Source organism: Streptomyces sp. NPDC031225, assembly GCF_055570355.1.
Map to the genome: position 1 here is coordinate 386,796 of NZ_JBVIHJ010000004.1, position 57,671 is coordinate 444,466.

Consider the following 57,671-nt stretch of genomic DNA (forward strand, 5'->3'; position numbering starts at 1 on the left):
GAACCACCAGAACCACCTACCCACCGCCTGTACCAGCCCCCCCCCCCCCCCCCCCCCGCCCCCCCTCTCCTTTCCCCCCCCCCCCCCCCCCCCCCCCCCCCCCCCCCCCCCCGCACGCCAGAATCGCTCCACGAACGACAACGGGTCGACCGAGGGCGACGGACCGGCTCGGGGCACACGGCGATAGCTCCGGCATCCACATCTGGGGACGGCACGGACGTCGCGTCGGCCCCGCGCGGGCTGTCCTCGCGTCCGGCCAGCGTCCAGAATCCGACATCCAGACGCTCGCACAGCCCACCCACGACGCCATCCTCCAGCCATGGGCCGATACGTCTGCGCAGGTCAGAGGGACCTCAACTAACGCTGATGACAACGGAGTCGAACTTACGAACAGCGGATTCAGCCTGATCAGAAGGTTTCTCCTCGCACAGCGAAGAGTGGGGCGGGTGGGACTCGAACCCACGGCCGACGGATTATGAGTCCCTTGGGGGGCTTGGCGGCCCTTGCCGATCAACGCTCATCTTTGTCATTTTCCCAGGTCAGACGTGCCGATCAATGTCAGCCCTGTGTGGTGCTTGTCGATCTGTTCCTGTCCTTGTGGCCCCTCAATGGCCCCTGGGAGCCGATGAGTTGGGCGGCTGCCACAGCAGCCGCCGTGCCCGCCCGGTTCAGCCAAGGGGACAGAACCCTCGCACAGCGGAGTCCCTTACCGGGGGAGCTGGCCACCGCCCTCCTCGCCCGAGGTGGAGCCGCACAGCGTTTTCGCAGGTGAGCCGCCTGATCGCAGACCAGCGCGTCGTTAAGCCCGTTCGGAAAATCTCGTCCAGCACTCCAGCGCCTGGTCTGCGACGAGTTCAGCGGGGCAGCGCCCGGCGTGCACCGGTCGCGCCCTCGCTCGCCGGGTGCTGTCGATGACCGCGTCCGCGATGCCCCCTCGGCGCCGCGAACACGGCCGCTTCGTGATGTCGGCACCTGCCTGACAGGCGTCTGGCGGCAGGTCAGCGGAGCCGGGCGGTCAGGTGATATCGGCCCGAGGGCAACCTGTACGAGGCCACACCGTCCTTGTGGCCGAGGAGACGCACCCCGTCCACTCGGGCCAGCGGAGTCCGTCCTTCGCGGACGGCATCGGCGGAGATGGCTGAAAGGCGCAGCGTCGCCTCGCTGTTGGCGGGCACGAGCGCGTCGTACGCAAGGCTCCCGCCTCCGTCCTCCATCTTCCACTCGCTCCTGATCTCGCCGTACGGCGACTCGTGCGAGCCCGACACCTGCGTGATCCTGGCGGTGGGATCGATGTGGGGTTGCAGGACGAAGTGCTTGAAGCCGGGGCTGTCCGGGTCGCGGGCGATGCCGGCCATGTAGGCGTACATCCACTCCATGATCGCGCCGTAGGCGTAGTGGTTGAAGGAGTTCATGCTTACCGGCCCGAACCCGTCCTCCTTGGAGTAGGAGTTCCATCGCTCCCAGACGGTGGTGGCGCCGTTCTTCACGGAGAACAGCCAGGACGGCAAGGCGTCCTGGTGGAGCAGCTTGTACGCCAGGTCCGCGCGCCCCTCGTCGGTGAGGATGGGGGCGAGGACGTTGACGCCGAGGAATCCGACGGACAGCGTGTTCTCGGCGTACCCGACCCGGCTGCTGTTCGGGTGCGCCGCCTTGTAGGCTTCGTCGTTGCCGATGTTGTCGGCGAGATGCCCGACGAGTGTGCGGCGTTGGGCCTCCGTCTCGTAGAAACCGAGCTTGAGGACCCAGAGCAGCGCCGTCTGGCTGTTGTCCTCCGTCTTCTGGTCGGGGTCGGAGCCCGGTTCGATCGGGGAGGCGTCGCCGAGGCTGGACTTGACCGTGACCGCGCCGCCCTCGGTGCTCAGGTACTTGGTGATGAACGCCTGCCTGATGCGTCCGAAGAGCCGGTCGTACACCTCTCCCTCCGACGTCCTGCCGATCGCGCGGGCCATCTGTGCCATCAGCCGGGTGCTGTAGCCGTAGTAGACGTCGCTCATCAGCTGGGCGCTGGTCTTCTGGGGCCCCAGCCAGTCGCCGGTGAGGGATCCCTGTCCGGCGTAGGTGTCGCCGGTCTGCTCCTGGATCCAGTCCAGATAGCGGGTCATCGCCGGCCAGTTGTCCTTGACGATGGTCGCGTCCCCGGTCATCTGCCACACGGTCCAGGGCACGATGACACCGGCGTCCGCCCAACCGCTGCCGCCGCCGGGGAAGTTGAAACGTCCGGTGGGGGCGACCCCGGTGAACTGGGCTTTGTCCGTACCGTAGATGGCCTGGGAGTCGACGACCGTGCCCTGGAAGTGACTGAGGAAGACCCCGGCGTCCACGTTGTACAGACCCGTCGTGGAGAAGACCTGGGTGTCGCCGGTCCAGCCGAGGCGTTCGTCGCGCTGCGGGCAGTCGGTGGGCACCCAGAGGTAGTTGCCGCGCTGACCCCAACGGATGTTGCTCGCAAGCTGGTTGGTGTCGGGATCGTTGGTGGTGAAGGTACCGATCTCGCGGATCGCGGAGGTGGCGACCTTTCCGGTCAGGCCGGCGATCGTGACGGTGTCCGTCGTGGTGACGGACACATAACGGAAGCCATAGAAGGTCAGGCAGTCCTGGTGGGTCTCGCCGTGCCGGTCGCCCTTGAGGATGTAGGTGCTAGTGGCCTTGGCGCTTCGGAGATTGGCCCGGTAGAGGGAGCCCTCGGGGCCGTCCGCGCCGGCGCTGTCGTCATTGAGCATCTCGCCGAACCTGAACTCGACCTTCGCTCCGGCGGGGCCGCGCAGGCTGTAGCGGGCCACACCGACCATGTTCTGACCGAGGTCGAAGACGGCCGTCTCGCCACTGCCGATCATGGCCGAGGCGGAGGCCGCCTTCACGGGGTCGGTCACCGTCCGGGCGGGGTCCACGACGATGCGGCCCCTGCCGTTGGGGCTGCCGTCCTGCCCGGTCACCCCCGTGGCGACGGTGATCGACCGCGGTCGCCGATCCCAACGGTCCATGAAGCGCGCGGTCTCGCCCGGGTGGACGAGGAGCTGCACGTCCGGGAACTTGTCCTCGAAGGCGACTCGCTCCACGTCCGACCAGGCCGAGTCGTCGAACCCGTGCGCTGTCCAGCCCGGCAGCTCCATCCGGGCGTCGTAGGTCTGGCCGTCGTAGATGTCGTCGGCGCGGTAGGGGCCGGTGTCGGTGGCCTTCCAGCCGCCGTCCGGCCCGGTGACGACCGTCTGCGACGTCCCGTCGGCGTACCGGATCAGTAGCTTGGCCTTGACGGCCAAGGCGTTGCCGTCCGCCGAGTAGTACGTACTGCCGTCGGATATACGGCCGTTGTACCAGCCGTTACCCAGGACGAACCCGAGGGTGACGTCCGCGCGCTCTCGCGTCACGAGGTCCGTGACGTCATACGTCATGTAGTTGACGCGCGCGTCGTAGTTCGTCGAGCCCGGGGGGAGCAGTTCGATCGCGGTGCCGTCGTCCTGCGGGACGGTCACGTGGCGTCCGTTGACATAGGCCTCGTACACGCCGAGGGCCGAGACGTACAGCCGCGCCTCGCGGATCCCCTTCTTCAGAACCACTTGCCTCCGAAGCATCGGCGCCCCGGCCGAGTTGGGGACCTTCCCCTTCATCCCGATCCACTGCGAGCCCTCCCATCCGCCGACGCCGTCGGTGCTCATGAGGCCGGTCTCGAAGAAGGCGGGGGGCGCCGTACCGACCGGACGGCCTTCGGCGTCCCAGACGGTGACGGTCCAGTGGTAGCGGGTCGAGGTGTTCAGCGCCCTGCCCGCGTAGCGGACAGCCACAGAATCGGCGGAGCGTACGCGGCCGCTGTCCCAGACGTCCGCGCGACTGGCCGTCAGCCTGTCCCGTGAGCTCGCCACCAGGATCTGGTAGGCCCCCTGGCTCCGCCCGCGCGACGCGGACCGCATGCGCCAGCCGAAGCGCGGCCGCTCGGCGTCCACGCCCAGGGGGTCGGTGCGGTGTTCCACGGTCAGTCCGGTCACCGCGGCCTCCGGACGGCGGGACGGTGCCGCCTGCGCGGTGGCCGAGCCGCCCACGGCGCCGGCCACTACCGGCACCGCGCCGGCCGTCGCCACGAGCATGGTTCTACGGCGGATTCCCGCGTCGCCTCCGCCGGGGGCATCGCTCTTGCCGAGGTCACGGTCCGTGCCGTCCGCATGGTGGGGTGCATTGCTCACACCGTCATCCCTTCGGGTGTTGGGGGGGTGGTCAGGAGCCGGACTTGTAGTCGGTGTCCATCTCGGCGAGGAGCTTTTCGGGCGTGGACTGGCCGCTGAAGATCTCCTGAAGGCCGCTGAGCATGGTCTGCTGGACCTTGGCGTTGGGCCACAGCTGGTCCATGAACGGCACGGTGCGGTCCGACGTGATGAACTTGGACAGTTCGGCCAGGGACGGATCCGCCACGTACCCCGTGTCCGGCAGGGAGGGCAGACCGCCCTGCTTCTTGACGAACAGCTTCATGCCGTCGTGCGACATCACGAAGTTCACGAACTTCAGGGCGAGTTCCTTGTTCTTCGCCTTGGCGTTGACGCCGTAGCCGGCGCCCGCAGCCGCCGGGATGAGGGTCTGGGACGGGTCATCGGTGGCGGGGAGCGCCTTGAGCGTGAACGTGCCCTGCGGGTTCTTGCCCTTCAGGAGGGCGATCACCCAGTTGCCCTGGATGATGCCGAGGGTCTTGCCGGTGGCTGCGAGGGCTTGGCCGGCTTCGTAGTTGGTGCCCAGCGGGTTCTTCTGGAAGCAGCCGGTCTTCTCCATCGTGAGGTACTTGTCCAGGGCGGTGGCCCACTGCGACTTGGCGAAGGTGGTCTGGCCCGCCTGCATCTTCTGGTCGAAGTCGCGGTCCGGGCCGTAGACGGTGGTGGCGACCAGTGCGTACAGGACGAGTTGGGTCACCCAGTTGTCCTGGTTGCCGAGGGCGAAGGCAGGGGTTCCCTTGGCCTTCGCGGCCTTGCAGAAGGCCAGCAGGTCGGTCCAGGTGTCCGGCGCGGTGAGCCCGGCCTTCTGCATGGCCTGCTCGTTGTAGACGGCGCCGATGCCGTTCTGGCCGAAGATCGCGTTGTACGTCTTGCCCTCGTACTGCGCGACACTCTTGATGGCGTCCGGCATCTTGGCGGCCCAGGACTGGTCCGAAAGGTCGCGCAGATAGCCGGGCTTGGCCAGGACGACCGTGGCGCCCGGGTTGCCGTTGCCGGGCCAGACCGACATCACGTCGGGGGCGGTGCCCGAGGACAGCTGGGTGCGGATCTGCTGCTGGTACTGGTCGGCGCCGCTGGTGGTGTAGCGGACCTTGACGCCGGGGTTGGCCTTCTCGAACGCCTTGACGACGTCCTCGACGGAGCCCTGGTCGACCGAGGCGAGCGTCAGGGTCTTCGATCCGCCGCCGGAGTCTCCTGCCCTGGTACCGCCGCTGCAGGCGGCCAACACCGCCACGGACGTCACCGCGGCGATCAGGGCCGGGAGTGTGCGTGTCTTCATGAAGTCCCCCTCGGGGAAGAGCCACCGGACATGAGGGACGGGTGGGCGGCGTGTGTCATCCGCGCAGCCCTCCCGCGAAGCCGTTGATGATGCTGCGCTGGAGCAGGAAGTAGACGAGCAGGACGGGCAGGATGCTGATCACCAGTGCGGCGAAGATGAGGTTCCAGTCGGTGACGTACTGGCCGACGAAGCCGGCGATCGCGACCGGCATGGTCTGCTGGGCGCTGCCGCTGAGGTACAGCAACGGGGTGAAGAAGTCGTTCCAGATGGCGACCGTGTTGAGCACCAGAGCGGTCACCGTGATCGGTTTGAGCATCGGCAGGACGACGTACCGGAAGCCCTGCAGCGAGGTGCAGCCGTCGATCAGTGCCGCGTCCTCGAAGTCCCGGGGCAAGGCGCGCAGAAAGCCGACGTACAGGAAGACGGTGAAGGGCACCTGCAGACCGGAGTAGAAGAGGACCAACGCCCAGGGGGTGCCGAGGAGCCCCATGTCCCGCATGGTCTGGTAGAGCGGCAGGGCCGCCAGTTGGAACGGCAGGACCAGGCCCAGGAGGAAGGTCAGATACGTTCCCCGGGACCAGCGGGCCGCCACCCGGGCCAGGGGGTACGCCGCGAGCGACGAGACGGCCAGCACGATGACGACACTGCACACCGTCACCAGCACGCTGTTGACCAACGCCCCGCCCAGCGCGCCCTGCTGCCAGGCCTGGGTGAAGTTGGCGAGGGTGGGTGAGGTGGTCGGGCTGATCGGTGAGGAGGTGTCCGACGCCGGGCGTACGGCCAGGTTGACCAGGACGTACACCGGGAAGCCCACGACCAGGGCCGCGGCGATCATCGCCAGTTCCAGCGCGAGGGTGCGGCGGCGGTAGCGGATCATGAGACGGCCCTCTCGTTGCGGGACAGCACCAGGTACTGACCGGTCGAGACGACTGCCACGATGATCGTGAGGACGACCGCGAGCGCGATGCTGTAGCCGAACTCGCCGAGCGTGAAGGCGTCCTTGTAGATCAGGGTGGAGAGGGTGTCGGTGGCGTGGCCGGGGCCGCCGCCGGTCAACGCGTAGACCTGGTCGAAGAGTTTGATGCCGCCGATGATCGACAGCATCAGGTTGACGGTGAGGGCCGGGGCCAGCAGCGGGCGCGTGACCGACCAGAAGCGGCGCACGGGGCCCGCCCCGTCGATGGCGGCCGCCTCGTGGATCTCCTTGGGCACGGACTGGAGTCCGGCCAGGAAGATGACCATCGAGTAGCCGGCGTACTGCCAGACGATCACTCCGATCACCGACCACAGAGCGACCTGCGGACTGCCCAGCCAGTCCTGCTGCCAGCCGTCCAGCCCCGCGGCGCCGAGCAGGCTGTTGACCGCGCCGTCCGGGCCGAGCAGGTTGCGCCAGAGGTAGGCGGTGACGATCGGGGTGATCACGGCCGGGGCGAACAGGAACACCCGGAGCGCGTTGCGGGACTTGATCGCCGAGTTGACGCCGAGGGCCAGCAGCAGACCCACGGCGTTCTGGACGACCGTGATCGACACGGCGATCAGCAGGGTGTGCCAGATGGCCTGCATTGCGTCGGGGTCGTCGAGTATGTCGGAGAAGTTGTCCAGGCCGATGAACGAGAAGTCGGGGTCGAGACCGTCCCAGTCGGTGAAGGCGTAGTAGACACCGCGGACACTCGGCACCAGGACCACGAAGGCGAACAGCAGCAGCGCGGGCAGCGCGAACCACCAGGGCGGGGTGGTGCGCGCCCGCCGGACCTTCGGCGCCCGCTTCGCATCGGGAGGCCGGTCATGGTCCGGCAGCTGCTCGTGCGGGGCGAGGGTCATCGACGCACCTCCTCTTATGAAACGTTTCAAACAGAGTGTTGAATCGGGGCTCCAGCACTGCGGACTGTGTGTGGGGGCGCCGACCGGTTGTCGTGGTGGGTGATGCGGTCCAGGTGTCGGATGGTCCGGTGGTCGGATGCGGGGCCGGATGGCCCGGAGTCCGATGGGTAACGTTTCCCATAGGTGTTGCCAGACCCTAGAGAGCGTCCTGCGTGACGTCAAGATGCCGCGCAAGCTGCGCAATTGTTACGACGGTGACGCGACTCAGGGTCTGCGGCGGCTCCACCGAATCACGCATTCCGTCCTACACTCGCCGACAACGTTTCCCGAAGGGACAGGAACCGGATGGAGCCGCAGGCCCGGCCTCGACGCGTCACCATCGTCGACGTCGCCCGTCACGCAGAGGTGTCCACGACCGCCGTTTCCAAGGTGCTGCGCAACGCGTACGGTGCCAGCCCCGAGATGCGCGCCAAGGTGCGCCGCGCGATCGACGAACTGGGCTACCGGCCGAACGCCGGCGCCAGGGGCCTGCGCGGACAGACGTACACCATCGGTGTCATGCTGCCCGACATCCGCAACCCCTTCTTCCCCGAGATCCTCGACGGCATCACCACCTCGCTTGCGGACACCGAGTACCAGGTGCTCCTCGGCCCGGGCTGCAACGGGGAGAAGGAGGAGGCCCGCGTCACCGAGGCAATGATCGACCGCGGCATGGACGGCATCATCCTGGTTGCACCGATCTCTTCACGCGCCCATATGGAGCGCGTCGGCAGCGCGGTGCCGACCGTCGTCATCGGCCGCCACGGCTCCTCTCCTGCGTACGACACGGTGGCCGACGACGACGTCGAGGGCGCCGCGCTGGTCGTCGGCCACCTGGCCGGCCTCGGGCATCGCCGGATCGCCCACATCGAGCATCACGAGACCGATCCGACGCGCCTCACGGAGATGCCCAACGCCCGCCGCGCCGACGGTTATCGCCAGGCCATGCGGCAGCACGGCCTGGAGGAGTGGACCGACGTCGTCTCCACCAGCTACACCCAGGACGGCGGTTACCGGGGCACGAAGGAGCTGCTGGCCCGGCCCGTCCGGCCCACGGCCGTCTTCGCCGGAGCGGACATCGTCGCCATGGGCGTGCTCGAAGCGGTCGCCGAGGCCGGGCTGTCCGTGCCCGGCGATCTCTCGGTGGCCGGCTACGACAACACCACGTTCGCCGCGTTCGGCCCGATCTCCCTCACCAGCGTCGACCAGGGCGGTCGCGAGATGGGCCAGAACGCCGTACGCCTCCTCCTGGAGCGGATCGCCGACCGTGGCCGCCGATCGGCCCAGGTCACCCTCTCCCCCACGCTCGTACCGCGCCGGTCCACTGCGCGGCTGACGGAGTAGGGCGTCAGCTCCGAGTTGTGCAGCTGGCGTTCAATCGTTCGATTGAAGGTTGAATTCGGCCTTTGGAAAACGTTGCCCATCCGGGTGGGGTGAGGCAAGGATGAAGGGCGCCCGACGACCATGGCCGTGCCCAGGCGCCGGGGCTTCACCACTCCACCCCCCATGAGAGAGGCCTCTTCAGCGTGACCACCTTCAGCAGACGACATGTCCTGGCCACCGGTGCCGCCCTCGGCGTCGGAGCCCTCGGCGCCACCGCGACTCCAGCCGCGGCCGCCCCGGCGGGCTACCGCGGTGCGGGCAAGCGCGAGGAGACGCGAACGCTCGACGAGCTCTACCAGGCCGCGCTCGCAGAGGGCGGCAAGCTCGTCGTCTACGCCGGCGGCGACACCCCCACCCAGCAGGACGCCACCAAGGCGGCCTTCAAGGACCGCTTCCCGGAGATAGACCTCACGCTGATCGTCGACTACAGCAAGTACCACGACGTCCGCGTCGACAACCAGTTCGCCACCGACACCCTCGTCCCGGACCTCGTCCAGTTCCAGACCCTCCAGGACTTCGACCGCTGGAAGCAGCAGGGCCGCCTCCTGCACTACAAGCCCGCCGGGTTCTCCAAGGTCTACGACAAGTTCAAGGACCCGCAGGGCGCATGGGTGGCCACCTCGGCGCTCGCCTTCAGCTTCATGTACGACACGGCGACAGTCGGCGGGACGACGCCGCTCACCCCGCGCGACCTGGTCGACCCGAAGTGGAAGGGGAAGATCGCCTCCGCCTACCCGCACGACGACGACGCGGTCCTCTACCTCTTCTCGCTGTACGCCCAGAAGTACGGCTGGGACTGGGTCGCCAAGTTCGCCGAGCAGGACGTGCGGTTCGGGCGGGGCAGCAACTCCCCGGGCGACGCCGTCTTCGGCGGGCAGAAGGCGATCGGTGTCGGCACTGCCGGATCTGCGGTCAGCACTTCTCCCGTGACCTTCGCCATCGGCGCCGGGCACCCGTTCATGGCCTGGGGCCAGCGCGCCGCGATCCTCAAGCAGGCCAAGAACTCCACGGCCGCCAAGCTCTTCCTCAACTGGCAACTGTCGGCCGAGATGCAGAACGGGTCGTTCAACGGCTGGTCCGTCCGCACCGACGTCACTCCCCCGGCGGGACTGAAGCCGATCTGGGAGTACCCGAACGCCCACGTGGACGGTTTCCCCCGCTTCATGGCCGACCGTGCCGCGGTCGAACGCTGGAAGCAGACCTTCGCCCTCTACTTCGGCGAGGTCAAGGGCGACCCAACACCCGGCTGGTTGGGACTGCACCCAGGGGTATAGACGTGGTGCGGGTGCGTCTGCCGGCGCACCGCGCCCGCACCCGCACCCGCACCCGCACCCGCACCCGCACCCGCACCCGCACCCGCACCCGCCAGACCTGACACTCTGCCGCCCCGGACTCGCAGCGCGAGGAAATGGGCGGTCTTGGCCCGCCGCGCCCACTGCGCCAGCTGCCTGCGCTCAGCCTCGTCCAGGACAGGACGAACTCACAATGCTGCAGCTCGCCCCACTCTTCCGGGCGCTCCATTGGCCGCGCTGTGGATGGCTGCCCCAGCAGCGCCACCATCAATGGGACAACGGATCGCCCCCGAGACACCGTCGGCCTGGACACGGCTACGCCCTCCCGGCCCCCTGTACGGCCCCTGGGTCCTGGCATTGGCCCTCAAGTCAGTCGCCCGGACCGCGAGCCAGGACCTCGATCATCCACTCAGCTGCAGGTCAGACGGTTTGCAGCTCCCCAGGCCGTCTCCGGACCCTAAACCCACGAGCAGCGGATTCAGTCCGTCCAGGCAAAGTTGACGATCCGACAGGACAAAATGAACGTTTCCGCAGTTCAGAGGCCTGCACAGGTGGGGCGGGTGGGACTCGAACCCACGGCCGACGGATTATGAGTCCTTTGAGGATCTTGGCGGTCCTTGCCGATCAATGCCGATTCACACCGTTCTTACAGGTCAGACGTGCTGATCCGTGTCAGCCCTTTGCAGTGCTTGTCGGTCCGTTCCTGTCCTTGTGGCCCCTCAACGGCCCCTGGAGGTCGATGCGTTCGACGGTCGTCACGGAAGCAGCCATGTCCGCACAGTTCAACCAAGGGGATAGAACCTTCGCACAGCGGATCTCCCTTCCAACGCGCAGAGGCCCCGACCCTCTACTCCGGGCGGAGCCTCTGCGGCCATTTCCGCAGGCCAAACGCTTCCTCGTCACCCTATCCAGCTCAGTCGCCTTCTCCCAGAGCGAGCTGACGGGATCGGGCGGACGTCTGACCCTCGGGCGGTCGGCCCTGTGTCGGTCGACTGCGGTCAGGCTTCCGGACGCCGTGCCGCCGGCTGATCGCTGCTGCCGTGCGCCAGCGAGGCGAGAATCCCCTGGCGGCAGGCATCGAGGATTTCGTCCGCCAGCGGAGAATCATCTGGGCATGCCCGCGACAACACGATCGCGCCGATCGAATGGGCGAGCATGTCGATCACCGTGGTGCGGGCCGCGCACTGGTCCGCATCCCCCGGCGTAGCGCTTTGGGACTGAAGGGCCGTCAGCAGGTTCTCGATCCCGGCGGCGAACTCTGTTCTGAGGTTCGCCGGCTGACGTGCGGCGTCGCCGCTGAGGGCCGCGATGGTGCAGCCGTCATCGCGCCTGTCGCGATGCTCCCGGGAGACGTAGTTCTTGACGAACTCGGCGGGATTCAGACCTTCCGTCCGTGCCGCGGTCTGTGAGAGCCCGGTTGCGGACGCTTCGGTCATGAGGTCGGCCTTGGAGCGGAAGTGCTTGTAGAACCCGCCATGGGTGAACCCGGCGGCTGCCATCAGTTCTGCCACGCCGACACCGTCGTAGCCGCGCTCGCGGAACAGCCTGGCGGCTGTCCCGACGATGTGCGCACGGTTGCGCTCTGCCTGTGCCTTGGTGACCCGCATGTCCAGCCACCCCCTTCTCCGGTCGACGCGCGGCAGTCCACCATACATAGATGTCGATCGACATCAAAGTGGTTGACTTTTTAGATTATGACCGTAATCGTATTGCTCACCCGCCACAGAAAGGGCCAGGCCATGAGTGACACACACCTGACTGCACCGACTCAGTACATCGAGGTCGACGGCGACCGATTCGCCTACCGACGCTGGGGCAAGCCCTCCGGCGTCCCGATCTTCCTGGTCCAGCACTTCCGCGGAGGGATGGACCACTGGGACCCCCTGCTCACCGACGGCCTGGCCGAAGGCCGCGAGGTCATCCTGTTCAACGGGCGCGGCATCGCCTCGTCATCCGGCACGCCGCGTAACCGGATCGAGGACATGGCCGACGACATCGCCGCGGTCATCCGGGCGCTGGGGCTGGAGCAGGTCGATCTGCTCGGCTTCTCGATCGGCGGTTTCCAGGTACAGGAGGTCGCGCTGCGCCACCCTCAGCTGGTGCGCAAGCTCCTCCTGCTCGGCACCGGCCTCCGAGGCGGGGACCCGACGAGTGACCCCCAGGTGCCTGACCACGCGCTGAATCCGGTCCACGTCCTGGAGAACTTCCTCTTCCTGTTCTTCGGCCGCTCGGAAGCCGCGATCGAAGCCGGCCGGGCCTTCTGGGAGCGGCGTCACCAGCGGGCCGACCAGGACACGCCGGCCTCGCCCGCAGTCGCGCAGGCGCAGGTCGAAGCGGTGATCGCCTATGCGGAACCGCTGCCGGGCGAGAATCCCTACACCCACCTGAATGCGATCACCCAGCCGACGCTGGTCCTCAACGGCGAGAACGACGTGATGATCGCCTCGATCAACTCCTGGCACCTCGCCCAGAACATCCCCAACGCTCAACTGCTGATCTACCCCGATGCCGGGCATGGAGCGCAGTTCCAGTACCCCGAGCGGTTCATGAAGCACGCGCTTCAGTTCCTCGACGAGTAACCAGCCGCGCGCGAAAGGCGAACGGCACGTCCTGGGCGTGTCCCCCACCCCCGAAGAACCACTTGAGTGGGGCCCGGGGTGGCGGCCAGCGGCCGGCTGGACGAGTGACGGAGGGCGCGGGGCCCGATACGGGCGAGAGCGCAAGCAGGAGACGCGGCGGCGGATCATCGAGACGGCTGGGCGTCGGTTCAAGAGCGACGGGATCGACGGTTCGGGGATCGCCGCGCTGATGGCCCAATGCCGGTCGCTCTTGTGGGGGCTGGACACGATTCGCCCCGCCCCCGGCGGCTGTCAGAACATCGTGTTGTCGTTGGCGGCGGTCTCGGGCACGGCCTGTTCGGAGCTCCAGTGCTCGACGATCCTGGCATCGCGGACCCGGAAGAGGTCGATGACCGACCGGCCACGCTCGCCCGGCGTGTCGACGTAGTGGCTGTGCACGGTGGCTGTGCACGGCGACCAGGTCGCCTTCGGCGATGACGCGTTTCGGTGTGACACTCGACTGCGGGAACTTGTCGAAGTAGCTGCCCAGGTCGGCCTTGAGGCCGGCCGCGCCGTCGGAGATGTTCGGGCCGTGTTCGTGGTAGTCGGCGCCGACGTAGGCGTCGATGGCGGTCAGGTCCTTGCGGACCAGCAGCTGGTCGACGAACGCGGTGACCAGTTCCTTGTGGTAGGCGGTGAACCAGCGCTGCCCGACCGCGTCGGTCCGCGGCTCGCTGAGCGTGGCGAACATGTCGTTGCCGCTGGCCGTGGTGGCGGGCACTTCCTGAATGACGTCCCAGTGCTCGGCGATCTTGCCGTCCTGGAAGCGGAACAGGTCGAACACGGCCAGACCCGGGGTGCCCGGCACCATGACGTAGCGGGAGTGCAGCAGCACCAGATTGCCGTCGGTGATGATCCGGCGGGGCTCGAAGGCGGCCTGCGGGAACTGCTGTCGCATGGCGCCGCTGAAGTTCTTGAGGGCGTCGGCCCCGTCGGGCGCCAGGGGGTTGTGCTGGATGTAGGAATCGGGCCGCACGACCCGATCGACGATGGCCGTGTCGCCGAGGACGAACACGTCATGCAGCAGTTGCTTGGCAAGTTGTGCCTTGCTGTCTCGGACAGTCAGCACGATCTTGCCGGTGGTGCGGCCGGTCTCGCCGAGCGTGTACGCCTTCGCGGCCTCGGCAAGCGGGAAGGTGGCGTCGATGTGGGCGCGCAGTGCGCCGGTCTCGACGAGGGCGGCGATGGCCTGCATGCCGGCGTGGTCGGCCTCGACCAGCAGCGACTCGTAGCGGATCCCCCGCTCGGCGATCGCCGCCAGTTCGCCGGCGTCGACGGGTACCGGAAGGATCGAGACGAGGGTGCCGCCCGGGCACAGCACGGCCACGGATCGGGCGCGGGAAGCGGTATGCCTTCTCGCCACGGCCGCCAAGGCACCACGCCCTCGGAGTGCGACCGCACCACAGGCAAGGACGAGCAGGTTCGAGACACGGCTGGCGGCGCCGTCGAGGCCGGCACAACACGTGGTCAGTGTGAGGCGGCCGTGAGGAGTGTATGCAGGCGCTCGGCTGGGGTTTCCCAGCCGAGCGTCTTGCGTGGTCGGCCGTTGAGTTCGGCGGCGACGGCGTCGAGGGGCTGCGCTCCAGCTCGGCCGCGATCTTCCTCACCGGCGCCAGATGGTGCGCTGACCGCACATGGCTCAGTTTTGATGAACGCGGTGCGCCGTCCATGGGACCGTTTCCTCTTCGGGCCGTTTCCCTGACCTCGGGCCTGTCTGCCAGACGCACCGGCATCCACGCCGCCTCCAGTGCCGGCCCGGCACTCGACCGTCCGCACGGTGGACGGCAGCTCCATGCCGCCGAACCAGCAAACGGGACCACGAAATCGGCCCGGAAACACTCTCGGCCTGACCCCGGCCGCGCCCTCCCGGCCCCTGTATGGCCCCTGGGTCTTGGGGACGACCCGCAGCGCAGTCGCCCGGACCGAGAGGCGGCAACCTTAGACAACTACTCCGCCGCAGGTCAGAGGGGTTGGATCTCCCCGGAACGCTGCCGGACCTCAAACCTACGAGCAGCGGATTCCGTCCGTTCAGGCAGAGTTGACGCCCCAACACCCAAAAACGAACGTTTCAGCAGGTCAGAAGCCTGCACAGGTGGGGCGGGTGGGACTCGAACCCACGGCCGACGGATTATGAGTCCTTTGAGGATCTTGGCGGTCCTTGCCGATCAATGCTCATCCTGGCCGTTTTCCCAGCTCAGACGCGGCTTGGCGCCTCAGTCCTTCCCGGCCTTTGTCAGTCTTTTCCGATCCTTGTGTCCAACCAGCGTCCAGAACGCGTCCTGGAAGGACAAGCCCAACCGGCTTCCGAGACGATCGCCCCAGCTCGGGAGTGCACCTCGAACTCGCCCGCAGCGGATTCCACTTCCAGCGCACTGAAGCTCCGCCTCCCCTCGGGGCGGCCCCCTAGTGGCCGTGGCCGCAGGTGGCCCTCCTGTATGTCAGGGCCCAGACCCTCGGCATGGGAAGCAGGACCGAGGTGCTCCCATACTGCGTCCGCGTGACTGTCCAGGTCGAGCTGTGCCACCAGGCATGAGTGTCGCTGACAGGCTTCGGCGGCGGCAGCCGATCGGTGGATCCGGCGCCCTGCCGAGCAGTTGTGGCTCAGCCGCGTGGTCCTGCGCCGTGCAGGAGCGTGTCGATGACGAGTGTGGCCTGTGCATCCGGGTCCTGCGCGGCTGGATCCTTATCTGCGCCGGGCCTGTTGAGGGCTTCGCTGAGGAGGGCGTAGTACACCTGCCGCGTCCACTCCAGGTCCGCGTCCGGGGCCAGGAGGCCCTCGCGCTGCGCCCGGTCCAGGAGTTGGACGGTGTGGGCGTCGATCTCCTGCCAGAGTGCGGCTGCGGCTGCGGTGTGGGCCGTGGCGTGACTGAGGGTGTACCGCCAAGTGTTCTTGACCCGCATCACGTTCGCGGTCACCCGGTACAGCGCCACGAGTGCGGGAGCGGAGTCGGGCCGGGCTTCCTCGATGGCGTCGATGAGTTGCTGCTTCGCGGAGACTGCGAGCGCCTCCAACAGCGCCTGCCGGTTCGCGAACCGGCGGTGCACGGTGATCCTTGTCAGCCCCGCCGCCTCGGCGATCTGTTCCATGGAAGCGCCGGCATCCTGGGCGAGGACCCGCTCGGCCGCCTCCAGAATCGCGCGCACACTGCGCTCGGCATCTGCCCGCAGTGCTCGGCCCATGTCTGTCTCCTGTCTGGTCGTTCGCTACCTGCTCCCTTGTAGAGGATACGTGAACGCTACGGGTACCTCATTAATTGAAACTTTGGAGTTACTGTTCTGAATGTAATTGATACTGCAATGACACCGATAGACGTTCTTCAAGGACACCGCGTCCAGCCGGGCCGCGTGAACGGAGTTCCCGTAGCGCCTCGGCCGGCACACCACCGGCCCCGACGCCCCCGCGATCCTCACGACCCGCGACGCACCGCTCACCGCGATGCCCGAGTGGGGCATCTTCGACAGGTCCCAGCAAGTTCGGCAAGCAGGTCAACGGCTTCCTCGACCGCTGACGGCCTCTCTGCCGCGTGACGCTCGTCGACGCCAAGCGCGGTTTCGCCCGATCAGCAGGCTTGCCCCGCCGGATCCGAGGTCTCCCCTGTGACGACTGCGTACGCCAGACCGTCGCCAAGGAGTCATCCGCTCCTCGGGATCCACGGGAAACGACATGCCCGCCTCCCCAGCACTCCAAGCGGCCGGTACCCAGGTGCCGGCCGGGATCGGGCGCCGCACACATGACCGCCGCTCCGCCGGTCTTCCGAGCCCCCTTCCGAAACCAGCGGAGTTCTCCCTCCACATCTTCGCCTGCGACCCGGGCGGCCCTGGTCGGCGGCTCGCGTAGCGCGCCGCATCCCGCCCGATCCCGCCAAACCCTGGTTTTCCGGTACCTCCTCCAAGCCGTCAACCGGCTGGCCGACTGCGACCACTGCGACTGGACCCTGCCGAGCGTTCGGGGCCCAGGAGGCCACGGAAGCGACCCGCTGCTCGGCGGCGTAGACAGGCACCCGGCAGGTTCGTCGCGTCGTCCCGGCCGCCACGTCGATGGCCTGGATGTCCGCCCGGCCCCACAGTCATCGCAGCTCAGCCGTGTCGTCGACCCCACTCTCCGGCGGTCTGCTTCATTCGAGTCGTCAACGCGTCGGCGAGACCCTGCCCCGCGGCGTCGGTCCATCTCTTGACCCTCCATAGGAGATACGTCGGAGCTACCGATAGATAGATAACTGATTCTCTAGTGTTGCCACTGCCGCAGAAACTGATACATTGCTGAAACCGATTGGGGATCGCCGGAAGCGACCCCTCCACGGCATCGCACACGCGATCCCATTAGTCAGGAGTTCGAAATGGCGACGACAACACGGCCGGTAGCCCTCGTGACGGGTGCGTCCTCCGGCATCGGAAAGGCGGCCGCGCTCGCGCTGGTCGCAGCGGGCTACGACGTGGTCGGCACCAGCCGCAACACCGCGCATGTCACCCCCGTGAAGGGCGTGACCTTCCTCGACCTCGACGTGACCAGTGACGCGTCCGTGACCGACGCGGTCGGAAAGGTGATCGACCGGTTCGGGCGGATCGACGTCCTGGTCAACAACGCGGGGATCGGCTCGGCGGGCGCCGCCGAAGAGAGTTCCGCCGCGCAGGCCCAGTGCCTCTTCGACATCAACGTCTTCGGCGTCATCCGTATGACGAACGCCGTCCTGCCGCACATGCGCGCTCAGCGCAGCGGACGGATCATCAACATCTCCTCCATCGTCGGCTTCATGCCGCAGCCCTACATGGCGGTCTACGCCGCCTCCAAGCACGCCGTCGAGGGCTACTCGGAGTCCGTCGACCACGAGGTCCGCGAGTACGGCGTACGGTCCCTGCTCGTCGAACCCGCCTGGACGAACACCGCGTTCGACGCGGCCAGCGTGCGGCCCGACCGGCCCCTGGACGTCTACGCCAGGCAGCGGCACGTCTTCGAGGAGTACATGGCCGGCGCGGTCAAGGACGGCGACGACCCGGCCGTCGTCGCCAAGGAGATCGTCGCGGCGGCGACCGACGCCAAGCCCAAGGTGCGCTACACCGCCGGTGCCATGACCGGGCGCGTCCGCACCATGCGCCGCATCGTCCCCACCCGCGTGTTCGACCAGCAGCTGCGCAAGCTCAACCAGCTGCCCGCCTGACCACTCCCGGAAGACGCGCAAGAGACACAGCGACAGGAAAGCGAAGCCCGCCATGAGCACCTATCTGGCAGACGCGGCCGAGGACCTCACCGTGGAAGGTCCGTCCGCGAAGTTCACCTACCGGCGCCTCGGCCCGCGGGGCGGTATCCCGCTGGTCCTGCTGAACCGGGTCCGGGGAACCCTCGACTGGTGGGACCCCCGGTTCCTGGACCACCTCGCCGCGGCCCACGACGTGATCGTGTTCGACAACGTCGGCACCGGCTACACCACCGGTACCCCGCGCGACTCGGTCGAGGGACTGGCCGACGGCACCGTCGAGTTCGTCCAGGCCCTCGGCCTCACGCAGGTCGACCTGCTCGGCTGGACGCTGGGCGGCACCGTCGCCCAGCACATCACCCGCACCCGCCCCGGCCTGGTCCGCAGGCTGGTCGTGGCGGCCGCCAACCCCGGCGGCACGGTGCCCGGCGCTCCCCACCCGGATCCGAAGGTGCGGGCCACGATGACCAAGCCCGAGATCACCGGGGACGACCTGGTGTTCCTGTTCTTCCCCGAGACGGACACCGGGCGCGCCGCCGGGTACGAGCATCTCGCCAGGGTGGCCACACGGCTGGCCACCGGGCTCCCCGACGTGTCCGAGGCGGCGGCCATGGGCCAGATCGCCGCGATCGCGAAGGACGCGTCGATCCCCTTCGAGCAGGTGCGAGCGGACCTGGCGAGCATCAAGCAGCCCGTCCTGTACGCGACCGGCATGCGGGACGCGATGATCCCCGCCCTGGCCTCGTACACCGCCGTCCAGCACGCCATCGACGCCACCCTCGTCGCCTACGGCGACGCCGGCCACGCCTTCCTCTTCCAGCACGCCAAGGACTTCGCCGTCCAGGTGACGGCCTTCCTCGCCGACTGACCAACGCCGTGAAACCGTCCAACCAGGAGATTCGTCGTGGAGTTGACCAGCGTTCCGGCTCGCCGGGAGGTCACCCCTCTGGAGTTGTTCTTCGACCTGGTCTACGTCTTCGCCATCGGTCAGCTGTCGCATCAGCTGCTGGCCCACCCGACGTGGACCGGCGCCGCCCAGACACTCGTGCTCTACCTCGCCGTCTACGCGGCGTGGGCCTACACCACCTGGGCGGTCACCCTCGTCCCGGCCGAGGACCCACGGACCCGGCGGATGCTGCTGGCGGTCATGTTCGTCGGGCTGTTCATGAACGCCGCGATCCCGCGCGCCTTCGGCGACGCCGGGTGGGTCTTCGTCACCACCTTCCTGCTGATTCACATCGGCCGGACGGTATGGCTGCTCACCGTCGGCCTCGATCCTGTCAACCAGGAGCATTTCCGCCGCGTCCTGGTCTGGTTCGTCGCCCCCGCCCCCTTGTGGGTGGCCGGGGCCGCGGTCGACGGCGGCGCGCGGCTGGCATGGTGGGCGGCGGCGATCCTGGTCGAGCTGGTGGGCACGTGGGCGGCGCATCCCCTGCCCGGCCGCAGACTGGACTCCCGTGAGGTCACCTTCGCCGGAGGCCACCTGCTGGAGCGCGGACGCCTGTTCGTGATCATCGCGTTCGGCGAGACGGTCATGACCACCGGCACCGCACTCACCACCGCGCCGTACCAGCCGATGACCCTGCTGACCAGCAGTGTCGCGCTCACCGGCACGGTCGCGCTGTTCTGGCTGTTCTTCAGCCACTCCGAGCGCGTCGTGAGCCACTACCAGAGGACCGAGGACCCGATGCGGGCCGGACGCAGCGGCGTCATCAGCCTCATGGCCTCTGTCGCCGGGTTGATCGCCGTTGCCGTGGCCGATGAACGCGTCATCGCACATCCGACGGAGCACGCCGGCATCACCTCGAACCTGCTGCTGTTCGGCGGGCCGGTCCTCTACATCGGCGCGCAGACCTGGCACGGGGCAACCCTGTTCGACGACCTGCTCTGGTCACGGCTGCTCGCGCTGTCCGCTCTGGTCATCGCCTTCGCCGTCACGATGACCGCCCCGGCGTACCTGTCGGCCGTCATCGCCGCCGCGATCGTCGTCGCCCTGGCCGTGTTCGAAGAACGCCGTCCGGCGGGTGACGCGCGTGCGAGGCCGAGCCCATCAGGTCCCCAGGTCGCTGACGGGAACACCTGACCTACGGCGCCCGCGGCGGGCCTGCCCGTCGGCAGGGAACATCGGCAGGCCGTTCGGTGAGACCAACGCGCCTTTCTCGTTAACCCTGTTCACCCCATTGACCGGGAGGATTTCATGGGCATGCACGCCAGTACCGTCATCGTCACCGGAGCCGACCGGGGAGTTCGCCGGGCGCTCACCGCTGAGCCGCCAAGCCGTGGCGTGCGGGAGTGGGGGGACCGGCCTGGAGGCGGGGCGCCATGACGGAAGCCGGCGTATTGGTCTGTGACGCCCAGGAGTTGATGCGGGCCGGATTGCGCATGGTGGTGGACGGCCAGTCGGATCTCGCGGTCGTCGGCGAAGCCGGGGATGGCGAGACGGCCGTGGCGCAGGCACTCACGCTGCGCCCGGACCTCGTCCTCATGGATGTGCGGTTGCCGCGCCTGGACGGCATCTCGGCCACCGCGCAATTGCGCGCCGCCCTGCCCGACACGCGAGTGCTTGTCCTCACCGCCTGTGACCGGGACGAGTACGCATACGCGGCGCTGCGTGCGGGGGCGAGCGGCTTCCTCGTCAAGGACACACCAACCGCCGAGCTGCTCTTCGCCGTCCGCGGCGTGCTGCGCGGCGACGTGGTGATCGCACCCTCGGTGACGCGGCGGCTGATCGACCGGTACGTCACGGGCGCCGTCGCTCCCCTCGCCGACCAACGCCTCGACGTGCTCTCCGACCGGGAGCGTGAGGTGCTGGGCCTGGTCGCCCGCGGGCTGAACAACGCGGAGATCGCCGGGAAGCTGTTCCTCGGCGAGACCACGGTCAAGACCCACGTGGCCCGCATCCTCGCCAAACTCCGCGTCCGCGACCGGATAGAGGCCGTCGTCGTGGCCTACGAGAGCGGACTGGTTCGTCCTGGCGGATGACCCCGTCGGGCGCTCGGGATGGTTTCCGACGACACAACCGGTACCTAGGTTCTGGACATGTCGATCATGCGGGAGTTCCTTCGCCGCCCCCGGCTCACCGGCGTCGTCGCTCCCAGCTCCCCCGCAGGGCATGACCTCCGGTCCGGATCCGATCGGGAGGTCACCGGACCCATCGGGGCCTCCAGATCCACACGGCGGCCGGCCCGGCTCGACGAAGTCGCCGGGTCGGCAATGACCCCACTCCCGCGCACCCCGCAGAACATCCGTACGCGGAGCGCACGGCAGGTTCAACGCGCCGGGGAAACCTCCGGCCCGACTCAAGGAATTGGCATGTCTTCAATCAATCGACGTACCCGCATCTCCCGGCGGACCGCGATGGCGCTGGCCGGCGTGTCCGTCGTCGCGGCCCTCACCGCCACCGCACCGAGCATGGCCAATGCCGTGAGCGGCAGCCCCAGTGGCACGCGGCACTCGGTCGCCCAGACGCAGAACGCGGAGAGCGCGAGCACCGCCCCCAACCTGCGTGTCAAGGCCGCCAACGGCGTCACCTACCAGTACCGCCGCTTCGGCCACCCCAGCGCCGGCAGTGTCCCCCTGGTCTTCCTGCAGCACTTCCGCGGCACACTCGACAGCTGGGACCCCAAGCTCATCGACACCATCGCCGCCAAGCGCGAGGTCATCCTCGTGGACAACGTCGGTGTCGGCGGATCCACCGGCACCACCGCCAGCACAGTCCAGCAGATGGCCCTGGACGCCATCGACTTCATCGACGCCCTCAAGCTCCCCCGCTACGACGTGCTCGGCTTCTCCCTGGGCGGCGAGGTCGCCCAGGAGGTCGCCCTGCGCCGCCCCTGGCAGGTCCGCCGCGTCGTCCTGGCCGCCACCGGCCCCCAGGGCGGAGTGGACCAGCGCGCATCCGACCCCAACATCCTGCAGCGGACCCTGAAGGACAATCCCGGCCCCGAGGACTACCTCTTCCTGTTCTTCAAGAACACCGCCTCCAGCCAGGCCGCGGGAGGCGAGTTCCTGCAGCGCCTCGGGCAGCGCACCACCGACCACGACGCCCCCTCCAGCCTCGCCACCCGCGACCGCCAGCTCACCGCGTGGTCCGAGTGGGGCATCCCCGACAAGTCCAAGTTCGTCCGCCTGAACGCCCTCTTCCAGCCCGTCCTGGTCGCCGACGGCGAGAGCGACATCCTCATGCCCGCCAAGAACTCCCGCCTGCTGGCCAAGTACCTCCCCGACGCCCAGCTGCACATCTACCCGGACGCCGGCCACGGCTTCCTCTACCAGTACGCCGTCCAGTTCGGCACCGAGGTCAACACCTTCCTCGACCGCTGACAGCACCTCCGCGACCAGACAACCGCCGGCATCGAGAGCAGGGTGACCGCCTGGCCCGGCGGCCGTACCCACGACGCCATCGTCCCCGGACTACCGCGGATCGCCATGCCGTACGGGAGGCTGCGCTGGATCCTCGGCGCAGCCGCCCGGTTACGCGCACCGCGCACTCTCGCCGGTGCACAGCAAGTCAGCGGAGCCGGCCCGCGGAAGGCGGCGCACGACGGCAGTCGAGGAGCCCGTTTTCTACACCGGCGGCATGACCCACAGCAACGCTCGTGACGACTCAGCTTCCTCTTCCCGAACGCCAACGACTGCCCCCATCCAAGAGGCCAGCGCCGTCACCGGCCCGACGAACGTCCACCGCGACCAGACGCCGCACGCATCCCCCTCAGCACTGGAGCACAGCATGACCCAGCACAGCCAGTTCAAGATCGAGACCGTGGCGCCGAAGATCCGCAGGGTCACCTTCACGAATCCGCCGGTGAACGTCGTCGGCGCGGACACCGTCGTCCAACTGATAGACGTCGTCGATGAGTTGAGCAAAGACGAGAAGGTTCAGGTCGTCGTCTTCGACAGCGGCACACCCGGATACTTCTTCAACCACGCCGATCTCGGCCAGGTGCCCGAGCTCCTGGCACTGAACGCCGCGGACGGAACCCCGACGTGGGTCGAACTCGTCACCCGCCTGACCAGCGCCCCCTTCATCAGCATCGCCTCCATCCGCGGGCGTACGCGGGGCGGCGGCGACGAGATCACCCTGGCCTTCGACCTTCGCTACGCCAGCCTCGAAGAGGCAGTCTTCTGCCAGCCCGAGGTCGCGATCGGCATCGTCCCGGGCGGCGGCGGCAGCGACCGTCTGGCCCGGCTGCTGGGACGGGACCGCGCCCTCGAAGCGGTCCTCACCAGCGAGGACTACGACGCCGAGCGCGCCGAGAAGTACGGATGGGTGACCCGGGCCGTCCCCGACGCCGAACTCGACGACCTCGTCAACGGTGTCGCGGCGCGCATCGCGTCCTTCGACAAGGCATCCGTCCTGGGCGCGAAGGCGCAGATCAACCGGTCGACCCTTCCGCCAGTGGCCGACCTGCGCGCGTCCTGGGCGGAGTTCGCGGAGTCCGTCAACTGGCCGGGATTCCAGGCACGCGTGCCGCAGCTCGGGCAGGCCATCGCCGAGATCGGTCTCGACGAGATCGAGCGGAATCTCGGCCACTACGCAGCCCTCATCAACCAGCAGGGATAAGCGCCGAGGAAGCGGGCGGGCGCGTTGCCGCCGACTGACCCGCAGCTCATGCCCGGCTGGGCCAGGTGGAGCCGTACGGCAAGCGGCGTCGTTCGCCGCCGCGGATCTGCGACGGCGTGTCCCGCGACCGACTCCCTCCACACCCTCGGGGAACGAGGAAGGACCTCCATGACCAGGGACCATGTCCCCTCGGCCGGCGTCTCCGTGTCGGCAGCCGGCCTCCTGTCGGGCAGTGGCAGAGGCAGTCCTCAGGCCGACGTACTCGAAATGTCAGGGGTGTCGATTTCCTGGGAGCTGTCCCCGCGTGCGCGGGGACAGCTCCGGGTCCGTGGGGTGTGGGTCCCGGATCCAGACGTCGGCCCCTCGCAGGCGGGGATAGCTCCGGCAACCCAGTTGAGACTGGAACGGGTTCATGCCAGCCCCGTGCAGGCAGGGCTTGCCCGTCCCACGCGCCGCAGAACAAACACCGCCCACGGAACGCGGTGAGGTTCCACAGCCCTCCCCGCACCCTGACTGACCTTCGTACCGTTTCCTGTATGGGCCGTTTTTCGCCGCCCCACGGTTGGCGGCTACGCCAACCGTGGGGCGCCCAGCACCTTGCTCACCGTCCGTCACTCGGCCACCCAGCTACAGGCAGTCCGTAGTCCGAGCAGCCGAACGGGGTACGTCGGCAACTCTCGGCTTACATGCCCCGAGGAAGCCGTGAGGCACTGGGGGGCGACTCCCTGGCGCGATCTGGAGCCGTTTCAGTACGGGCCGTTTCTCCCTCACGCCGCCCGGCCACGTCGGCAACGGCACGATCCAGGCGAGCCCAGTCGCCACCACACCGCGCCTACCCTGCTACACCCCTGAGCAGAGCGGATGGATCAGCGCCGGAGCGCCCCCTTCCGGTTTCCTCGCGTCCAGCCAGCGTCCAGAATCCAGCGCCCAACCAGCCGCAGGAGCCATATACCGCAAGGTTCAACCGCTACGAACTGGAACATCCGCGCAGGTCAGGGGGCATTCGCACTATCGACACCGAGAACGAGGCCGAACTCGCGAGCAGCGGATTCAGTCCGTTCAGGCAAAGTTGACGATCCGACACCCAAAAATGAACGTTTCCGCAGGTCAGAAGCCTGCACAGGTGGGGCGGGTGGGACTCGAACCCACGGCCGACGGATTATGAGTCCGCTGCTCTAACCGGCTGAGCTACCGCCCCATCGCGGCGTGTCGCGTACATGTGTGCGCGCCGTCTGCCGCAGCATAGCCGCTCATACGATCTCCTGCTCCGCAGGGGCGACTTCGCATGCCCTTCAGGACTACGCCGTGACCTGCACGGTTCCCCCGCACATGAAAAAGGACCCCTACGGGGTCCTCGATCATCTGGGCTCTCCCGACTGGACTCGAACCAGTAACCTGCCGGTTAACAGCCGGCTGCTCTGCCAATTGAGCTACGGAAGATCGAAGCTCCCCCGACTGGACTCGAACCAGTAACCTGCCGGTTAACAGCCGGCTGCTCTGCCAATTGAGCTACGGAGGAATGCCTCGTTGCATCGAACGAAGCTCCTTGGGTATTCGCCAGGGGGCGGACGCTCGCTGCGACACATACATTAGCGCAAGCAGGGGGGTGCTCCGCCAATCGGTTCCCCGACACCGACGTCGCACCGGAGACCTACGCAAGAGAAGGGTGGCCATCATGCGCTACAAGCTCACGTTCGCGGTCGGGCTGACTCTGGGTTACGTGCTGGGCACCCGTGCCGGGCGCGAGCGCTACGAGCAGTTGAAGAAGTCCGCTCGTCGGGTCGCCCAGAACCCCGCCGTCCGCAACACCGCGGAGTCGGCTGCACAGCAGGGCCGCCAGTACGCTGGCAAGGCCTACCACGCGGTCAGTGACAAGGTCGGCGACCGCGTGCCGGAGTCGCTCACCCAGCGGGTGCGCTCGCTCAGGGATCGCAACACGAACGGCGCACCAGAGGACGACTGGGGCACCAGTACCACCTGAAGTCGACGGTGACGTAACGCACCCGAAGGCACGTCGGCCCGTGCGACCAGCCCCGAAGGGCCCGCACGGGCCGATCCACGCGCGCCGCCGCGACGCTACGCCCATAGAATTTGCGCCATGGGGATAGTCGCCGGGTTGGACAGCTCACCCGATTTCACTCGCATCGTCGTCTGCGACGCGGACACAGGTGCCGTGCTCAAGCAGGGGTACGCCCCGCACCCGATGGAAGGCGGCGGCCGCGCCTCCGACGTGGACCCGCAGGCCTGGCTGCTGTCCCTCGGTGAAGCCGCCGGCGGCGGGCTCCTCGAAGGTGTGCAGGCCATCGGCGTGTCGTCCCAGCAGAACGCCGTCGTCCCCCTGGACTCGCAGGGCAACACCGTCCGCCCCGCGATGGTCGGCGGCGACAAGCGCGCACAGGTCTCCGCGGCCGACCTCGTCGACGCACTCGGCGGGCGTGAGGCGTGGGCCCAGGCGGTGGGGTGCGTGCCGCAGGCCGCGCAGCCCGTCACCAAGCTGCGCTGGCTGAACAAGACCGAACCCGACGCGGCGCTGCGTACCGCCGTCCTGATGCAGGCGCACGACTGGCTGGTGTGGCAGCTGCTCGGACGGCCGGTCCGGCGGACCACCGACCGCGGTGGCGCCTCCGGCACCGGGTACTGGTCCGCCGCCACCGGCGCCTACCGTGCCGACCTGGTCGAGCTGGCTCTCGGCCACCAGGCGATGCTCCCCGAGGTGATCGGTCCCTCGGACGCGGCCGGTACGACCCCGGAGGGGCTGCTGATCTCCGCCGGGACCGGGGAGACCATGGCCGCCGCCTTCGGTCTCGGCATCGGGCTCGGGGACGCCGTCGTGTCCCTGGGCGCGTCCGGGTCCGTGATGGCCGTGCACCCCGAGGCGCTCGTCGACAACTCGGGGATGATCACCTCCCTGGCCGACGCGACCGGCATGCACCTGCCCGTCGTCACCACCCTGAACGCCGTACGGACCCTGCGCGGGGCCTCCGAGATGCTCGGCCTGAGTGATCTGGAGAGTCTGTCCGATCTGGCGATGAAGTCGACGCCGGGCTCCCACGGACTCGTACTGCTGCCCTATCTGGAGGGTGAGCGGACGCCGAACCTGCCGCACACGGCGGGGACGCTGAGCGGGCTGCGGCGGGAGTCGATGAAGCCGGAGCACCTGGCGCGGGCCGCGTTCGAGGGCATGCTGTGCGGGCTCGCGGACGCGCTGGACGTGCTGCGCGGCCGGGGTGTCGAGGTGCGGCGGGTCTTCCTGCTGGGGGCCGCCGCCGAGCTGTCCGCCGTACAGGCCGCCGCGCCCGCGCTGTTCGGCGCGCAGGTCGTCGTGCCGCAGCCGGCGGACTACGCGGCGATCGGTGCCGCCCGGCAGGCCGCCTGGGCGCTCGGGGTGTCGCAGGGCACGCTCGATCCGCGGAACCCGCCGATGTGGCAGGGTCCGGCCGCGCAGGTCCTGGAGCCGGGCGAGGAGCTGGCGGTGGGGCAGGCGGTGCGGCAGCAGTACGTGGCGGTGCGCGAGCAGACGTATCCCGGTGCCTTCCGCTAGAGAAGGATCCGGAAGGTAAGGCACCGGTACGAGTCGCGCCCGGCGGCGACCCGTAAGGTCGTACGAAGCACTGCTCTCGGCTTAATCGGTTGAGGTAACACGGGTGGAGTGACCGACGATAGGGGCCAGGGGCAACCAACCGCCCCGTCGCCGACTCCGAGAGACGTAGCGTGCTCATACGACTTCTGCGGACCTATCTCAGGCCCTACAAGAAACCCATCGCCCTTCTGGTGCTGCTGCAGTTCCTCCAGACCTGCGCCACCCTCTACCTGCCCACGCTCAACGCGGACATCATCGACAACGGCGTCGTGAACGGCGACACCGGCTACATCCTCGGCTACGGCGCCGTCATGATCGGCATCTCGCTGGTGCAGGTCGTGTGCAACATCGGGGCCGTGTTCTACGGCGCCCGGACCGCCGCCGCGCTCGGCCGGGACCTGCGGGCCTCGGTCTTCGACCGGGTGCAGTCGTTCTCGGCGCGCGAGGTGGGCCAGTTCGGCGCCCCCACACTGATCACCCGTACGACCAACGACGTGCAGCAGGTCCAGATGCTGGCCCTGATGACGTTCACACTGCTGGTGTCGGCGCCCATCATGTGCGTGGGCGGCATCGTGCTGGCGCTCGGCCTCGACGTACCGCTGTCCGGAGTCCTGGTGGCCGTGGTGCCGACGCTGGGCATCTGCGTGACGCTGATCGTACGGCGGCTGCGGCCGCTGTTCCGGTCCATGCAGGTGCGTCTCGACACCGTGAACCGGGTGCTGCGCGAGCAGATCACCGGCAACCGGGTCATCCGGGCGTTCGTGCGGGACGAGTACGAGCAGGACCGGTTCCGCAAGGCGAACACCGACCTGACGGACATCTCGCTGAAGACCGGCAACCTGCTCGCGCTGATGTTCCCCGTGGTCATGACGACGGTGAACCTGTCGTCGATCGCCGTGGTGTGGTTCGGCGCCCACCGCATCGACAGCGGCCAGATGCAGATCGGTGATCTGACCGCGTTCCTCGCCTATCTGATGCAGATCGTCATGTCCGTGATGATGGCCACCTTCATGTTCATGATGGTGCCGCGCGCGGAGGTGTGCGCCGAGCGGATCCAGGAGGTGCTGGAGACGTCGTCGAGCGTGGTTCCGCCGGTGGCGCCCGTCACCGAGCTGCGGCGGCACGGGCATCTGGAGATCCGCGGGGCGGGCTTCCGCTATCCGGGCGCCGAGGAGCCGGTGCTCAGGGCGATCGACCTGGTGGCCCGGCCCGGCGAGGTGACCGCGGTGATCGGCTCGACCGGCAGCGGCAAGTCCACGCTGCTCGGCCTGGTGCCCCGGCTGTTCGACGCGACGGAGGGCGAGGTGCTCGTCGACGGCACCGAGGTGTCGACGATCGAGCCGAGACTGCTGGCCAGGACCGTCGGGCTGGTGCCGCAGAAGCCGTACCTCTTCGCGGGCACGGTCGCCACCAACCTGCGCTACGGCAATCCGGACGCCACCGACGAGGAACTGTGGCAGGCGCTGGAGGTGGCGCAGGCCAAGGGCTTCGTCGAGCGGCTGGAGAACGGGCTGGACTCCCCCATCGCGCAGGGCGGCACGAATGTCTCCGGTGGTCAGCGGCAGCGGCTCGCCATCGCGCGCACACTGGTGCAGCGGCCGGAGATCTACCTCTTCGACGACTCCTTCTCCGCCCTCGACTACGCGACCGACGCGGCCCTCCGGGCGGCACTCGCCGAGGAGACCTCGGAGGCGACCGTCGTGATCGTCGCCCAGCGGGTGGCCACCATCCGCGACGCCGACCGGATCGTCGTCCTGGACGAGGGCCGGGTCGTCGGCACCGGCACCCACCGCGAGCTGATGGCGGACAACGAGACCTACCGGGAGATCGTGCTCTCCCAGCTGACGGAAGCGGAGGCCGCCTGATGGCCGGGCCCATGGGGCGCATGATGGCCGGTGGCGGCCCTGAGAACCGCTCGCTGGACTTCAAGGTGTCCGGCAGGCGACTGCTCACCCACTTCAAGCCGGAACGGCTCACCCTCTACGCGATGCTGGCCTGCGTCACGGTGAGCGTGGGCCTCAACGTGGTCGGGCCGAAGATCCTCGGCAAGGCCACCGACCTGGTCTTCGCCGGGATCATCGGACGACAGATGCCCTCCGGCGCCAGCAAGGAGGAAGTCCTCGCGGGGATGCGGGACCGCGGCGAGGGTCAGGTCGCCGACATGCTCCGCAGCACCGACTTCACGCCGGGCAAGGGCATCGACTTCACCGCTGTGGGGCAGGTCCTGCTGGTCGCGGTCGGGGTGTTCCTGATCGCCGGTCTGCTGATGGCGGTGGCGACACGGCTGGTCAACAGGACCGTCAACCGCACGATGTTCCGGATGCGCGAGGACGTCCAGACCAAGCTGTCCCGGCTGCCGCTGTCGTACTTCGACAAGCGTCAGCGCGGCGAGGTCCTGTCCCGGGCGACGAACGACATCGACAACATCGGGCAGACCCTCCAGCAGTCGATGGGCCAGCTCATCAACTCGCTGCTCACCATCATCGGCGTCCTCGCGATGATGTTCTGGGTGTCCTGGCTGCTCGCCCTGGTCGCGCTGGTCACGGTGCCGCTGTCGTTCGTCGTCGCCACGCGGGTCGGCAAGCGCTCGCAGCCGCACTTCGTGCAGCAGTGGCGCACCACCGGCAAGCTCAACGCCCACATCGAGGAGATGTACACCGGGCACACCCTGGTGAAGGTGTTCGGGCGTCAGGACGAGTCGGCCGCGCAGTTCGCCGAGCAGAACGACGCGCTGTACGAGGCCGGGTTCAGGGCGCAGTTCAACAGCGGGGTCATGCAGCCGCTGATGATGTTCGTCTCGAACATCAACTACGTGCTGGTGGCGGTCGTGGGCGGCCTGCGGGTCGCGACCGGCTCGCTGTCGATCGGTGACGTGCAGGCCTTCATCCAGTACTCCCGGCAGTTCTCCATGCCGCTCACGCAGGTCGCGTCGATGGCGAACCTCGTACAGTCGGGTGTCGCCTCGGCCGAGCGGATCTTCGAACTCCTGGACGCGGAGGAGCAGGAGGCCGATCCGGTACCGGGCGTGAAGCCCGAGGAGCTGCGCGGGCGGGTGGCCCTGGAGCACGTCTCCTTCCGCTACGACCCCGAGAAGCCGCTCATCGACGACCTCTCGCTGAAGGTCGAACCCGGGCACACCGTCGCGATCGTCGGCCCCACGGGAGCCGGCAAGACCACCCTGGTCAACCTCCTCATGCGGTTCTACGACGTCTCGGGCGGCCGGATCACCCTGGACGGCGTGGACATCGCCCGGATGTCCCGGGACGAGCTGCGGACCGGGATCGGGATGGTGCTGCAGGACACCTGGCTGTTCGGGGGCACGATCGCGGAGAACATCGCGTACGGCGCCTCCCGCGAGGTCACCCGGGGCGAGATCGAGGAGGCGGCGCGGGCAGCCCACGCGGACCGGTTCGTGCGGACGCTTCCCGACGGCTACGACACCGTGATCGACGACGAGGGCAGCGGGGTGAGCGCGGGTGAGAAGCAGCTCATCACGATCGCCCGGGCGTTCCTGTCGGACCCGGTGATCCTGGTGCTGGACGAGGCGACGTCGTCGGTCGACACGCGTACCGAGGTGCTGATCCAGAAGGCGATGGCGAAACTGGCCCACGGGCGGACGTCGTTCGTGATCGCGCACCGGCTCTCGACGATCCGGGACGCGGACACGATCCTCGTCATGGAGAACGGCTCGATCGTCGAACAGGGCACGCACACCGACCTGTTGGAGGCCGGCGGGGCGTACGCGCGCCTGTACAAGGCCCAGTTCGCGCAGGCGGTGGCGGAGGTGGACTGAGGGGGCCGGGTGGGTCGTCGGGTGTCTGCGGGCCGGTGGGGGCTGGTCGCGCAGTTCCCCGCGCCCCTGAGGGGCGCGCTGCACGAAGCCGCGTCATCATGCGAGCGACGGCCCCTGTACCCGCCTGGGGGCGCGGGGAACTGCGCGACCAGCCACAACGAACCCGCAGGCACCCGACACCCGCCCGCCCCCTAATCCAGATAACCCCTCAGCTGGTCCGCAAAGGCGTGGTCCCGCAGCTTGTTCAGCGTCTTGGACTCGATCTGCCGTATCCGCTCCCGGGTGACCCCGAAGATGCGGCCGATCTCCTCCAGGGTGCGGGGCCGGCCGTCGGCCAACCCGTACCGCAGCTGCACGACCTTGCGTTCCCGTTCGCCCAGGGTCGACAGGACCGCCTCCAGGTGCTCCCTGAGCAGCAGGAACGCCGCCGACTCGACCGGTGATGCCGCGTCGCCGTCCTCGATGAGGTCGCCGAGGGCGACGTCGTCCTCCTCGCCCACCGGGGCGTGCAGCGACACCGGTTCCTGGGCAAGGCGCAGGACCTCGCTGACGCGTTCCGGGGCGAGGTCCAGGTGGGCGGCGACCTCTTCCGGGGTGGGTTCGTAGCCGCGTTCCTGGAGCATGCGGCGCTGGACGCGGATGACCCGGTTGATCAGTTCGACGACGTGGACCGGGACCCGGATCGTGCGGGCCTGGTCGGCGAGGGCCCGGGACATGGCCTGGCGGATCCACCAGGTGGCGTAGGTCGAGAACTTGTAGCCGCGGGCGTAGTCGAACTTCTCGACCGCCCGGATCAGGCCCAGGTTGCCCTCCTGCACCAGGTCGAGCATGGTCAGGCCGCGGCCGACGTACCGTTTGGCCACGGAGACGACCAGGCGCAGGTTCGCCTCGATGAGGCGGCGCTTGGCCATCCGGCCCAGGACGACAAGACGGTCCAGGTCGAGCGCCAACTGGCTGTCCAGATCAGGGGCGTTGCCCAGTTTCTCCTCGGCGAACAGACCGGCCTCGACGCGGCGGGCGAGGTCGACCTCCTCGGCCGCGGTGAGCAGCGGGATACGGCCGATCTCCCGCAGGTACTGGCGGAACAGGTCCGAGGACGGGCCGCCGGTCTCGGCACGGCCGCGGGGTGGTTCGGGGGGCTCGGCCGGCTCGGTCTCGACGGTTTCGAGCGCGTCGGCGGGCGGGGTGTCCGGCTCCGCCTCGGGGTGGTGCACGGCACGGTTCTGCGGGGGCACCGCGACGAGAACCTCGATCTCGGCGTCCGGTTCTGCCGTGTCGTCCGCACTGTTCTCGGTCTGTGTGAGGGTCTGGGTCTGCACGGGGGCGACCTCCAGGATGATCGCTGCCAAGGAGGACGGCAGCGGTACTTCGGGGGCGGAGTCGGCGGCCTCGCCGCTGTCCGTCCCGTACGCGATGAGCGGAACCGCGGGGGTCTGGGACCCGCTGGGGACGGATCGGCCGCGCTCCGAGGACTCAGGCACCGGAACCCAGTGTGGAGTACGACACATCGCCGCCACGAGGGGCGTGCGGTGACTTTTTGAGTCCGGTCCGTGACCGCGTGGTTACCGTCTCGGGCGCCCGGAAGCCCGCGCCCGTCCTGATCTGGAACGATCCGCGCGCGTCCGCTTGTTTGTACGAAACCCACGTGACGGTTCGGTACGACGGCACCGAGGGGAGCGGCCTCCGAGAACCCCTCAGAGAGCGGCGGCGCCGTGCTCCCGCAGGGCCTGGCTGTACTGCTGGAGGACCCACACCTCGTTCTGCACGGCGGCCAGGTGGGCCGGGTCGCCGCCGTTGCCGAGGCGGATAAGGGTGCCCTGGATCTCCTGGATGCGGCGGTCGACGGCGCGGCGGCGGACCTGGACGAGGACGTTGCTCGCGTACACGTCGTCGACGGTGCGCCGCATGATCGCCTCGACGGCCAGCTCCGTGACCATCGCGCGGACCACGTCGTCGGGGGCTGCCTCGCGGACCCGGACCAGGTAGTCCTGGGAGTCCTGTACGCCGTACTCGGCGCCGCCCGCGTCCATGATGGCCTGGCGTACGGCGGCGTAGGGGGCGGCGGTGAACTCGTCGATGCCGTACGCGTCGAAGGCCGGGGAGACCAGGTCGGGGCGCTGGAGGGCGAGCTTGAGCAGTTCGCGCTCGGTGGCGTAGACGGGGTTGCGCAGGGTGAGGGCGGGGCCGGAGACCGCGGGGCGGTGGGCTCCGTCGTACGACTGCTGCTGGCCGCGCCCCGAAGGCGCCGGGCCCTTGCCGCCGCGGTCGCGGGCCCAACGGGCCAGCTGGGCCACCCTCTTGACCACGAACTGGGTGTCGAGGATGCCGAGCATGCCGGCGAGCTGGACGGCGACCTCGTGCTGGGCGCCGCTGTTCTTGATGCGGGCGACGATGGGGGCGGCCTCGTCGAGGGCGGCGGCGCGGCCTGCGGGGGTGTCGAGGTCGTAGCGGACGACGATCTGGCGGAGCGCGAACTCGAAGAGCGGGGTGCGGGGTTCGACGAGGTCGGCGACCGCGTCGTCGCCCTTGGCCAGGCGCAGGTCGCAGGGGTCCATGCCGTCGGGGGCGATGGCGATGTAGGTCTCGGCGGCGAACTTCTGGTCGTCCTCGAAGGCTCGCAGGGCCGCCTTCTGGCCGGCCGAGTCGCCGTCGAAGGTGAAGATCACGCGAGCCGAGCCGTTGTCCATCAGCAGGCGGCGCAGGATCTTGATGTGGTCGCCGCCGAAGGCCGTGCCGCAGGTCGCGATCGCGGTCGTCACGCCGGCGAGATGGCAGGCCATGACGTCGGTGTAGCCCTCGACGACGACCGCGCGGGACACCTTGGCGATGTCCTTCTTCGCGAGGTCGATGCCGTAGAGGACCTGGGACTTCTTGTAGATCGCGGTGTCGGGCGTGTTGAGGTACTTCGGGCCGTTGTCCGCCTCGTAGAGCTTGCGGGCGCCGAAGCCGACGACCTCGCCGCCGATGTCGCGGATGGGCCACATCAGGCGGCCGCGGAAGCGGTCGATGGGGCCGCGGCGGCCCTCCTGGGAGAGGCCGGAGAGCAGGAGCTCCTTGTCGGTGAAGCCCTTGCCGCGCAGGTAGCGGGTGAGGTGGTCCCAGCCCTGGGGGCTGTAGCCGACGGAGAAGTGCGCGGCGGCGGCCTGGTCGAAGCCGCGCTCGGCGAGGAACTGGCGTCCGGCGTCGGCCTCCGCGTTGCCGGCCAGCTGCTCCATGTACCAGTCGGCGGCGATCTTGTGGGCCTCGACCAGGCGGATCCGCTCGCCGCGCTGGTGGGAGGGGTTGTAGCCGCCCTCCTCGTACCGCAGGGTGATGCCGGCCTGGGCGGCCAGGCGCTCGACCGCCTCGGAGAAGGTGAGGTGGTCGATCTTCATCACGAACGTGATGGTGTCGCCGCCCTCCTGGCATCCGAAGCAGTGGAAGAAACCCTTGCTCGGACTGACCTGGAAGGACGGCGACTTCTCGTCGTGGAACGGACACAGGCCCTTGAGGTTGCCACCGCCCGCGTTGCGCAGCTGGAGGTACTCGGACACCACGGCGTCGATCGGGACCGCGTCCCGAACCGCCTTCACGTCCTCGTCGTTGATCCGTCCTGCCACGTGGTGATTCTACGGGGCCGAACTGACACTCCTGGGGCGAGACGGCTTTCCGGCCGGGGGTCCGGGGGTCGCCCCCCGGGAATCACGGCACGGGGACGGACCGACGCCTAGGGGACGAGGCTTTCGAGGGGTACGTGCGGGTCCGCCAGCGACTCCGTGTCCACCCGGGTCCCCGATCGGATCAGTCCCTGAATGGGCTCCGTGACGTCCCACACATTGACGTTCATCCCGGCCAGCACGCGGCCCTCCTTGACCCAGAACGCGATGAACTCGCGCTTGCCCGCGTCTCCCCGGATCACCACTTCGTCGTACGAGCCCGGGGGCGCCCAGCCGCTGTACTCCATGCCCAGGTCGTACTGGTCGGAGAAGAAGTAGGGCACCCTGTCGTACGTCACCTGGCGGCCCAGCATCGCGCGCGCCGCCGCCGGGCCGCCGTTGAGGGCGTTCGCCCAGTGTTCGACGCGCAGCCGGTTGCCGAAGAGGGCGTGGTGGAAGGAGGCCACGTCGCCCGCCGCGTAGATGTCGGGGTCGGACGTGCGCAGTTGTCCGTCCACCGCGATCCCGCCGCCGTGGGCGCGGTCGGCCAGCTCCAGTCCCGCCGCCTCCGCGAGAGCGACGCGCGGGGCCGCGCCGACCGCCGCGAGGACGTCGTGCGCCGGGTGCTCCTCACCGTCGTCGGTACGGGCGGCCAGCACCATGCCGTCCTGGCCGACGATCTCGGTGAGCCGGGCGCCGAAGTGGAAGCGGACGCCGTGCTCGCGGTGCAGCTCGGCGAAGAGGTTGCCGAGTTCGGGGCCGAGCACGGAGTGCAGCGGGGTCGACAGGGGTTCGACGACGGTGACCTCGGCGCCGTACTCCCGGGCCGCCGCCGCGACCTCCAGGCCGATCCAGCCGGCGCCGGCGATCACGAGGTGGCCGTTGTCCCGGCCCAGGGTGGCCAGGACGCCCTTGAGGCGCTCGGCGTGGGCGAGGCGCCGCAGGTGGTGGACGCCGGCCAGGTCGGTGCCCGGGACGTCCAGGCGGCGGGGTTCGGCGCCGGTGGCGAGGAGCAGCTTGTCGTAGCGGACGACGGTGCCGTCCGCGCCGAAGCGGACCGTCTTCGCCGTACGGTCGACGGCGTCGACGGTCTCGCCGAGGTGCAGCTCGATGTCGTTGCGCGCGTACCAGGCGGGTTCGTGCACGAAGACGCTGTCGCGCTCCTCCTTGCCGAGGAGGTAGCCCTTGGAGAGCGGCGGACGCTCGTAGGGGTGGTCGCGTTCGTCGCAGATCAGTATCACGCGGCCGGTGAAGCCCTCCGTCCGGAGCGTCTCGGCCGCCTTCGCGCCGGCGAGACCTCCTCCCACGATGACAAACGTCTGATCCGCGTCGACCACTTGATGCCTCCTCGTAAAGGTGCCGCCACATGGGAGCGTCCCGCACGGAGTGTGATGGGGGAAGAGGGAGTGGCCCGATCAGGCCACGGAGGGTCACATTCAGGCACGTTTCCCGTCACTCCTGCACATGTGTTCTACACATGCCCCGTGAGTCGGGCGTGAAGCGAGCGGGCGGATGCGTCGGTGAGGGACGCGATCTGGTCGACGATCACTCGTTTGCGCGCGCGGTCGTCGGGCGCCCGGTCGAACAGCGCGCGGAACTGGGGGTCGAGGCCGTCCGGGGCGCGGACGGTGAGCGCTTCGGCGAGTTCGGCGACGACGATCCGCTGGTCGGCCCGCAGCAGCTCCTGCTCGGCGCGCTGCATGACGTACCGGTCGGCGACGGCCTTGAGGACCGCGCACTCCAGGCGGGCCTCGTGCGGTACGACGAGTTCGGCGCCGTACCGCGTGAGCCGCCCGGTGCCGTACCGCGCGCGTGTGGCGGTCTCCGCGGCGAGGCAGAAGCGGCCGATGAGCTGGCTGGTGGCGTCCTTGAGGCGGGCCTGGGCGACGGCCGAGCCGTCGTAGCCGTGCGGCCACCACTCCTGGTCCTGGAGGCGGTCGAGGGCGTCCGCGAGCTCCGCCGGGTCGGTGTCCGCGGGGACGTACCTGCCGCGGGCCACCTCGAAGACCTCGCGCCGTTCCGGCTCGGCGTGCAGGCAGTTGGGGTCGATGTGGCCCGCGTGCAGTCCGTCCTCGACGTCGTGCACCGAGTACGCCACGTCGTCGGCCCAGTCCATGACCTGGGCCTCGAAGGTGGTGCGGGTGCCGGGGGCGTCCTTGCGGATCCAGTCGAAGACGGGGCGGTCGTCCTCGTAGGCACCGAACTTCTGGGACGCCGGGTCGCTCGGGTGGGCCCCTCTGGACCAGGGGTACTTGGTGGCCGCGTCGAGGGTGGCGCGGGTGAGGTTGAGGCCCACGGAGCCTTCCTCGGTGAACCTCTTGGGCTCGATGCGGGTGAGGAGCCGCAGGGACTGGGCGTTGCCCTCGAAGCCGCCGCAGTCCTCCGCGAACTCGTTCAGCGCCTGTTCGCCGTTGTGGCCGAAGGGCGGGTGGCCGAGGTCGTGGGAGAGACAGGCGGCCTCCACGAGGTCGGGGTCGCAGCCGAGGGCCGCGCCGAGCTCCCGGCCGACCTGGGCGCACTCCAGGGAGTGGGTGAGGCGGGTGCGGGGGCTGGCGTCCCACTGGCTGTTGCGCTCGCCCGGTGTGACCACCTGGGTCTTGCCCGCGAGCCGTCTGAGCGCTGAGGAGTGCAGGACGCGGGCACGATCTCGTTGGAAGGCGGTGCGGCCTGGGCGCTTGTCGGGCTCCGGGGCCCAGCGTTCGGTTGACTGCGGGTCGTACAACATGTCTCGACAGTACGGGCAGGTACTGACAATCCGCGTATACGTCCGCCGGGTTCCGGACCACCGGGTTCCGGACCACCGGGGTCCGCGACGCCGGGGGCCCGGGCAGGGCTTACGCGGCTGTGGTCACCCGGGTCGCCAGGGACTGGCTGTACCGGTGGAGGATCAGGTCGGCCATCGCGGGGTGGGTGCCCAGCGGGGCCGCGGCGATCCAGGGTGCCTTCTCCGCGCACTGGGTCGCGAACAGGCCCGGGGCCGTGAAGTACGAGGCCACCGCCACCCGGTGACGGCCCCGTGCGGTCAGGGCGCGGACCGCCGTGTCCACCGTGGGGGTCGCCGCGGAGGCGTAGGCCGGGACGACCGGGACTCCCAGGCGGTCCGAGAGGAGTTGGGCCGTGCGGCGGGTGTCCGCCGCCGAGTCGGGGTCGCGGGAGCCCGCCGCCGCCAGGACCACGGCGCTGGTGCGGCGGGTTTCCTCGTCCGCCTCCGTGGGCCAGCCGGCCTCCACCAGGCGGGCGTGCAGGGTCTTCACGAGGAGGGGGTGCGGGCCCAGCGGTGCCGCCACACGCGTGCGTGCGCCGGCGGCGGCCGCCATCTGCGGGATGTCGCGCTTCACGTGGTAGCCGCGGGACAGGAGGAGCGGGACCAGGACCGCTTCCGCCGTCCCCAGGGACGCCAGCGTGTCCGGCAGCAACGGTTCGTTCAGCTCGATGTGGCCCAGGTGCACCGGCACGTCGGGGCGCTGCTCGCGGACCTGGTCCAGGAGTTCCATGACCGTGTCGAGGGTGCGCGGGTCGCGGCTGCCGTGGGCCACGACCACGAGCGCGGGCGGCTCGGGGCGGCGCCTGCCGTCGAGCTGGACGAGGCTCAGCTGACTGGAGAGCTGGCTGCTGATCCGGTTCATGATGTGCGCCGTACTGTCGAGGTGATCGCGAGCAGCTTTCGATTGACTCGTCGCCTTACTCGTCGCCGTCATGAACCGATGGTGACGGGCGGAGGTTGCCTTCCCGTTGCGCGGGAATGACGGGTGTTTTCCGGCGGTTCACCGTGGGGTGCAGGTGGTGTGTGAGGTCGCGTGACCTGCGACTTCACTGCACGAAGTGAGCCCGGTCACGTCGTCACAGGCGAACCGCGCGGCCCTGCGGTACGTCTTCCGGGGTCGAGGGCCGACCGGGGAGGGACCGTCCGATGCGACTGCCGAAGGCGCGAAGGCCACGTCTGCCACGCACGCGTACCGGGCAGCGACGGCTCGTGCAGGCCGTGGTCGCGGGCTGCGTGCTCGCCCTGCTGCCGAGCACCTGGATGTACGTCACGACGGGCGACCGGCTGCGTACGGCGGCCGACGCCCCGCGCACCGAGGTGGCGGTCGTCTTCGGCGCCGGACTGTGGGACGGCGAGCCCTCGCCGTATCTCGCCAACCGGCTCGACGCGGCGGCGAGGCTGTACCGGGCGGGCCGGATCGAGGTCGTACTCGTCACCGGCGACAACAGCCGCAAGGACTACGACGAGCCGGACGCCATGCGCGCCTACCTGACGCGGCACGGCGTCCCGGACGGGCGGATCGTCAGCGACTACGCCGGCTTCGACACCTGGGACTCCTGCGTCCGCGCCAGGAAGATCTTCGGTGTGCACAAAGCGGTGCTCATCAGCCAGGGGTTCCACATCCGGCGGGCCGTGGCGCTGTGCGAGGCGGCGGGCGTGACGTCGTACGGCATCGGTGTCGACGCCAGGCACGACGCCACCTGGTACTACGGCGGGACCCGGGAGATCTTCGCGGCGGGCAAGGCGGCCCTGGACGCGGCCTTCCAGCCGGCTCCGCGGTTCCTGGGGCCGAAGGAGGCGGGGGTGGCCGCCGCCCTGGCCTCGGCGCGCTGAACAGCGCCGAGCAGGGCTGAACAGCGCTGAGCAGGGCTGAACAGCGCTGAGCAGCACCGAGCAGCACCGAGCAGCACCGAGCAGGGCTGAGCAGGGCTGAGCAGCTGGGCGGGCCCGTGCCTCACCGTTACCGGGCGCCGGTGGGGAGGTCGCCGTGTTGGCCGCGTAACACGGAGCCGCCCCCGGCGTAACACGGCCGAAGCACGCTGAAAGGCATGCCGAACTCCGTGACGCCCACGCACTGCCCGTACTGCGCCCTGCAGTGCGGCATGAACCTCACCCCCGCTCCGGACGGGACCGTCGAGGTGAGTGAGCGCGCGGACTTCCCGGTGAACCGGGGCGCGCTGTGCGCCAAGGGCCGTACCGCGCCCGCGGTGCTCTCGTCCCGGGTGCGCCTGACCTCCCCGTTGGTGCGCTCCGGGGGCACACTCGTGCCCGCCACCTGGGACGAGGCACTGGACCGGATCGCCGGGGAGCTGTCCCGCACGCGCACGGAGCATGGCCCGGACGCGTGCGGGGTCTTCGGCGGGGGCGGCCTCACGAACGAGAAGGCGTACACGCTCGGCAAGTTCGCGCGCGTGGTGCTCGGCACCTCCCAGATCGACTACAACGGACGCTTCTGCATGTCGTCCGCGGCGGCCGGCGGGATGAAGGCGTTCGGCCTGGACCGGGGGCTGCCGTTCCCCCTGGAGGACATCCCGAAGTCGGGCTGTGTGATCCTCGTCGGTTCCAACCTCGCCGAGACCATGCCGCCTGCCCTGCGGTTCTTCACCGAACTCCGGGAGAACGGCGGCACGTTGATCGTCGTCGACCCGCGCCGCACCAAGACCGCCGAGCAGGCCGACCTGCACCTGATGCCGCGCCCCGGAACCGACCTCGCGCTGGCGCTCGGGCTCCTGCACCTGATCGTCGCCGACGGACTCGTCGACGAGGAGTACGTCCGTGAGCGCACGGTCGGCTGGGAGGACGCGCGAGCCGCCGCGATGGCCCACTGGCCGGAGTACGTCGAGCGGATCACGGGCGTTCCGGTGCCCCAACTCCGCGAGACCGTACGGCTGTTCTGCGAGCCCGAGGCCGCGATGGTTCTCACCGCGCGCGGGCCCGAGCAGCAGTCCAAGGGCACCGACACGGTGAGCGCGTGGATCAACCTGTGCCTGGCGACCGGGCGGGCGGGGCGCCCGCTGTCCGGGTACGGGTGTCTGACCGGGCAGGGCAACGGGCAGGGCGGGCGCGAACACGGCCAGAAGGCCGACCAGTTGCCCGGCTACCGCAAGCTGGACGATCCGGCGGCGCGGGCGCATGTCGCCGAGGTGTGGGGCGTGGACCCCGACTCGCTGCCGGGGCCCGGACGCAGTGCGTACGAGCTCCTCGACGCGCTCGGTACCGACATCAAGTCGCTGCTGCTGATGGGCTCCAACCCGGTGGTGTCGGCACCGCACGCCGCGCACATCGAGGAGCGGATCACGTCCCTCGACTTCCTCGCCGTCTGCGACGTCGTGCTGTCCGAGACGGCGGCCCTCGCGGACGTGGTCCTGCCGGTGACGCAGTGGGCCGAGGAGACCGGCACGACGACCAACCTGGAGGGGCGGGTGCTGCTGCGCCGACAGGCGATCACTCCCCCGGACGGCATCCGCAGCGACCTGGAGGTCATGCACGAGCTCGCCGCCCGCCTCGGTGTGGAGAAGGGCTTCCCGACCGACCCCGAGGAGGTCTTCGAGGAACTGCGCCGGGCGAGCGCGGGCGGCCCGGCCGACTACTCCGGAATCACCTACCACCGCCTGGCTGAGGAGAACGGGGTGTTCTGGCCGTGCCCGACGCCGGACGAGCGGGCCGGGGCGGGGAGCGGGGACGAGGGTCGGGGGGACGTCGACGGCCGGGGCGCGGGCGAGAGCCGGGACGGGAGCAGCGGCCGGGGCGAGACCGAAAGCGAGGCCCGGACCGAGGCCGTCGGCCGCGGGCCGCGCGGCGTCCATCCCGGAACTCCCCGGCTCTTCCTCGACCGTTTCGCCACCCCGGACGGGCGGGCCCGCTTCGTGCCCGTGTCGCACCGGGCGATCGCGGAGGAGCCCGACGAGGAGTACCCGGTGCTGCTGACGACCGGCCGGGTCGTGGCGCAGTACCAGTCGGGTGCGCAGACCCGTCGCGTGGACGAGCTGAACGCCGCCGCGCCGGGGCCGTTCGTCGAGCTGCACCCGCGGCTCGCGGAACGGCTCGGGGCGGCCGAGGGCGACCCGGTGGCCGTCGTGTCGCGGCGCGGGCGGGCCGTGGCACCGGCCCGCATCACGCTCGGCATCCGCCCGGACACCGTCTTCATGCCCTTCCACTGGTACGGCGAGGGCCGCGCCAACACCCTCACCAACCCGGCGCTGGACCCGACGTCGCGGATGCCGGAGTTCAAGGCGTGTGCGGTACGGCTGGAAACGGTCACGCCGTAGGCGCCGTACGGCTCAGCGGCGGGCCAGCCAGTCGCCGCTCTCGATCAGCGTGCCGCGCGCTCGCAGGCGGACGGCGACGGTGGGCGCGGCCACGTACACCCACGCGCGGACAGCCGTGCCGTCGGCCGTCCTGGTCACCTCACGCGTGACCCGTTCGTAGAGGTTGCGCGGGTTGCCGGGCGCGTACTCCTCCAACTCGTCGAGGGCGGCGAGCAGTTCGTCGTACTCCTCGGGGCGGGCGGTGACGAGGTCGCCGAGGACCGGTCCGCCGCCCGGTTCCTCGACGGCGTACGGGTAGCCGGGGCCGTCGTACAGCAGCGCGCCGGTCAGTCGGCCCGGCTGTTCGGAGCGGATGCGGCCGCGCAGGAGCAGGTCGTGGTTGGCCTCGCCGGGGCGGAGGGTGCCGTAGACGAAGAACGGGAGTCTCGCGGGGGTCACAGAAACGATTCTCTCCTCACACATACCTGCACGTGACGCGGTATGGACATGGCTTGTCATGACCTCTTAAATCTTCGTCAACGTCCGCGCCACCCCCACGCGCCCCGTTGGCGCCTTTCAGAGGAGACCGATGAGTCGGATACGGCCGTACGTCCGAGGTGCCCGTTCCCGTCGTCTCGCCACCGCCGGAGTGGCCGCCACCGCCGCCACCCTGCTTGCCGCCGCCCTCTCCCCCACCACCGCAGGCGCCGCCGACAGACCGACCAGGTCGACCGCGCTCGACAACGCGGCGTCGGTCCTCACCGACCGGGCCGCGGCACTGGGGCTCACCTCCGCCCAGAGCACGAAGGTCCGTGACGTGATCGTCGACGCCGACGGCACACAGCACGTCCGCTACGACCGTACCTACCGTCAACTCCCTGTTCTCGGCGGGGACTTCGTGGTCCACCTGGCACCGGACGGGGCGTACCGCAGCTCCTCCCGTGCGACGAGAAGCGCGATATCCCTGCCGAGCGTCACCCCGGCCCTCTCCGCCCCGAAGGCGGCCGACCTCGCCGCGAACGCCCTCAGGGCGGCCAACCTCGGCGAGACGCTGAAGAAGCTGACGGCCAAGCCGCAGCTGGTCGTCGACGCCCTGCACGGCGCGCCGAAACTGGCCTGGCAGACCAACGCTGCGGCCCAGGACTCGCTCGGCAACCCGGTGGCGCGCACGGTCCTCACGGACGCGCGGACGGGCGCGCAGATCGACGCGTGGGACAGCATCGAACAGGCGGCGGGCGACGGCAAGTCGCTGTACGGCGGGACGGTTCCGCTGCAGACGACGCTGTCGGGGTCGACGTACCAGCTGAAGGACGCGACGCGCGGAAACACGTACACCGGTGACGCGGCCAACAAGACCGACCTGTGCTTCCTGAACATCTGCTTCAGCCGGGCGCCCGCGACCCTCTTCACCGACGCCGACAACCACTGGGGAACGGGGGCGAGTTCGGACCGTTCCACCGCCGCGGTGGACGCCCAGTACGGCACCGACGTCACCTGGGACTACTACAAGAACGTCCACGGCCGCAACGGCATCGGCGGTGACGGCAAGGGCTCCTACAACCGCGTCCACTACGGCAACGCCTACAACAACGCCTTCTGGGACGACAGTTGCTTCTGCATGACGTACGGCGACGGTGACGGGACGCAGCTCGGTCCGCTGGTGTCGCTGGACGTGGCGGGCCACGAGATGTCGCACGGCGTGACGTCCAAGACGGCGGCGCTGACGTACTCGGGCGAGTCCGGTGGCCTCAACGAGGCGACCTCCGACATCTTCGGCACGCTGGTGGAGTTCTACGCGGGCAACTCCTCGGACACCGGCGACTACCTGATCGGCGAGAAGATCGTCCGCTCCGGCTTCGGACGCGACGCCCTGCGCTACATGGACAAGCCCTCCAAGGACGGCAACTCCGCCGACTCCTGGAGCAGTTCGGTGGGCAACCTCGACGTCCACTACTCCTCGGGCGTCGCGAACCACTTCGCGTTCCTGCTGGCCGAGGGCAGCGGTGCCAGGACGGTCAACGGCGTCAGCTACAACTCCCCCACGTCCAACGGCTCCACGCTCACCGGTATCGGCCGGGACAAGCTGGGCGCCATCTGGTACCGGGCGCTGACGGTCTACATGACGTCCTCGACGAACTACGCGGGGGCGCGAACGGCGACCCTCAACGCCGCGAAGGACCTCTACGGTGCAGGCAGCACGGAGTACAACGCGGTGGCGGCGGCCTGGAGCGCGGTGAACGTGAACTGACCTGCCGGGCAGGGATGTTGTGGTGCGGCCGCCTCGGATGCCGGGGCGGCCGCGTCCGGCCGGAGCGAGGAGGGCCCATGGATGGGGGCGATCCGCACATCCATGTCGAGGTGAAGGTGGTGCGCGGCGAGGCCGCCGTCCGCACCATGCTCGCGTCCACGTTCGGCCTGGCCGGAGACCTGCCGAGCGTCGTCGCCACCGGGTGCGGGGTGCGGGTGCCGTACGCCATGACCTCGCCGCAGCCCGGCAACGTGACCTGCCTGGCCTGCCGCGAGCACGCCTGCTCCGAGCATCTGCGCTTCGCCGACGAGATCGAGCGTCTCAGCCGACTGCCGGGCTCGTCCGTCGGCGCCACCGAGGCCCGCCGGGCCGCCGCACGGCATCGGGCGCTCGCGGATCGGTTCTCCGGCTCGGGCGGCTGACACACCGGGTCGGGGGCAGCCTCTGTCCGGCGGCGCCCCCGAGGCACGGGCACCTCACCCGCCGTACGGCCTGACCGCGCGTCCCTCCCTCAGGGTCCTTCCCCACCACACCAGTTGGTCCAGCATCGTCTTCGCCGCCGCGTCCGGGCCCGACGGGTCCTTCAGACGGCCGTCGGCGAAGGAGCCTCCCGCGTTGTGGAAGCTCACCGTGTCCCTGACCGTCACCGCGTGGAGTTCCGCGAAGACCTGGCGGAGGTGCTCCACCGCACGCAGGCCCCCCGAGACACCGCCGTACGAGACGAGCGCCACCGGCTTGGCCTGCCACTCCGTGAAGTGCCAGTCGACGAGGTTTTTCAGGCCGGCCGGGAAGGAGTGGTTGTACTCGGGGGTGAGGATCACGAAGGCGTCCGCCGACGCGAGGCCGGGGGTCACCGAGGAGAGCGCGGCGGTCGCCTCCGGGGTCGGGGCGAAGGTCATGGGCAGGTCGGTCTCGGCCACGTCGACGACCGTGGGGACCAGGTCGTCGCGCTCGCGCAGGTGCTCCAGGAGCCAGTCGGCGACGACGGGACCGAAGCGGCCGTGGCGGTTGCTGCCGATGACGAGAGTGACGTTGAGCGGGTCGGCGTCGGCCTTCGGTGCGGCGCCCGTGGTGAGGGCTGCGGTGTCGGTCGGTGAGGCCGTGTCGGTCGCCAGGGCCGTGGCCGTGTCGGTCCTCGCAGCTGTCTCGGTCTGCTGAGCTGTTTCGGTCTTCTGAGCTGTCTCGGTCTGCATGCGGCTCAGCCTCTTACCTCGACCTGAGTTGAGGTCAAGTGCCGATCGCCGTCCGTGGGTCACCCGTTCACACGCGCGCCCCGCGCTCTTCGGGTTCTCCTCGGCGGTACCCCCGCCATACGGCGATGACCTGCTGAAACTCCGGCCGCGACACTCGGCCGCGCATCGATCTGACACCCGTTCACCACATTTCTGACGTGCCCTCAGGAAGCGGGTTCGGCCCACTGCCACTTACCTCGACAGGAGAGGGAAACCGCCCGAGAGGTCGAAGGAGCACCATGCGCACCACCGCCCGCCTGCTGACCGGCAGCGCGCTCGCCGTCGCCGCCGCGGGTCTCGCCTGCGTGCCCGCCCACGCCGGTGACGCGAACGGCCTGGAGGTGTTCCCGTCCTCCGTCGTGCCGGGCGGGCAGGTCACCGTGAACACGACGGCGTGCGGAGACGGCGGTACGGCGACGGGGGACGCCGGCGCGGTGGGCGCCGGTGCCTTCACGCTGGCGCCCAGTACGCACGAGGGTGACGCGATCGGGCGGTTCCGGGTGCCGCCGAGCGCGCAGCCGGGGACGTACGAGATCGTCGCGACCTGCGCGGAGGGCGGCCGGCAGGTGGCCGGTGACCTGGTGGTGACGCTGACCTCGCAGCGTCAGCCGGTGCCCCCAAGGGGAAGTGTGAAGACGGGGGTCGGCGGCGCTCTTGGCCCCGATCCCGTGCAGACCGCGGCCGGCGTGGCGGCTCTCGCCGTCGCCGCCGCGGGCGGTACCTGGCTCCTGCATCGCCGGGCGAGAGGCGACGGGATCTGACGGACACCCTCCGCTGTCCGTCCGCCGGTACCGCATGTCCCCTCCCCTCCGGGCCCGACGCCCCTCGCGGCCCGGAGGGGGTGGGAGACCGGCCCGACCCCGGGCCGCCCGACTTCTGCGAGAAGAGGCTCTGTGCGCGGGTTCGGCAAGCTCAGGTTCCGCGACCGCGGCTTCGGCAAGCTCAGGCTCCGTGACCGCGGCTTCGGCAACCGCAAATTCGGCAACACCGCCATAGCGGGCGTCACCGTACTGGCCCTGTGCAGCGGTGCGTGGCTGCTCCACAACGGCGCCGAGACGCACGCCCCGCCGCAGCCGTCCGCCGCCCAGGCCCACTCCCCCGGAGCGGACACCCCCGGCCGCGATGGCTCGGGAGCCGCCGCGCCCGCCCTGCCGCCCTCCCCGCCCGACCGGGTCCGCATCCCCGCGATCCGCGTGGACGCGCCCCTGATGGGCCTGGCCCTCACCCGCAGCGGCAGCCTGGATGTGCCGCCGGCCGCGCGGGAGAACCTCGCCGGCTGGTACGAGGCCGGCACCACTCCCGGTGAGACGGGCACCGCGATCGTCGCCGGGCACGTCGACAACGCCGACGGTCCCGCCGTCTTCTACGACCTCGGCGCCCTGCGCAAGGGCAGCGCGATCGAGGTGGACCGGCGCGACGGCGGCGTCGCGGTGTTCACGGTGGACGCGGTCGAGGTGTACGACGCGAAGGACTTCCCCGACGAGAAGGTGTACGGAGCCGCGAAGAGGCCCGAGCTGCGGGTGATCACCTGCGGCGGGGGCTATTCACGCTCGACCGGTTACCGGGGGAACGTGGTGGTGTTCGCGCACCTCACGGGGAGCCGCTGACGACCGTGTCGGCGATGGTCCGTGCGCAGTCCCTGGACGCGGTCCGGGTGGTGTCGACCTCGATGTCGTAGAGCACGTCCCGGTGGACGGTCTCCGCCTGCTTCTCGGCCATCCCCCGTGCCCGGTCGCCCCGCGCGATCTCACGGCCCGCGGCGACCGCGGGCTCGCAGCGCACGCCGACCCACAGGACGTCCAGTCCGGCCAGGGCCCCGCGCCAGCGCTCCTGCGAGCGCGGACCGCCGAGGAAGACGTCGTCGACGATGACACGGGCGCCCGCGCGGGCCGTCGCGGCGATCCCGGCCGTCCAGGCCGCCTCCAGCCGCATGAAGTCCGCTCCGACGCTCACCCCGCCGTCCGCCGTGACCTCGATGCCCGTGTCCGACTCCTGGAGCGCCGGGGGCATGGAGTCGACGAAGTCGTCGATGCCGAAGGTCAGCCAGGGCTCCGGCAGCACGGCCTGGAGGGAGCGGGCGAGGGCCGACTTGCCGGAGCTGGAGCCGCCGTTGAGCACGATCACCTGAGTCGTCACCACGGCACAGTAGGGGAGCCGGGTCAGGGGCCCAACCGGTTTTCATCGCGGTGTGCCGAGGGTTCCGCCCCCGGACCAGGGGGACGTGCGCCCCGTCACACGGCGGCTGTGACGGAGATGCCGCCGAGAGCCGGCGCGGGACGGGTCGTAGACCATGCAGTGCGCCCTCACCGGCGCCGACGCCCGCATCCGGCGCGTCCTCACAGCAGGCACCGGCCGCCCGCTCCGAACCCTCACATCCGCTCCCGCCCCTTGCTGAGGGCAGCGTTCCTCGCGGGAAACAGAGGTGATGCGGTCGGGTAACACCCGCAACGCACGCTCCTGGACATGACCTCGAATACGCGTGTGGTGGTGATCGGCGCCGGGCTCGCGGGCGTCCGTCTCGCCCGGCGGCTCGGAGAGCTCGGCACGCCCGTGACGCTCATCGGTGAGGAGGAGCACCGCCCGTACAACCGGGTCCTCCTCGCCGAGGTGCTGGCGGGACGGTACACCCCGGACGTGATCGCCCTCCCGGCGCCGGCCGCGCTGACCCGTGCGCGGGTCGCCGGCATCGACCGGGGGGCACGGACCGTCGAGTGCGCGGACGGTTCGAAGATCGCATACGACCGGCTGGTTCTCGCCACCGGCTCGAACCCGGTGCTGCCGCCGCTGCGCGGTCTGTTCACCGCCGATCACGAGCTGCCGAAGGGGGTCCACGCCTTCCGCACCATGGACGACTGCCTGGGCCTGTCCGAGGCGGTCCGGCCGGGAGTGAAGGCGGTCGTGATCGGCGGCGGCCTCCTCGGGGTCTCCGCGGCCCGCGCGCTCGCCCAGCGCGGCGCCCAGGTGATCCTCGCCCAGCAGTCCGAGCGGCTGATGGAGCGCCAGCTCGACCCGAGCGCCTCCAAGCTCGTCCGGCGCCACCTCGGCGACCTCGGCGTCGAGGTCCACACCGACCTGCGGGTGCGTGACGTGCGCTGCGTCGGCGGCGCGGTCCGCTCGGTCGAGATGGCCGACGGATACGCCCTCGACGCCCAGATCGTGGTCCTGGCCTGCGGGGTCCACCCCCGTGTCGGTCTCGCGCAGACCGCGGGCCTGGAGGTGCGCAAGGGCATCGTCGTGGACGACGAACTGCGCACGTCCGACCCGTACATCCACGCCATCGGCGACTGCGCCCAGCACGACGGCACCGTCTACGGCCTCGCCACCCCGGCCATCGAACAGGCCGACGTGCTCGCCGAGTTGCTGGCGGTCGGCTCCGGAAACCAGGGCGCCCGCTACACCGGCACCCGTTCACTGACCCGGCTCACGCTTCCCGGACAGAGCGCCTTCGACCTGGCGGCGTTCGGCGAGACCGAAGCGCTCCCGGGCGACGACGTCGTCCAGCTCGCGGACGCCACCCGCGGCACCTACCGCAAGGTCGTCGTCCGCGACGACCGCCTGGTCGGCGGGGTCCTCGTCGGCGAACTCGGCACCGTCGGCGCGCTCGCCCGCGCCTGGGAGGGAGCAGAGCCGCTCCCCTCCGACGGCGGACCGCTGCTCCACCTGCTCACCAACGATGGAGGCTCCTGATGACCACCGCCCCGGAGGCCACGGAGGCCACCCCCACGATCGTGCTCGTCGGCCACGGCATGGTCGGCCAGCGCTTCCTGGAGGCGCTCGCCGAGCGCGGCCTGACCGCCACGCACCGCGTGGTCGTGCTCTGTGAGGAGCCGCGTCCCGCCTACGACCGCGTCGCGCTCACCTCGTACTTCTCGGGCCGGACACCCGAGGAACTCTCGCTGACGGACCTGGAGTTCATCGAGACGCACGGCATCGAGCTGTACGTCGGCGACCCCGCCGTGACGATCGACCGCGAGGCGAGGACCGTCACCGCCAAGTCCGGGCAGGTCTTCGCGTACGAGACCCTCGTCCTCGCCACCGGGTCGTACCCGTTCGTGCCGCCGGTCCCCAACAAGGACGCCGAGGGCTGCTTCGTCTACCGGACCATCGAGGACCTCCTCGCCATCGAGGAGTACGCGAAGACCCGGACCACCGGTGCCGTGGTCGGCGGCGGTCTGCTCGGACTTGAGGCGGCCGGTGCACTGAAGGGGCTCGGACTCACCTCGCACATCGTGGAGTTCGCGCCGCGGCTGATGCCGGTGCAGGTCGACGACGGCGGTGGTGCGGCGCTGCTGCGCACCATCGAGGAGATGGGCCTGAGCGTCCACACGGGTGTGGGCACGCAGGAGATCGTGGTCGACGAGGCCGGTGCCGTCACCGGGATGAAGCTCTCCGACGGTTCCGAACTCGCCACCGACCTGGTGGTGTTCAGCGCCGGTGTCCGCCCCCGCGACCAGCTGGCCCGCGAGTCCGGCCTCACGGTCGGTGAGCGCGGCGGCATCGCGGTCGACGAGCAGTGCCGTACGGTCTCGGACCCGCACGTGTTCGCGATCGGCGAGTGCGCGCTGGCCTCCGACGGCCGGGTGTACGGCCTGGTCGCGCCCGGTTACGAGCAGGCCGAGACGGCCGCGGCGACCATCGCCTCCGACGAGGCGGCCTTCCTGGGCGCCGACCTGTCGACCAAGCTGAAGCTGCTCGGCGTGGACGTCGCCTCCTTCGGTGACGCGCACGGCGCGACCGCGGACTGCCTGGACGTCGTCTACTCCGACTCCCGCTCGGGCCTGTACAAGAAGCTGGTCATCGGCCGGGACGGCACGCTGCTCGGCGGCATCCTGGTTGGTGACGCGGAGGCGTACGGCACGCTGAAGGCGTTCACCGGGTCCGTCCCGCCGGTCTCGCCCGAGTCGCTGGTGCTGCCCGCCGGAGCCGGCGAGTCCGTCCAGCTGGGTCCGACCGCGCTGCCGGACGACGCGATCATCTGCTCCTGCAACAACGTCCGCAAGGGCACGATCCGCGGCGCGGTCACCGAGCACAACTGCACCACCGTGCCCGAGGTGAAGAAGTGCACCAAGGCCGGTACGACGTGCGGCAGTTGCGTCAAGGTCCTCGGCCAGCTGGTCACCGCCGAGCTGGAGGCGTCCGGCGTCGAGGTCGACAAGGGCCTGTGCGGCTGCTTCGCGCAGACCCGCGAGGAGCTCTACGAGATCGTCCTCGCCCTGCGCATCAACACCTACCAGGACCTCCTGGACCGCTACGGCCGCGACGACGCCAAGGGCGGTGACGGCTGCGACATCTGCAAGCCGGCGGTCGCCTCGATCATCGCCTCCCTGGCCCCGACCATCGGCGCCAGCGGCTACGTCCTGGACGGCGAGCAGGCGGCGCTCCAGGAGACCAACGACCACTTCCTCGCCAACCTCCAGAAGAACGGCTCGTACTCGGTCGTCCCGCGCATCCCCGGCGGTGAGATCACCCCCGAGGGCCTCATCGTGATCGGTGAGATCGCCCGTGACTTCGGCCTCTACACGAAGATCACCGGTGGCCAGCGGATCGACATGTTCGGCGCCCGCGTCGAACAACTCCCGCTGATCTGGACCCGGTTGGTCGACGCGGGCTTCGAGTCCGGCCACGCCTACGGCAAGTCCCTGCGCACGGTGAAGTCCTGCGTCGGCCAGACCTGGTGCCGCTACGGCGTCCAGGACTCGGTCCGCATGGCGATCGACCTGGAGCTGCGCTACCGGGGGCTCAGGTCGCCGCACAAGCTCAAGTCGGCGGTCTCCGGCTGCGCCCGCGAGTGCGCCGAGGCCCAGTCGAAGGACTTCGGCGTCATCGCCACCGCGAGCGGCTGGAACCTGTACGTGGGCGGCAACGGCGGCGCCACCCCGCGCCACGCGGACCTGCTCGCGCAGGACCTTTCCGACGCCGAACTGATCAGGCTCATCGACCGGTTCCTGATGTTCTACATCCGCACCGCCGACCGCCTGGAGCGCACCTCGACCTGGCTGGAGCGCATCCCGGGCGGCCTGGACCACATCCGTGACGTGGTCGTGGAGGACTCCCTCGGCATCTGCGAGGAGCTGGAGTCCCTGATGACGGACCACGTCGCGCACTACGCCGACGAGTGGGCGACCACCATCAACGACCCCGAGAAGCTGGCCCGGTTCGTGTCCTTCGTGAACGCGCCGGACACCCCCGACCCGGTCGTCGGCTTCGTGCCCGAGCGCGACCAGATCAAGCCCGACCTGCCGCTGCTGACCATCGGCCACCGCCCCCTGGAAGGAAGCGCCCAGCGATGACTCTGGCACCCGAGACGACCGACCTGAAGATCGAACTCCACCTGGACGGCGACTGGTTCGCGGTCTGCGAGCTGACCCGGCTGCTCCCCGGCCGTGGAGTGGCGGCGCTGCTGCCCGACGGCCGTCAGGCCGCCCTCTTCCGCGACCGCGCCGGCGCCCTGTACGCCATCGACAACCGCGACCCGTTCGGCGGTGCGGCGGTTCTCTCCCGCGGCCTGACCGGCACCCACCAGGGCCGCCCGTTCGTCGCCTCTCCCCTGCTGAAGCAGCGCTTCGACCTGGAGACCGGGCAGTGCCTGGACGACGAGTCGGTGCGGGTGGCCACGTACGAGGTGCGGGCCGCATAGGAAGGTTTCTTGACCGTTCGTTCTCGATGGACCTAGGCTGCGGCACGTGGCCAGGACCAAGGAGTTCGATCCCGAGGCCGCGCTGCAGGCGGCTCTGGAGCTGTTCTGGCGGCGCGGCTTCGAGGCGACGTCGATGTCCGACCTGGTCGGGCATCTCGGCGTCGGCCGGGCCAGCATCTACGCGACCTTCGGCAACAAGCACGAGCTGTACCTGAAGGCACTGGAGCGCTACGACCGGGCGGGGCTCCCGCCGATGCTGCGCGAGTTGTCCCAGCCGGGGCCGGCGCTGCCCGCCGTGCGGGCGGTCGTGCGGCGGTACGCGACGGAGGCCGCCGACGGGCAACTGCGCCTGAGCGGCTGCATGGTCACCAACGCGGCGGTCGAACTGGCCCCGCACGACCCGGCCGCGGCACGCCGGGTCGAACGCAACTGGGACCAGTTGGAGACCGTGCTGCACTCGGCGCTGGTCCGCGCCCAGGCGCAGGGCGAGCTGTCCGCGGACCGCGACCCGCTCACCCTCGCCCGCATGCTGCTGGTGCTGCTGCAGGGCCTGCGGGTCGTCGGCAAGGCGTCACAGGACCCGGCCAGGGTGCGGGACGCGGCAGAACAGGCACTGGCGTTGCTCGACTGAATCCACCGGGCGGGCGGCGCCCTTACTTCTGCCGCCATAATGAACCGATCGGTCAAGAACCGGACGAGTCGGTCGGGAATCGGATCGGTCGACAATCAGGGGAGATCATGACCACCACCACGCGCTTCGCCGGCAGGACCGTCCTCGTCACCGGAGCGGGGGCCGGGATCGGCCGGGACATCGCCCTGGCGTTCGCCGCGGAGGGCGCGCAGGTGGTCGTCGCGGGACGCGGACAGGAGCCGCTGTCCGACACGGTCCGGCTGATCGAGGGGGCGGGCGGCAAGGCGCTCGCGGTGACCGCCGACGTCTCGCGGGCCACCGAGATCGAGGCCGCGGTGGAGGCCGCGGCGGACCGATTCGGCGCGCTGGACGTGGCCGTCAACAACGCGGGGGTGTTCCGGGGCGGGCAGCCCCTGGCCGACCTGTCGCCGGCCGACTGGCAGGAGCAGCTCGACATCAACCTCACCGGGGTGTTCCTGGCCCTGCGGGCCGAGGTCCGCCGGATGCACTCACAGCCCTCCGGCGGCGCCATCGTGAACATCGCCTCCAGCATCGGCGCCCACACCCGCCGCCCCGGCGCCGCCGCCTACGCGGCCACCAAGGCGGCCGTCTCCGCCCTCACCCGGGGCGCCGCCCTGGACCACATCCGCGACGGCGTCCGCATCAACGCGGTCAGCCCCGGCCCCGTGGACACCCCGATGTCCCTGCGCCCCGGGGAGACGGATGCGGACCGCGCCGACCGCCTGCGGAACGCGCTTCCGCTGGGCCGCGTCTCGTCCAGGTCCGAGATCGCCGCGGCCGTGCTGTACCTGGCCTCGGACGACGCGTCCTCGGTGGTCGGCACGGACCTGGTGGTGGACGGCGGGGCGACGGCCTGACGCCGGTCAGCCCTTCAGGGCGTCGTACGTCACCCCGGTGAGCTGCTCCGAGGCGACCCAAAGGCGTAGGGACGCCTGGTCGTCGCGGGTCCAGGGGGCACGCCAGGAGGGCACCGGGGAGCCGCGCCAGCCCGCGAGGGAAGGGCCGGTGAAGGAGTCCGGAAGGACGCCGGGCGCGGTGGCGGCGTAGAGGGTGGGCAGCGCGCCGCTGTCGGCGGACTGGGCGAAGAAGCGGTTGCCGATCCGCATGAAGCGTTCCGCCGCCCTGCGGCCCGCCATCCTCGGGCCCGCGGTCTGCAGGTTGGTGGCCGCGTACCCGGGGTGTGCGGCCGCCGCGGTCACGTCCGATCCGTGGGCGGCGAGCCTGCGTGCCAGTTCGTGCACGAAGAGCAGGTTGGCGGTCTTGGAGCGGCCGTAGGCGATCCAACGGCGGTAACGGCGCTCGCTGTTGAGGTCGTCGATGTCGATGTTGGCCAGCACGTGCGCCGTGCTGGACACGGTGACGACGCGGGCGGCGGGTGTCGCGAGGAGCGTGGGGAGCAGGAGGCCGGTCAGCGCGAAGTGGCCCAGGTGGTTAACGCCGAACTGCGTCTCGAAGCCGTCCGCCGTGGTGCCGTACGGCAGCGCCATCACGCCCGCGTTGTTGACCAGCAGGTCGAGGCGGCCGTAGGGATACGCCGTCGCGAACTCCCGTACGGAGGACAGGTCACCGAGGTCCAGTCGGGCGAACTCGACCTCCGCTCCCGGGACTTCGCCGACCAGCCGGTCCCCGGCGTCGACGCCCCGCGCCTCGCTGCGGCAGGCGAGCACCACGCGGGCGCCCCTGCGGGCGAGTTCCCGCGCGGTGACGTAGCCGATGCCGCTGTTGGCCCCGGTGACGACGGCCACGCGCCCGCTCTGATCGGGGATGGCCTTCTCGTTCCAGCCGGACATGACCGGACTCCCTCCGACGGGTGGGGCTCAGCCTACGAGCGGGGTGCGCCCGGTGTATCCGGTCGCGGCGTCACGCTCGCGGAGAGCTACCTTCCGGTCACGTCACGTTCTCATCACAGGTCCCCCATATCTCCGACACGGCATCCGCACCTCATTAGGTTCGTCACCTCATATCCGGCTGATCGCCACTTCTTGATCACGCGCATGGATATCACCATGAACCCGGAAGGACCTGCTGTGAAACAGCTCCGCACGCCCGGCGCCATCGCCGTCGCCGCGCTGGCCCTGGCCGTGCTGCCGGGTGCCGCCTCGGCCCAGGACGGCGGCCGGCCGTTCGAGAACTGCACCGAGGCGTACGCCGCCGGGTACGCGAACATCCCCGAGGGCGACGAGCACTACGGCAGCCATCTCGACCGGGACGGCGACGGCATCGGCTGCGACCGGCCGCCCGCGGACTTCGAACCTCACGACGACGCGGCGGTAGCAGCGGCGGCCGACACCGGCAAGAAGGACCGGGACCTCGCCGAGACCGGCGGCGGAGACACCACCGTGTACGTCGCCGCCGCGGGTTCGACCGTCCTGCTCACCGGTGGCACGCTGGTGGCATCGGCGCGCAGGCGCCGCGCGATTCGCTGAGGCGCGGGGTCCGCCGGAGGCGGCGGCACCCGGCGCCGGGTGCCGCCGCCGGACCGTACGTCACCCCTCCGCCACGATCCGCCGAGCCGCCTCCACCTTCTCCCGATGAGCCGTGCGCAGCTTCTCCAGGGCGGCGGTGTTCTTCCCGATATCCGCCTTCTGGATTCGGAATTCGACGTCGAACCAGATGTCGAGGAGCCCGGTACTCTCCTTGCACCGCACGTCCGCGGTGGCGGTGTCCTTCTCCGCCTCGGAGACCGAGCTCCCCTGGAATGCGGAACTCGTCAGCGGATCCATCGGCGAGGAATACGCGAATCCGGACTTCCGCATACAGGCGGACCATTTCCGGAAACCCTCCCGCACCGCCGGGACGCCGAAGGACTCCTCATAACTGCCCGTGGCGATACGGCTCGCGACCGCCGCCCCCGCCGGGTCGTCGTACTCCTGCGAGAGCTTTCCGACCGACTGACCGAAACAGCCGTCGCGCGGTACGGATTTCCCCTTGTACGAGACTTTCGCCCCACCCCCGGGTTCCGCGCTCCGCTTGCCGTAGAACACCACGAGGGCGTCCTCGGGAAGGTCGGGCCTCTCGTCCGGTACCGCGTCGCTGTTCGGGTGGTAGCCGAAGCGCGCCGCCTCACTCGCGCTCGACAGGCCGTAGCGGCGGTCGGCCGGCTCGGGCGCGTGGGGGTCCGGCCGGGTCGGCTCGTAGGCGATGCCGTAGGTGCGCAGACAGCGCTGGGTCAGGACCTGCTGAGCCGCCTCGATCATGCTGTTCTCGGTCTTCGTGTAGCTGAACCGGGCCATGGGCAGCCGGTTCGCGTAGCTGACCTGCGCCGCTGCCGCCGCGGTCGGCGACGCGGCGGGGGACTTCGGGGCCCCGGCCTGGCCGCCGCCCCCGCCCGCACCGCTCCCGGAGGAGCAGCCGAGCACGGTGGCGGCCAGGGCCAGGAGGACCGGTGCCAGGCGTCGCACGCTGATCAGAACTTGTAGCAGTTGCCGTTGTAACGGCCGTACCCGAAGGACGCGTTGTTGTTGTACGTCCTCACGAGCCGGTCGCCCGGGTCCTCGCCGGTGCTCTTGAAGGGCGGTATCGAGTCACAGGCGCCCGCGAGATTGCTGTTGTAATAGATGTTCAGGTCGTACTCGGACATGTTCACCGCGGAGGCGGCGTTGTTCTTGACGTATTGTCCCTTTCCGGTGCCGCTGCCGAGGAACTTGTAGTCGTTCAGGCTGTAGTGGTCGAAGCCCACGAACACGGTTCTCGAACCTTCGAGACCGCTGTTGTAATAGAAGACCATGCAGTAGGTCTGCGAGTCGGGGCACGTCAGTGAGGCGTAGGCCTGGGACTGCGGCGCCATTCCGAGGACGAATCCCGCGGTGGCGGTGGCGGTGAGTCCCAGAGCGGTGAGCCTGCGGCGCATGGACATACGAGATCTCCTGTGCTGGTCAGACACGGATGTGCGCGAGCCGCATGATCGTAACAATCCTTGATCCATACGGGAATTGCAAAGATGACAGCAAACAAGGAACCGGGAATTCCGCATGTGTGCACCCACGGAGCGCGGTAATGGCACTTCCCCACAAAAGGGCGTAAACGGAATCCACCGAGAGGCAGCCATGACGAGCGGGCACGAGACTCACGGGGCGGCCTTGGGCCCGCGGCCGCTGCGGACACGTGCCCTGACCCGTGAGACCGGCCAGGCCCGGGTGCTTCTGGCCACCGGGAAGTGGCGCCCTGCCCGGGCGGACTCCGAAGCAGCGGCAGCCGTCCTGGACCGCCTCGCCGCCCCGCTGCCGGCCCGGCGGGCAGCGGCCGCACGGATGTCGGCCACGGACCGGGACCGGCGACTCCAACGCCTCCTGCGCACCGTCCTCCACCACCTCGACGCAGGCGCCGTCAGCCCGCCCACGGCCGCTCTCCTGGCCGCCGTGGCCCGCGCTTTCCTGCCTTGGCACGCCGCCCCGAACCCCCCGAGCGCGGCGGCGGCCCCGAGATACGGGACATCGGCGAGGACGGCAGACGGCTCGGCCGTGCCACCGACGGAGGCCGGCGAGTCGCTGCTCCCCGATCTGATCGCGCTGTTCTCCGTGTTGGCCTCGCCGAGCCTGCCCGGGACCGTCCCGCTCACGCCCCCGGTCGAGCCCTGGCAGGCCCGGTACGCGGGCCGCTTCCGTCGTCACGGCAGACCCGCGCCCGGGGTGTGGACGGCCGAGACCGTCGGCTGCCCGGCGTGCGGGAGCGAGACCGGCCCGTGGACGGTGACCTGCGACTGGCGTCTGATCTCACTGGGCTGCCCGTGCGGGGCGGTGACCCGCGAACACGGCCTCGCCTTCTCCGAGGTCTGGCTCCTTCTGCCGGACATGTGACGGACCGTCGTGACCGGCCACCCGCACAACGGCGTTCGGTCACAGCCGCGTTCGGTCACAGCCGATGGGTCCAGGGCACGACCACGGCCAGGGGCGGCTGGAGCAGCACCTCGTGTCCCGGGGGATGACGCACGGGAGGGCGGCACCCCCGCACAGGGTGCCGCCCTCTCCATGTGATCCGGAACCACCACCCATCGGATGAGGGTCGGGGACGGGCGGCGGCTCCGGGGTCGCAGGGGCCGTCAGCGGCCTACCGGTGGTCGCTGCCGTTCGCCGTGATCGCCGCGCGGCCGGCCTCCAGACGGGCGACCGGGATGCGGAACGGGGAGCAGGAGACGTAGTCCAGACCCACCTCGTGGAAGAAGTGGACCGACTCCGGGTCGCCGCCGTGCTCGCCGCAGACGCCGAGCTTGAGGTCGGGGCGGGTCCTGCGGCCCGCCTCCGCGGCGAGCTTCACCAGGGAGCCCACGCCGTCCCTGTCGATCGTCTCGAACGGCGAGACCCCGAAGATGCCCTTCTCCAGGTAGGCCGTGAAGAAGGAGGCCTCCACGTCGTCGCGGCTGAAGCCCCACACCGTCTGGGTGAGGTCGTTGGTGCCGAAGGAGAAGAACTCCGCCGCCTCCGCGATCTGACCGGCGGTCAGCGCGGCGCGCGGGAGCTCGATCATCGTGCCGATGGCCAGCTTGAGTTCGGTGTCCGTGGCGGCC

Annotated in this window: 45 protein-coding genes, 3 tRNA genes and 2 pseudogenes (1 of these 50 only partly in view); 26 read left to right on the plus strand and 24 right to left on the minus strand. The window is 69.9% G+C overall.

What is annotated here, in order from left to right:
• Nucleotides 1-998 precede the first annotated feature (998 nt).
• The 4 genes from ACZ48Z_RS09295 to ACZ48Z_RS09310 form a co-directional block, all read right to left on the minus strand.
• Nucleotides 999-4,079, minus strand: coding sequence for a family 78 glycoside hydrolase catalytic domain (locus tag ACZ48Z_RS09295; protein ID WP_468735244.1), 3,081 nt, complete (start codon nt 4,077-4,079; stop codon nt 999-1,001).
• 127 nt (nt 4,080-4,206) lie between these two features.
• Entirely contained in the window at nt 4,207-5,472 is a 1,266-nt protein-coding gene (locus ACZ48Z_RS09300) for an ABC transporter substrate-binding protein (protein ID WP_468735179.1), read from the minus strand.
• 55 nt (nt 5,473-5,527) lie between these two features.
• Nucleotides 5,528-6,349, minus strand: coding sequence for a carbohydrate ABC transporter permease (locus ACZ48Z_RS09305; protein ID WP_319332608.1), 822 nt, complete (start codon nt 6,347-6,349; stop codon nt 5,528-5,530).
• Nucleotides 6,346-7,293, minus strand: a complete 948-nt coding sequence (locus tag ACZ48Z_RS09310; RefSeq protein WP_468735180.1) for a carbohydrate ABC transporter permease — start codon at nt 7,291-7,293, stop codon at nt 6,346-6,348. Before ACZ48Z_RS09310 ends, ACZ48Z_RS09305 begins: the two co-directional genes overlap by 4 nt.
• A gap of 345 nt (nt 7,294-7,638) precedes the next feature.
• Between ACZ48Z_RS09310 and ACZ48Z_RS09315 the strand changes: the two genes are divergently transcribed.
• Together ACZ48Z_RS09315 and ACZ48Z_RS09320 are read left to right on the plus strand one after the other, a co-directional pair.
• Entirely contained in the window at nt 7,639-8,676 is a 1,038-nt protein-coding gene (locus ACZ48Z_RS09315; protein WP_468735181.1) for a LacI family DNA-binding transcriptional regulator, read from the plus strand.
• Between the two features lie 182 nt (nt 8,677-8,858).
• Complete coding sequence (locus ACZ48Z_RS09320; protein WP_468735182.1) at nt 8,859-9,989, plus strand: ABC transporter substrate-binding protein; 1,131 nt, start codon at nt 8,859-8,861, stop codon at nt 9,987-9,989.
• 1,016 nt (nt 9,990-11,005) lie between these two features.
• Here the strand turns inward: ACZ48Z_RS09320 and ACZ48Z_RS09325 are convergent.
• Complete coding sequence (locus tag ACZ48Z_RS09325; protein WP_468735183.1) at nt 11,006-11,614, minus strand: TetR/AcrR family transcriptional regulator; 609 nt, start codon at nt 11,612-11,614, stop codon at nt 11,006-11,008.
• Between the two features lie 132 nt (nt 11,615-11,746).
• Here ACZ48Z_RS09325 and ACZ48Z_RS09330 point away from each other — a divergent pair, with 132 nt between their 5' ends.
• On the plus strand, nt 11,747-12,586 hold the full coding sequence (locus ACZ48Z_RS09330) for an alpha/beta fold hydrolase (RefSeq protein WP_468735184.1): 840 nt from the start codon (nt 11,747-11,749) through the stop codon (nt 12,584-12,586).
• Here ACZ48Z_RS09330 and ACZ48Z_RS09335 read toward each other — a convergent pair.
• From ACZ48Z_RS09335 to ACZ48Z_RS09350, 4 genes and pseudogenes are all read right to left on the minus strand, one after another.
• Nucleotides 12,552-13,694 carry a nuclear transport factor 2 family protein gene (locus ACZ48Z_RS09335; RefSeq protein ID WP_468735245.1) on the minus strand — a complete coding sequence of 381 codons (1,143 nt, stop codon included), beginning with the start codon at nt 13,692-13,694 and terminating at the stop codon, nt 12,552-12,554. The genes ACZ48Z_RS09330 and ACZ48Z_RS09335 overlap by 35 nt on opposite strands.
• Nucleotides 13,683-13,967: pseudogene (locus ACZ48Z_RS09340) on the minus strand (zinc-binding dehydrogenase); the annotation flags it as partial. The gene ACZ48Z_RS09335 and the pseudogene ACZ48Z_RS09340, both read right to left, overlap by 12 nt.
• Before the next feature lie 125 nt (nt 13,968-14,092).
• Nucleotides 14,093-14,245, minus strand: a pseudogene (locus ACZ48Z_RS09345) (IS30 family transposase); the annotation flags it as partial.
• Between the two features lie 981 nt (nt 14,246-15,226).
• Nucleotides 15,227-15,805, minus strand: coding sequence for a TetR/AcrR family transcriptional regulator (locus ACZ48Z_RS09350; protein WP_466235003.1), 579 nt, complete (start codon nt 15,803-15,805; stop codon nt 15,227-15,229).
• 1,157 nt (nt 15,806-16,962) lie between these two features.
• Here ACZ48Z_RS09350 and ACZ48Z_RS09355 point away from each other — a divergent pair.
• From ACZ48Z_RS09355 to ACZ48Z_RS09380, 6 genes are all read left to right on the plus strand, one after another.
• Entirely contained in the window at nt 16,963-17,781 is an 819-nt protein-coding gene (locus tag ACZ48Z_RS09355) for an oxidoreductase (RefSeq protein WP_468735185.1), read from the plus strand.
• Nucleotides 17,782-17,833: 52 nt separating this feature from the next.
• Complete coding sequence (locus ACZ48Z_RS09360) at nt 17,834-18,685, plus strand: alpha/beta fold hydrolase (RefSeq protein ID WP_468735186.1); 852 nt, start codon at nt 17,834-17,836, stop codon at nt 18,683-18,685.
• A gap of 36 nt (nt 18,686-18,721) precedes the next feature.
• Nucleotides 18,722-19,900, plus strand: a complete 1,179-nt coding sequence (locus tag ACZ48Z_RS09365) for a low temperature requirement protein A (protein WP_468735187.1) — start codon at nt 18,722-18,724, stop codon at nt 19,898-19,900.
• Between the two features lie 239 nt (nt 19,901-20,139).
• Complete coding sequence (locus tag ACZ48Z_RS09370; protein ID WP_468735188.1) at nt 20,140-20,799, plus strand: response regulator; 660 nt, start codon at nt 20,140-20,142, stop codon at nt 20,797-20,799.
• Between the two features lie 330 nt (nt 20,800-21,129).
• Nucleotides 21,130-22,140, plus strand: a complete 1,011-nt coding sequence (locus ACZ48Z_RS09375) for an alpha/beta fold hydrolase (protein ID WP_468735189.1) — start codon at nt 21,130-21,132, stop codon at nt 22,138-22,140.
• Between the two features lie 406 nt (nt 22,141-22,546).
• On the plus strand, nt 22,547-23,380 hold the full coding sequence (locus ACZ48Z_RS09380) for an enoyl-CoA hydratase/isomerase family protein (RefSeq protein WP_468735190.1): 834 nt from the start codon (nt 22,547-22,549) through the stop codon (nt 23,378-23,380).
• A gap of 1,124 nt (nt 23,381-24,504) precedes the next feature.
• Here ACZ48Z_RS09380 and ACZ48Z_RS09385 read toward each other — a convergent pair.
• The 3 genes from ACZ48Z_RS09385 to ACZ48Z_RS09395 form a co-directional block, all read right to left on the minus strand.
• A tRNA-Ile gene (locus ACZ48Z_RS09385) sits at nt 24,505-24,578 on the minus strand.
• A gap of 169 nt (nt 24,579-24,747) precedes the next feature.
• A tRNA-Asn gene (locus ACZ48Z_RS09390) sits at nt 24,748-24,820 on the minus strand.
• Between the two features lie 6 nt (nt 24,821-24,826).
• Nucleotides 24,827-24,899: transfer RNA gene (locus ACZ48Z_RS09395), tRNA-Asn, on the minus strand.
• Between the two features lie 156 nt (nt 24,900-25,055).
• Here ACZ48Z_RS09395 and ACZ48Z_RS09400 point away from each other — a divergent pair.
• The 4 genes from ACZ48Z_RS09400 to ACZ48Z_RS09415 all read left to right on the plus strand — a co-directional run bounded on the left by ACZ48Z_RS09400 (nt 25,056) and on the right by ACZ48Z_RS09415 (nt 30,753).
• On the plus strand, nt 25,056-25,361 hold the full coding sequence (locus ACZ48Z_RS09400; RefSeq protein ID WP_468735191.1) for a YtxH domain-containing protein: 306 nt from the start codon (nt 25,056-25,058) through the stop codon (nt 25,359-25,361).
• A gap of 117 nt (nt 25,362-25,478) precedes the next feature.
• Complete coding sequence (locus ACZ48Z_RS09405) at nt 25,479-26,921, plus strand: FGGY family carbohydrate kinase (RefSeq protein ID WP_468735192.1); 1,443 nt, start codon at nt 25,479-25,481, stop codon at nt 26,919-26,921.
• A gap of 170 nt (nt 26,922-27,091) precedes the next feature.
• Nucleotides 27,092-28,825 carry an ABC transporter ATP-binding protein gene (locus ACZ48Z_RS09410; protein ID WP_468735193.1) on the plus strand — a complete coding sequence of 578 codons (1,734 nt, stop codon included), beginning with the start codon at nt 27,092-27,094 and terminating at the stop codon, nt 28,823-28,825.
• Complete coding sequence (locus ACZ48Z_RS09415; protein ID WP_468735194.1) at nt 28,825-30,753, plus strand: ABC transporter ATP-binding protein; 1,929 nt, start codon at nt 28,825-28,827, stop codon at nt 30,751-30,753. Before ACZ48Z_RS09410 ends, ACZ48Z_RS09415 begins: the two co-directional genes overlap by 1 nt.
• Nucleotides 30,754-30,944: 191 nt before the next feature.
• On the opposite strand, the gene ACZ48Z_RS09420 is transcribed toward ACZ48Z_RS09415, so the two are convergent.
• From ACZ48Z_RS09420 to ACZ48Z_RS09440, 5 genes are all read right to left on the minus strand, one after another.
• Nucleotides 30,945-32,234: an RNA polymerase sigma factor gene (locus tag ACZ48Z_RS09420; protein ID WP_468735195.1), complete on the minus strand. Its 1,290-nt coding sequence runs from the start codon at nt 32,232-32,234 to the stop codon at nt 30,945-30,947.
• A 213-nt stretch (nt 32,235-32,447) separates the two neighbouring features.
• Entirely contained in the window at nt 32,448-34,352 is a 1,905-nt protein-coding gene (dnaG, locus tag ACZ48Z_RS09425; RefSeq protein WP_468735196.1) for a DNA primase, read from the minus strand.
• A gap of 107 nt (nt 34,353-34,459) precedes the next feature.
• Nucleotides 34,460-35,725, minus strand: coding sequence for an NAD(P)/FAD-dependent oxidoreductase (locus ACZ48Z_RS09430; protein WP_468735197.1), 1,266 nt, complete (start codon nt 35,723-35,725; stop codon nt 34,460-34,462).
• 134 nt (nt 35,726-35,859) lie between these two features.
• Nucleotides 35,860-37,113, minus strand: coding sequence for a deoxyguanosinetriphosphate triphosphohydrolase (locus ACZ48Z_RS09435; RefSeq protein WP_468735198.1), 1,254 nt, complete (start codon nt 37,111-37,113; stop codon nt 35,860-35,862).
• A gap of 109 nt (nt 37,114-37,222) precedes the next feature.
• The gene (locus ACZ48Z_RS09440) at nt 37,223-38,086 is read right to left on the minus strand and encodes a sirohydrochlorin chelatase (protein WP_468735199.1); all 864 of its coding nucleotides are present in this window, start codon (nt 38,084-38,086) and stop codon (nt 37,223-37,225) included.
• 212 nt (nt 38,087-38,298) lie between these two features.
• Here ACZ48Z_RS09440 and ACZ48Z_RS09445 point away from each other — a divergent pair, with 212 nt between their 5' ends.
• The gene (locus ACZ48Z_RS09445; protein WP_468735200.1) at nt 38,299-38,985 is read left to right on the plus strand and encodes a SanA/YdcF family protein; all 687 of its coding nucleotides are present in this window, start codon (nt 38,299-38,301) and stop codon (nt 38,983-38,985) included.
• A 215-nt stretch (nt 38,986-39,200) separates the two neighbouring features.
• Nucleotides 39,201-41,420 carry a molybdopterin oxidoreductase family protein gene (locus ACZ48Z_RS09450; RefSeq protein WP_468735201.1) on the plus strand — a complete coding sequence of 740 codons (2,220 nt, stop codon included), beginning with the start codon at nt 39,201-39,203 and terminating at the stop codon, nt 41,418-41,420.
• A 12-nt stretch (nt 41,421-41,432) separates the two neighbouring features.
• Here ACZ48Z_RS09450 and ACZ48Z_RS09455 read toward each other — a convergent pair whose 3' ends face one another.
• Nucleotides 41,433-41,858: a gamma-glutamylcyclotransferase family protein gene (locus ACZ48Z_RS09455; protein WP_468735202.1), complete on the minus strand. Its 426-nt coding sequence runs from the start codon at nt 41,856-41,858 to the stop codon at nt 41,433-41,435.
• Between the two features lie 130 nt (nt 41,859-41,988).
• Between ACZ48Z_RS09455 and ACZ48Z_RS09460 the strand changes: the two genes are divergently transcribed.
• Nucleotides 41,989-43,647 (plus strand): M4 family metallopeptidase, encoded by a 1,659-nt coding sequence (locus ACZ48Z_RS09460; RefSeq protein ID WP_468735203.1) that lies wholly within the window; start codon nt 41,989-41,991, stop codon nt 43,645-43,647.
• A gap of 77 nt (nt 43,648-43,724) precedes the next feature.
• Nucleotides 43,725-44,069 carry a hypothetical protein gene (locus ACZ48Z_RS09465; RefSeq protein WP_468735204.1) on the plus strand — a complete coding sequence of 115 codons (345 nt, stop codon included), beginning with the start codon at nt 43,725-43,727 and terminating at the stop codon, nt 44,067-44,069.
• A 54-nt stretch (nt 44,070-44,123) separates the two neighbouring features.
• Here the strand turns inward: ACZ48Z_RS09465 and ACZ48Z_RS09470 are convergent, their stop codons facing one another.
• Nucleotides 44,124-44,840 carry an NADPH-dependent FMN reductase gene (locus ACZ48Z_RS09470; RefSeq protein ID WP_468735205.1) on the minus strand — a complete coding sequence of 239 codons (717 nt, stop codon included), beginning with the start codon at nt 44,838-44,840 and terminating at the stop codon, nt 44,124-44,126.
• A 278-nt stretch (nt 44,841-45,118) separates the two neighbouring features.
• Here ACZ48Z_RS09470 and ACZ48Z_RS09475 point away from each other — a divergent pair, with 278 nt between their 5' ends.
• Together ACZ48Z_RS09475 and ACZ48Z_RS09480 are read left to right on the plus strand one after the other, a co-directional pair.
• Entirely contained in the window at nt 45,119-45,640 is a 522-nt protein-coding gene (locus ACZ48Z_RS09475; protein WP_468735206.1) for a hypothetical protein, read from the plus strand.
• Between the two features lie 231 nt (nt 45,641-45,871).
• Nucleotides 45,872-46,486: a class F sortase gene (locus ACZ48Z_RS09480; RefSeq protein WP_468735246.1), complete on the plus strand. Its 615-nt coding sequence runs from the start codon at nt 45,872-45,874 to the stop codon at nt 46,484-46,486.
• Here the strand turns inward: ACZ48Z_RS09480 and cpt are convergent.
• The gene (gene cpt / locus ACZ48Z_RS09485; RefSeq protein ID WP_468735207.1) at nt 46,470-47,015 is read right to left on the minus strand and encodes a chloramphenicol phosphotransferase CPT; all 546 of its coding nucleotides are present in this window, start codon (nt 47,013-47,015) and stop codon (nt 46,470-46,472) included. The two genes, ACZ48Z_RS09480 and cpt, sit on opposite strands and share 17 nt — an antisense overlap.
• A 327-nt stretch (nt 47,016-47,342) precedes the next feature.
• Between cpt and ACZ48Z_RS09490 the strand changes: the two genes are divergently transcribed.
• From ACZ48Z_RS09490 to ACZ48Z_RS09510, 5 genes are all read left to right on the plus strand, one after another.
• Nucleotides 47,343-48,566 carry an NAD(P)/FAD-dependent oxidoreductase gene (locus ACZ48Z_RS09490; RefSeq protein WP_468735208.1) on the plus strand — a complete coding sequence of 408 codons (1,224 nt, stop codon included), beginning with the start codon at nt 47,343-47,345 and terminating at the stop codon, nt 48,564-48,566.
• On the plus strand, nt 48,566-51,169 hold the full coding sequence (gene nirB / locus ACZ48Z_RS09495) for a nitrite reductase large subunit NirB (protein WP_468735209.1): 2,604 nt from the start codon (nt 48,566-48,568) through the stop codon (nt 51,167-51,169). The genes ACZ48Z_RS09490 and nirB overlap by 1 nt, the downstream gene beginning before the upstream one ends.
• The gene (nirD, locus tag ACZ48Z_RS09500) at nt 51,166-51,516 is read left to right on the plus strand and encodes a nitrite reductase small subunit NirD (protein ID WP_389105499.1); all 351 of its coding nucleotides are present in this window, start codon (nt 51,166-51,168) and stop codon (nt 51,514-51,516) included. The genes nirB and nirD overlap by 4 nt, the downstream gene beginning before the upstream one ends.
• A gap of 46 nt (nt 51,517-51,562) precedes the next feature.
• Nucleotides 51,563-52,147 (plus strand): TetR/AcrR family transcriptional regulator, encoded by a 585-nt coding sequence (locus tag ACZ48Z_RS09505; RefSeq protein ID WP_468735210.1) that lies wholly within the window; start codon nt 51,563-51,565, stop codon nt 52,145-52,147.
• A 107-nt stretch (nt 52,148-52,254) separates the two neighbouring features.
• Complete coding sequence (locus ACZ48Z_RS09510) at nt 52,255-53,025, plus strand: SDR family NAD(P)-dependent oxidoreductase (RefSeq protein ID WP_468735211.1); 771 nt, start codon at nt 52,255-52,257, stop codon at nt 53,023-53,025.
• A 6-nt stretch (nt 53,026-53,031) separates the two neighbouring features.
• On the opposite strand, the gene ACZ48Z_RS09515 is transcribed toward ACZ48Z_RS09510, so the two are convergent.
• On the minus strand, nt 53,032-53,958 hold the full coding sequence (locus ACZ48Z_RS09515) for an oxidoreductase (protein WP_468735212.1): 927 nt from the start codon (nt 53,956-53,958) through the stop codon (nt 53,032-53,034).
• Between the two features lie 237 nt (nt 53,959-54,195).
• Here ACZ48Z_RS09515 and ACZ48Z_RS09520 point away from each other — a divergent pair, with 237 nt between their 5' ends.
• Nucleotides 54,196-54,594: an excalibur calcium-binding domain-containing protein gene (locus tag ACZ48Z_RS09520; protein ID WP_468735213.1), complete on the plus strand. Its 399-nt coding sequence runs from the start codon at nt 54,196-54,198 to the stop codon at nt 54,592-54,594.
• Between the two features lie 60 nt (nt 54,595-54,654).
• Here ACZ48Z_RS09520 and ACZ48Z_RS09525 read toward each other — a convergent pair whose 3' ends face one another.
• Both ACZ48Z_RS09525 and ACZ48Z_RS09530 read right to left on the minus strand, forming a co-directional pair.
• Nucleotides 54,655-55,569, minus strand: a complete 915-nt coding sequence (locus ACZ48Z_RS09525; protein WP_468735214.1) for a hypothetical protein — start codon at nt 55,567-55,569, stop codon at nt 54,655-54,657.
• Between the two features lie 5 nt (nt 55,570-55,574).
• On the minus strand, nt 55,575-56,024 hold the full coding sequence (locus tag ACZ48Z_RS09530) for a peptidase inhibitor family I36 protein (RefSeq protein ID WP_468735215.1): 450 nt from the start codon (nt 56,022-56,024) through the stop codon (nt 55,575-55,577).
• Between the two features lie 190 nt (nt 56,025-56,214).
• On the opposite strand from ACZ48Z_RS09530, the gene ACZ48Z_RS09535 reads away from it, so the two are divergent.
• Entirely contained in the window at nt 56,215-56,964 is a 750-nt protein-coding gene (locus tag ACZ48Z_RS09535; protein ID WP_468735216.1) for a hypothetical protein, read from the plus strand.
• Nucleotides 56,965-57,214: 250 nt separating this feature from the next.
• Here the strand turns inward: ACZ48Z_RS09535 and ppdK are convergent, their stop codons facing one another.
• Nucleotides 57,215-57,671 carry the end of a pyruvate, phosphate dikinase gene (ppdK, locus tag ACZ48Z_RS09540; RefSeq protein ID WP_468735217.1) on the minus strand. The gene runs 2,264 nt beyond the window's last position, so the window shows 457 of its 2,721 coding nt (coding positions 2,265-2,721); its start codon lies off the right edge, out of view; it ends in the stop codon at nt 57,215-57,217.

Coding starts and splice junctions, on each gene's coding strand:
- ACZ48Z_RS09475 (WP_468735206.1), top strand. CDS start 45,119: ATGCGCACCACCGCCCGCCTGCTGACCGGCAGCGCGCTCGCCGTCGCC.
- ACZ48Z_RS09310 (WP_468735180.1), bottom strand. CDS start 7,293: ATGACCCTCGCCCCGCACGAGCAGCTGCCGGACCATGACCGGCCTCCC.
- ACZ48Z_RS09535 (WP_468735216.1), top strand. CDS start 56,215: ATGACGAGCGGGCACGAGACTCACGGGGCGGCCTTGGGCCCGCGGCCG.
- ACZ48Z_RS09445 (WP_468735200.1), top strand. CDS start 38,299: ATGCGACTGCCGAAGGCGCGAAGGCCACGTCTGCCACGCACGCGTACC.
- ACZ48Z_RS09460 (WP_468735203.1), top strand. CDS start 41,989: ATGAGTCGGATACGGCCGTACGTCCGAGGTGCCCGTTCCCGTCGTCTC.
- ACZ48Z_RS09360 (WP_468735186.1), top strand. CDS start 17,834: ATGAGCACCTATCTGGCAGACGCGGCCGAGGACCTCACCGTGGAAGGT.
- nirD (WP_389105499.1), top strand. CDS start 51,166: ATGACTCTGGCACCCGAGACGACCGACCTGAAGATCGAACTCCACCTG.
- ACZ48Z_RS09470 (WP_468735205.1), bottom strand. CDS start 44,840: ATGCAGACCGAGACAGCTCAGAAGACCGAAACAGCTCAGCAGACCGAG.
- ACZ48Z_RS09330 (WP_468735184.1), top strand. CDS start 11,747: ATGAGTGACACACACCTGACTGCACCGACTCAGTACATCGAGGTCGAC.
- ACZ48Z_RS09490 (WP_468735208.1), top strand. CDS start 47,343: ATGACCTCGAATACGCGTGTGGTGGTGATCGGCGCCGGGCTCGCGGGC.
- ACZ48Z_RS09350 (WP_466235003.1), bottom strand. CDS start 15,805: ATGGGCCGAGCACTGCGGGCAGATGCCGAGCGCAGTGTGCGCGCGATT.
- ACZ48Z_RS09405 (WP_468735192.1), top strand. CDS start 25,479: ATGGGGATAGTCGCCGGGTTGGACAGCTCACCCGATTTCACTCGCATC.
- ACZ48Z_RS09510 (WP_468735211.1), top strand. CDS start 52,255: ATGACCACCACCACGCGCTTCGCCGGCAGGACCGTCCTCGTCACCGGA.
- nirB (WP_468735209.1), top strand. CDS start 48,566: ATGACCACCGCCCCGGAGGCCACGGAGGCCACCCCCACGATCGTGCTC.
- ACZ48Z_RS09400 (WP_468735191.1), top strand. CDS start 25,056: ATGCGCTACAAGCTCACGTTCGCGGTCGGGCTGACTCTGGGTTACGTG.
- ACZ48Z_RS09305 (WP_319332608.1), bottom strand. CDS start 6,349: ATGATCCGCTACCGCCGCCGCACCCTCGCGCTGGAACTGGCGATGATC.
- ACZ48Z_RS09465 (WP_468735204.1), top strand. CDS start 43,725: ATGGATGGGGGCGATCCGCACATCCATGTCGAGGTGAAGGTGGTGCGC.
- ACZ48Z_RS09440 (WP_468735199.1), bottom strand. CDS start 38,086: ATGACGGCGACGAGTAAGGCGACGAGTCAATCGAAAGCTGCTCGCGAT.
- ACZ48Z_RS09375 (WP_468735189.1), top strand. CDS start 21,130: ATGTCTTCAATCAATCGACGTACCCGCATCTCCCGGCGGACCGCGATG.
- ACZ48Z_RS09295 (WP_468735244.1), bottom strand. CDS start 4,079: ATGCTCGTGGCGACGGCCGGCGCGGTGCCGGTAGTGGCCGGCGCCGTG.
- ACZ48Z_RS09315 (WP_468735181.1), top strand. CDS start 7,639: ATGGAGCCGCAGGCCCGGCCTCGACGCGTCACCATCGTCGACGTCGCC.
- ACZ48Z_RS09515 (WP_468735212.1), bottom strand. CDS start 53,958: ATGTCCGGCTGGAACGAGAAGGCCATCCCCGATCAGAGCGGGCGCGTG.
- ACZ48Z_RS09325 (WP_468735183.1), bottom strand. CDS start 11,614: ATGCGGGTCACCAAGGCACAGGCAGAGCGCAACCGTGCGCACATCGTC.
- ACZ48Z_RS09415 (WP_468735194.1), top strand. CDS start 28,825: ATGGCCGGGCCCATGGGGCGCATGATGGCCGGTGGCGGCCCTGAGAAC.
- ACZ48Z_RS09450 (WP_468735201.1), top strand. CDS start 39,201: ATGCCGAACTCCGTGACGCCCACGCACTGCCCGTACTGCGCCCTGCAG.
- ACZ48Z_RS09530 (WP_468735215.1), bottom strand. CDS start 56,024: ATGTCCATGCGCCGCAGGCTCACCGCTCTGGGACTCACCGCCACCGCC.
- ACZ48Z_RS09355 (WP_468735185.1), top strand. CDS start 16,963: ATGGCGACGACAACACGGCCGGTAGCCCTCGTGACGGGTGCGTCCTCC.
- ACZ48Z_RS09300 (WP_468735179.1), bottom strand. CDS start 5,472: ATGAAGACACGCACACTCCCGGCCCTGATCGCCGCGGTGACGTCCGTG.
- ACZ48Z_RS09380 (WP_468735190.1), top strand. CDS start 22,547: ATGACCCAGCACAGCCAGTTCAAGATCGAGACCGTGGCGCCGAAGATC.
- ACZ48Z_RS09370 (WP_468735188.1), top strand. CDS start 20,140: ATGACGGAAGCCGGCGTATTGGTCTGTGACGCCCAGGAGTTGATGCGG.
- ACZ48Z_RS09435 (WP_468735198.1), bottom strand. CDS start 37,113: ATGTTGTACGACCCGCAGTCAACCGAACGCTGGGCCCCGGAGCCCGAC.